This window comes from Streptomyces physcomitrii, from assembly GCF_012273655.1.
In the GTDB taxonomy this organism is placed as follows: Bacteria; Actinomycetota; Actinomycetes; order Streptomycetales; family Streptomycetaceae; genus Streptomyces; species Streptomyces physcomitrii.
In genome coordinates, this window is sequence record NZ_JAAWWP010000015.1 from 113621 (window position 1) to 170375 (window position 56755).

Annotated in this window: 48 protein-coding genes, 7 tRNA genes and 2 pseudogenes (1 of these 57 only partly in view); 13 read left to right on the top strand and 44 right to left on the bottom strand. The window is 72.5% G+C overall.

Annotated features, from left to right (window positions below; all coding sequences use genetic code 11):
• Positions 1 to 623: 623 nt before the first annotated feature.
• From aroB to HFV08_RS22655, 14 genes and pseudogenes are all read right to left on the bottom strand, one after another.
• The gene (gene aroB, locus HFV08_RS22590) at positions 624 to 1718 is read right to left on the bottom strand and encodes a 3-dehydroquinate synthase (protein WP_168541827.1); all 1095 of its coding nucleotides are present in this window, start codon (positions 1716 to 1718) and stop codon (positions 624 to 626) included.
• Positions 1715 to 2269: a shikimate kinase gene (locus HFV08_RS22595; RefSeq protein ID WP_312885788.1), complete on the bottom strand. Its 555-nt coding sequence runs from the start codon at positions 2267 to 2269 to the stop codon at positions 1715 to 1717. The genes aroB and HFV08_RS22595 overlap by 4 nt, the downstream gene beginning before the upstream one ends.
• Before the next feature lie 5 nt (positions 2270 to 2274).
• Positions 2275 to 3459, bottom strand: a complete 1185-nt coding sequence (gene aroC / locus HFV08_RS22600) for a chorismate synthase (protein WP_168541828.1) — start codon at positions 3457 to 3459, stop codon at positions 2275 to 2277.
• Positions 3460 to 3635: 176 nt separating this feature from the next.
• On the bottom strand, positions 3636 to 4460 hold the full coding sequence (locus tag HFV08_RS22605) for a shikimate dehydrogenase (protein WP_210430649.1): 825 nt from the start codon (positions 4458 to 4460) through the stop codon (positions 3636 to 3638).
• Positions 4457 to 6511, bottom strand: a complete 2055-nt coding sequence (mltG, locus tag HFV08_RS22610; protein ID WP_168541831.1) for an endolytic transglycosylase MltG — start codon at positions 6509 to 6511, stop codon at positions 4457 to 4459. The genes HFV08_RS22605 and mltG overlap by 4 nt, the downstream gene beginning before the upstream one ends.
• Before the next feature lie 116 nt (positions 6512 to 6627).
• The gene (gene ruvX, locus HFV08_RS22615; protein WP_168541947.1) at positions 6628 to 7092 is read right to left on the bottom strand and encodes a Holliday junction resolvase RuvX; all 465 of its coding nucleotides are present in this window, start codon (positions 7090 to 7092) and stop codon (positions 6628 to 6630) included.
• Positions 7093 to 7100: 8 nt separating this feature from the next.
• Positions 7101 to 9770 carry an alanine--tRNA ligase gene (gene alaS / locus HFV08_RS22620; RefSeq protein ID WP_168541833.1) on the bottom strand — a complete coding sequence of 890 codons (2670 nt, stop codon included), beginning with the start codon at positions 9768 to 9770 and terminating at the stop codon, positions 7101 to 7103.
• The gene (locus HFV08_RS22625; RefSeq protein WP_168541835.1) at positions 9770 to 10114 is read right to left on the bottom strand and encodes a DUF6167 family protein; all 345 of its coding nucleotides are present in this window, start codon (positions 10112 to 10114) and stop codon (positions 9770 to 9772) included. Before HFV08_RS22625 ends, alaS begins: the two co-directional genes overlap by 1 nt.
• Before the next feature lie 7 nt (positions 10115 to 10121).
• The gene (locus HFV08_RS22630) at positions 10122 to 10574 is read right to left on the bottom strand and encodes a DUF948 domain-containing protein (RefSeq protein ID WP_168541837.1); all 453 of its coding nucleotides are present in this window, start codon (positions 10572 to 10574) and stop codon (positions 10122 to 10124) included.
• A 265-nt stretch (positions 10575 to 10839) separates the two neighbouring features.
• The gene (gene rpsD, locus HFV08_RS22635) at positions 10840 to 11454 is read right to left on the bottom strand and encodes a 30S ribosomal protein S4 (protein WP_040255087.1); all 615 of its coding nucleotides are present in this window, start codon (positions 11452 to 11454) and stop codon (positions 10840 to 10842) included.
• Between the two features lie 431 nt (positions 11455 to 11885).
• Positions 11886 to 13247 (bottom strand): annotated as a pseudogene (locus tag HFV08_RS22640) (replication-associated recombination protein A); the annotation flags it as partial.
• Positions 13248 to 13335: 88 nt separating this feature from the next.
• Positions 13336 to 13983, bottom strand: a complete 648-nt coding sequence (locus tag HFV08_RS22645) for a vitamin K epoxide reductase family protein (protein WP_168541839.1) — start codon at positions 13981 to 13983, stop codon at positions 13336 to 13338.
• A 326-nt stretch (positions 13984 to 14309) separates the two neighbouring features.
• On the bottom strand, positions 14310 to 15572 hold the full coding sequence (gene hisS / locus HFV08_RS22650) for a histidine--tRNA ligase (protein ID WP_168541841.1): 1263 nt from the start codon (positions 15570 to 15572) through the stop codon (positions 14310 to 14312).
• Positions 15573 to 15585: 13 nt separating this feature from the next.
• Positions 15586 to 16299 carry an MBL fold metallo-hydrolase gene (locus tag HFV08_RS22655; protein ID WP_040255084.1) on the bottom strand — a complete coding sequence of 238 codons (714 nt, stop codon included), beginning with the start codon at positions 16297 to 16299 and terminating at the stop codon, positions 15586 to 15588.
• A gap of 201 nt (positions 16300 to 16500) precedes the next feature.
• On the opposite strand from HFV08_RS22655, the gene HFV08_RS22660 reads away from it, so the two are divergent.
• Together HFV08_RS22660 and HFV08_RS22665 are read left to right on the top strand one after the other, a co-directional pair.
• Complete coding sequence (locus HFV08_RS22660; protein WP_168541843.1) at positions 16501 to 17298, top strand: peptidylprolyl isomerase; 798 nt, start codon at positions 16501 to 16503, stop codon at positions 17296 to 17298.
• A 213-nt stretch (positions 17299 to 17511) separates the two neighbouring features.
• Positions 17512 to 18741: a DUF349 domain-containing protein gene (locus HFV08_RS22665; protein ID WP_168541845.1), complete on the top strand. Its 1230-nt coding sequence runs from the start codon at positions 17512 to 17514 to the stop codon at positions 18739 to 18741.
• 73 nt (positions 18742 to 18814) lie between these two features.
• On the opposite strand, the gene HFV08_RS22670 is transcribed toward HFV08_RS22665, so the two are convergent.
• The 17 genes from HFV08_RS22670 to pgsA form a co-directional block, all read right to left on the bottom strand.
• Positions 18815 to 19315 (bottom strand): tetratricopeptide repeat protein, encoded by a 501-nt coding sequence (locus tag HFV08_RS22670; protein ID WP_168541847.1) that lies wholly within the window; start codon positions 19313 to 19315, stop codon positions 18815 to 18817.
• A 298-nt stretch (positions 19316 to 19613) separates the two neighbouring features.
• Positions 19614 to 22115, bottom strand: a complete 2502-nt coding sequence (locus tag HFV08_RS22675) for a RelA/SpoT family protein (RefSeq protein WP_168541849.1) — start codon at positions 22113 to 22115, stop codon at positions 19614 to 19616.
• Positions 22116 to 22395: 280 nt separating this feature from the next.
• On the bottom strand, positions 22396 to 22782 hold the full coding sequence (locus tag HFV08_RS22680) for a hypothetical protein (protein ID WP_168541851.1): 387 nt from the start codon (positions 22780 to 22782) through the stop codon (positions 22396 to 22398).
• A gap of 359 nt (positions 22783 to 23141) precedes the next feature.
• The gene (locus HFV08_RS22685) at positions 23142 to 23690 is read right to left on the bottom strand and encodes an adenine phosphoribosyltransferase (RefSeq protein ID WP_168541853.1); all 549 of its coding nucleotides are present in this window, start codon (positions 23688 to 23690) and stop codon (positions 23142 to 23144) included.
• Positions 23687 to 24814, bottom strand: a complete 1128-nt coding sequence (gene secF, locus HFV08_RS22690; protein WP_168541855.1) for a protein translocase subunit SecF — start codon at positions 24812 to 24814, stop codon at positions 23687 to 23689. Before secF ends, HFV08_RS22685 begins: the two co-directional genes overlap by 4 nt.
• Position 24815: 1 nt before the next feature.
• Complete coding sequence (gene secD / locus HFV08_RS22695; protein ID WP_168541857.1) at positions 24816 to 26621, bottom strand: protein translocase subunit SecD; 1806 nt, start codon at positions 26619 to 26621, stop codon at positions 24816 to 24818.
• Between the two features lie 133 nt (positions 26622 to 26754).
• Positions 26755 to 27210, bottom strand: a complete 456-nt coding sequence (gene yajC, locus HFV08_RS22700; RefSeq protein ID WP_168541859.1) for a preprotein translocase subunit YajC — start codon at positions 27208 to 27210, stop codon at positions 26755 to 26757.
• A 166-nt stretch (positions 27211 to 27376) separates the two neighbouring features.
• Entirely contained in the window at positions 27377 to 28456 is a 1080-nt protein-coding gene (gene ruvB / locus HFV08_RS22705; RefSeq protein ID WP_168541861.1) for a Holliday junction branch migration DNA helicase RuvB, read from the bottom strand.
• Between the two features lie 150 nt (positions 28457 to 28606).
• Entirely contained in the window at positions 28607 to 29215 is a 609-nt protein-coding gene (gene ruvA, locus HFV08_RS22710) for a Holliday junction branch migration protein RuvA (protein WP_168541863.1), read from the bottom strand.
• Positions 29212 to 29763, bottom strand: coding sequence for a crossover junction endodeoxyribonuclease RuvC (ruvC, locus tag HFV08_RS22715; protein WP_168541865.1), 552 nt, complete (start codon positions 29761 to 29763; stop codon positions 29212 to 29214). Before ruvC ends, ruvA begins: the two co-directional genes overlap by 4 nt.
• A 176-nt stretch (positions 29764 to 29939) precedes the next feature.
• Positions 29940 to 30692 carry a YebC/PmpR family DNA-binding transcriptional regulator gene (locus tag HFV08_RS22720; protein ID WP_040255072.1) on the bottom strand — a complete coding sequence of 251 codons (753 nt, stop codon included), beginning with the start codon at positions 30690 to 30692 and terminating at the stop codon, positions 29940 to 29942.
• A 137-nt stretch (positions 30693 to 30829) separates the two neighbouring features.
• A complete protein-coding gene (pdxT, locus tag HFV08_RS22725; RefSeq protein ID WP_168541867.1) occupies positions 30830 to 31420 on the bottom strand; it encodes a pyridoxal 5'-phosphate synthase glutaminase subunit PdxT in 591 nt (196 codons plus the stop codon).
• Between the two features lie 10 nt (positions 31421 to 31430).
• Positions 31431 to 32348, bottom strand: a complete 918-nt coding sequence (gene pdxS, locus HFV08_RS22730; RefSeq protein ID WP_040255070.1) for a pyridoxal 5'-phosphate synthase lyase subunit PdxS — start codon at positions 32346 to 32348, stop codon at positions 31431 to 31433.
• 255 nt (positions 32349 to 32603) lie between these two features.
• Positions 32604 to 33149 carry a LemA family protein gene (locus HFV08_RS22735; protein WP_040255069.1) on the bottom strand — a complete coding sequence of 182 codons (546 nt, stop codon included), beginning with the start codon at positions 33147 to 33149 and terminating at the stop codon, positions 32604 to 32606.
• Positions 33150 to 33383: 234 nt separating this feature from the next.
• The gene (locus tag HFV08_RS22740) at positions 33384 to 34568 is read right to left on the bottom strand and encodes a glycosyltransferase family 4 protein (RefSeq protein WP_168541869.1); all 1185 of its coding nucleotides are present in this window, start codon (positions 34566 to 34568) and stop codon (positions 33384 to 33386) included.
• Positions 34565 to 35476, bottom strand: coding sequence for a phosphatidylinositol mannoside acyltransferase (locus HFV08_RS22745; protein ID WP_168541871.1), 912 nt, complete (start codon positions 35474 to 35476; stop codon positions 34565 to 34567). The genes HFV08_RS22740 and HFV08_RS22745 overlap by 4 nt, the downstream gene beginning before the upstream one ends.
• Positions 35473 to 36138 (bottom strand): phosphatidylinositol phosphate synthase, encoded by a 666-nt coding sequence (gene pgsA / locus HFV08_RS22750; RefSeq protein ID WP_168541873.1) that lies wholly within the window; start codon positions 36136 to 36138, stop codon positions 35473 to 35475. The genes HFV08_RS22745 and pgsA overlap by 4 nt, the downstream gene beginning before the upstream one ends.
• 241 nt (positions 36139 to 36379) lie before the next feature.
• Between pgsA and HFV08_RS22755 the strand changes: the two genes are divergently transcribed.
• Entirely contained in the window at positions 36380 to 38587 is a 2208-nt protein-coding gene (locus HFV08_RS22755) for an elongation factor G-like protein EF-G2 (RefSeq protein ID WP_168541875.1), read from the top strand.
• A 217-nt stretch (positions 38588 to 38804) separates the two neighbouring features.
• Positions 38805 to 40481: an AbeC-like domain-containing protein gene (locus tag HFV08_RS22760; RefSeq protein ID WP_168541949.1), complete on the top strand. Its 1677-nt coding sequence runs from the start codon at positions 38805 to 38807 to the stop codon at positions 40479 to 40481.
• Between the two features lie 313 nt (positions 40482 to 40794).
• On the opposite strand, the gene HFV08_RS22765 is transcribed toward HFV08_RS22760, so the two are convergent.
• The 4 genes from HFV08_RS22765 to HFV08_RS22780 all read right to left on the bottom strand — a co-directional run bounded on the left by HFV08_RS22765 (position 40795) and on the right by HFV08_RS22780 (position 44470).
• Positions 40795 to 41355: an HIT family protein gene (locus tag HFV08_RS22765; protein WP_168541877.1), complete on the bottom strand. Its 561-nt coding sequence runs from the start codon at positions 41353 to 41355 to the stop codon at positions 40795 to 40797.
• 92 nt (positions 41356 to 41447) lie between these two features.
• Positions 41448 to 43424 carry a threonine--tRNA ligase gene (thrS, locus tag HFV08_RS22770; protein WP_168541879.1) on the bottom strand — a complete coding sequence of 659 codons (1977 nt, stop codon included), beginning with the start codon at positions 43422 to 43424 and terminating at the stop codon, positions 41448 to 41450.
• Between the two features lie 199 nt (positions 43425 to 43623).
• A tRNA-Val gene (locus HFV08_RS22775) sits at positions 43624 to 43695 on the bottom strand.
• A 301-nt stretch (positions 43696 to 43996) separates the two neighbouring features.
• Positions 43997 to 44470: an SRPBCC family protein gene (locus tag HFV08_RS22780; RefSeq protein WP_168541881.1), complete on the bottom strand. Its 474-nt coding sequence runs from the start codon at positions 44468 to 44470 to the stop codon at positions 43997 to 43999.
• A 423-nt stretch (positions 44471 to 44893) separates the two neighbouring features.
• On the opposite strand from HFV08_RS22780, the gene HFV08_RS22785 reads away from it, so the two are divergent.
• Complete coding sequence (locus HFV08_RS22785; RefSeq protein ID WP_168541883.1) at positions 44894 to 47923, top strand: SCO7613 C-terminal domain-containing membrane protein; 3030 nt, start codon at positions 44894 to 44896, stop codon at positions 47921 to 47923.
• 344 nt (positions 47924 to 48267) lie between these two features.
• Here the strand turns inward: HFV08_RS22785 and HFV08_RS22790 are convergent.
• Positions 48268 to 48339: transfer RNA gene (locus HFV08_RS22790), tRNA-Val, on the bottom strand.
• Between the two features lie 93 nt (positions 48340 to 48432).
• On the bottom strand, positions 48433 to 48867 hold the full coding sequence (locus tag HFV08_RS22795) for a TIGR02611 family protein (protein ID WP_168541885.1): 435 nt from the start codon (positions 48865 to 48867) through the stop codon (positions 48433 to 48435).
• A gap of 190 nt (positions 48868 to 49057) precedes the next feature.
• Here HFV08_RS22795 and HFV08_RS22800 point away from each other — a divergent pair, with 190 nt between their 5' ends.
• Positions 49058 to 49471, top strand: a complete 414-nt coding sequence (locus HFV08_RS22800; protein ID WP_003959770.1) for an SsgA family sporulation/cell division regulator — start codon at positions 49058 to 49060, stop codon at positions 49469 to 49471.
• A gap of 243 nt (positions 49472 to 49714) precedes the next feature.
• The gene (locus tag HFV08_RS22805; protein WP_168541887.1) at positions 49715 to 50272 is read left to right on the top strand and encodes a CGNR zinc finger domain-containing protein; all 558 of its coding nucleotides are present in this window, start codon (positions 49715 to 49717) and stop codon (positions 50270 to 50272) included.
• A 69-nt stretch (positions 50273 to 50341) separates the two neighbouring features.
• Here HFV08_RS22805 and HFV08_RS22810 read toward each other — a convergent pair whose 3' ends face one another.
• Together HFV08_RS22810 and HFV08_RS22815 are read right to left on the bottom strand one after the other, a co-directional pair.
• Entirely contained in the window at positions 50342 to 50530 is a 189-nt protein-coding gene (locus HFV08_RS22810) for a hypothetical protein (protein WP_168541889.1), read from the bottom strand.
• A 277-nt stretch (positions 50531 to 50807) separates the two neighbouring features.
• Positions 50808 to 51242 (bottom strand): hypothetical protein, encoded by a 435-nt coding sequence (locus tag HFV08_RS22815; protein WP_168541891.1) that lies wholly within the window; start codon positions 51240 to 51242, stop codon positions 50808 to 50810.
• Positions 51243 to 51435: 193 nt separating this feature from the next.
• Here HFV08_RS22815 and HFV08_RS22820 point away from each other — a divergent pair, with 193 nt between their 5' ends.
• The gene (locus HFV08_RS22820) at positions 51436 to 51963 is read left to right on the top strand and encodes a DsbA family protein (RefSeq protein ID WP_168541893.1); all 528 of its coding nucleotides are present in this window, start codon (positions 51436 to 51438) and stop codon (positions 51961 to 51963) included.
• Between the two features lie 70 nt (positions 51964 to 52033).
• On the opposite strand, the pseudogene HFV08_RS22825 reads toward HFV08_RS22820, so the two are convergent.
• The 3 genes and pseudogenes from HFV08_RS22825 to HFV08_RS22835 form a co-directional block, all read right to left on the bottom strand.
• Positions 52034 to 52348, bottom strand: a pseudogene (locus HFV08_RS22825) (GNAT family N-acetyltransferase); the annotation flags it as partial.
• Between the two features lie 84 nt (positions 52349 to 52432).
• Entirely contained in the window at positions 52433 to 53254 is an 822-nt protein-coding gene (locus HFV08_RS22830) for an aminotransferase class IV (RefSeq protein ID WP_168541897.1), read from the bottom strand.
• Complete coding sequence (locus tag HFV08_RS22835) at positions 53251 to 54285, bottom strand: chorismate-binding protein (protein ID WP_168541951.1); 1035 nt, start codon at positions 54283 to 54285, stop codon at positions 53251 to 53253. Before HFV08_RS22835 ends, HFV08_RS22830 begins: the two co-directional genes overlap by 4 nt.
• Before the next feature lie 153 nt (positions 54286 to 54438).
• Here HFV08_RS22835 and HFV08_RS22840 point away from each other — a divergent pair.
• The 5 genes from HFV08_RS22840 (at position 54439) to HFV08_RS22860 (ending at position 54904) form a co-directional block, all read left to right on the top strand.
• A tRNA-Gly gene (locus HFV08_RS22840) sits at positions 54439 to 54511 on the top strand.
• 37 nt (positions 54512 to 54548) lie between these two features.
• Positions 54549 to 54622, top strand: a tRNA-Cys gene (locus HFV08_RS22845).
• Between the two features lies 1 nt (position 54623).
• A tRNA-Val gene (locus tag HFV08_RS22850) sits at positions 54624 to 54695 on the top strand.
• A gap of 31 nt (positions 54696 to 54726) precedes the next feature.
• Positions 54727 to 54798, top strand: a tRNA-Val gene (locus HFV08_RS22855).
• A gap of 31 nt (positions 54799 to 54829) precedes the next feature.
• Positions 54830 to 54904: transfer RNA gene (locus HFV08_RS22860), tRNA-Val, on the top strand.
• Positions 54905 to 55071: 167 nt separating this feature from the next.
• Here the strand turns inward: HFV08_RS22860 and HFV08_RS22865 are convergent.
• Both HFV08_RS22865 and HFV08_RS22870 read right to left on the bottom strand, forming a co-directional pair.
• On the bottom strand, positions 55072 to 55356 hold the full coding sequence (locus HFV08_RS22865; protein WP_070083150.1) for a TFIIB-type zinc ribbon-containing protein: 285 nt from the start codon (positions 55354 to 55356) through the stop codon (positions 55072 to 55074).
• 109 nt (positions 55357 to 55465) lie between these two features.
• On the bottom strand, positions 55466 to 56755 hold the 3' portion of the coding sequence (locus HFV08_RS22870; RefSeq protein WP_168541899.1) for an MFS transporter. The gene runs 195 nt beyond the window's last position; only the last 1290 of its 1485 coding nucleotides appear in the window; its start codon lies off the right edge, out of view; the stop codon is at positions 55466 to 55468.

Consider the following 56755-nt stretch of genomic DNA (forward strand, 5'->3'; position numbering starts at 1 on the left):
CGCGGAGGGCGGTACGGCTCCGGGCGCGGGCGGCACGGGGCCGGGTGCCGGAGGCGGTAGGGGCCCGGGTGCCGGAGGCGGTACGGCTCCGGGTGCGCGGGGCGGCACCGGGGCGGGCGGGGGTGCGGCTCCCGGGGCGGGGGGTCCCGGCTGAGGGGCGGCGCCGGGGACGGGGCCGCCGCGTACGGCGCGCATGCCGAGGGGGACCGTGGGCGGCTCGTTGGCCGCGAGGTGCGCGCCCCCGCGGTGGCCGGCCCGGGCGGTCGGCCCCGGCGCTCCCGGCGGCGGCAGCGGTGATCCACCTGCGTGCTGCATCCCGTGCCACTCCGTCTCGTACAGGCAACTGGCTTGGGGTGTACGGGTGTTGAGCAGCCCGCTTCCCCGCGGTGCGGCGCGGGAACCCCGACGAACGGTACCTTCCCCGCCCGGCGAAGAGTGAACGGCCCCGGGGCGCGCAAAGTGCCCGGCATCCGCGCCGGGGCGCACTCCGGCCTGTGGAAAAGGCCACGTCCGAGGGGCGGAACCGGGGCGGCCGTCTCCCCGTCCGCGCCCGGCCGCACGGCATGGCGGTGCCCCGGCGTCGGTGGACGCCGGGGCACCGTCGAAGGCAGGGAGGGGCCGCGCTACTCGGCCACCTCGCCGTAGGCCGCGAGGAGCACGGCCGGGTCGGGGCCTTCGAGGACCGCGGGCTTGGCGAGGCCGTCGAGGACGATGAAGCGCAGCAGGTCGCCGCGGGACTTCTTGTCGACCTTCATGGTCTCCAGGAGCTTCGGCCACTGGTCGCCGCGGTAGTGCAGCGGCAGGCCCACGGACTGCAGGACGGCGCGGTGCCGGTCGGCGGTGGCGTCGTCGAGGCGGCCGGCGAGCCTGCCCAGCTCCGCCGCGAAGTGCATGCCGACCGAGACCGCGGCACCGTGCCGCCACCGGTAGCGCTCGTTCTTCTCGATGGCGTGCGCCAGGGTGTGCCCGTAGTTGAGGATCTCCCGCAGCCCGGACTCCTTGAGGTCGCCGGAGACCACCTCTGCCTTGACCCGGATCGAGCGCTCGATCAGCTCCCCGGTGTGCGGACCGGCCGGGCTCCGCGCCGCCCCGGGGTCGGACTCGATCAGCTCCAGGATCACCGGGTCCGCGATGAACCCGGCCTTGATGATCTCGGCGAGCCCGGAGACGTAGTCGTCGGCCGGCAGCGAGTCCAGCGCGGCCAGGTCGCACAGGACCCCGGCCGGGGGGTGGAAGGAGCCGACGAGGTTCTTGCCCTCGGCGGTGTTGATGCCGGTCTTGCCGCCGACCGCGGCGTCGACCATGCCGAGCACGGTGGTCGGTACGGCGACCCAGCGCACCCCGCGCAGCCAGGTCGCGGCGACGAAACCGGCCAGATCGGTGGTGGCGCCACCGCCGACGCCCACGATCACATCGCTGCGGGTGAAGCCGGACTGGCCGAGCGCCTTCCAGCAGTAGGCGGCGACCTCGGCGGTCTTCGCCTCCTCGGCGTTCGGCACCTGAATGGCGATCGCCTCGTAGCCCTGCTCGGCGAGATCGGCGCGGATGCCCTCCCCGGTCCCGGCGAGGGCCTCGGGGTGGATGACCGCGAGGCGCTTGACGCCGTCACCGATCAAGGAGGGGAGTTCACCGAGGAGGCGGCGGCCGATGACCACCTCGTAGGCCTCGGTGCCCGCGGAGGCGCCGACCTCGATACGGATCGGGGGCTGGTTGCTCATGGCGTCTCCTGCCGGGGTTCCTGGGGCGCGGGCCCGGGGGCGGCGATCAGGTCCAGGGCGTCGAGGACGGCCTGGGCGACCTCCTCGGGGGTGCGGCCGCCGGTGGTGATCTCGGCGGTGGCGACCTCGGTGTAGAGGGGGCGCCGCTCCTCCATCAGCTCCCGCCACTGCTTGCGCGGGTTGACGGCGAGCAGCGGGCGGGCGACGCCGAGGCCGGTGCGCCGTACGGCCTCCTCGACGTCCATCGAGAGGTAGACGACGGGGCGTTCGGCGAGGAGTTCCCTGGTCGAGGCATCGAGGATCGCACCGCCGCCGAGGGCGAGGACCCCGGTGTGCTCGGAGACCGCGTTGCGCACCGCCTCGCGCTCCACGGCCCGGAAGTAGGGCTCGCCGGAGTCCACGAAGATGTCCGCGATCGGCCGCTTCTCCTCGGCGACGATGTCCGCGTCGGTGTCCCGGTAGCCGGTGCCGAGGCGCTGGGCGAGCAGCTCGCCCACGGTCGACTTGCCGACCCCCATCGGTCCGACGAGGACGAGCACGGGTCCGGTCACGGCGTTCACCGGATCCGCAGGTTGTCGAGGTAGGAGCGGACGTTGCGCCGGGTCTCGCCGACGCTGTCGCCCCCGAACTTCTCCGCCACGGCGTCGGCGAGCACCAGGGCCACCATCGCCTCGGCGACGATCCCGGCCGCGGGCACCGCGCAGACGTCGGAGCGCTGGTGGTGCGCGCTGGTGGCCTCACCGGTCTTCACGTCGACGGTGGCGAGCGCGCGCGGCACGGTCGCGATCGGCTTCATCGCGGCGCGCACCCGCAGGAGTTCACCGGTGGTGAGCCCGCCCTCGGTGCCGCCGGAGCGGCCGGAGGAGCGGCGGATGCCGTCGGCGGTGCGGACGATCTCGTCGTGCGCCCGGGAGCCGGGTACCCGGGCGAGGTCGAAGCCGTCGCCGACCTCGACGCCCTTGATCGCCTGGATGCCCATCAGCGCGGCGGCGAGCCGGGCGTCCAGGCGCCGGTCCCAGTGGACGTGCGAGCCGAGCCCGACCGGCACCTCGTAGGCGAGGACCTCGACGACGCCGCCGAGGGTGTCGCCGTCCTTGTGGGCCTGGTCGATCTCGGCCACCATCGCCTTGCTCGCGTCGGCGTCCAGGCAGCGCACCGGGTCGGCGTCCAGCTTCTCCACATCGGCCGGGACCGGGAGCACTCCGTACGGGGCCTTGGCGCTCGCCAGCTCGACCACGTGCGAGACGATCTCGATGCCCGCCGTCTCCTTCAGGTACGAGCGGGCCACCGCGCCGAGCGCCACCCGGGCCGCGGTCTCCCGGGCCGAGGCGCGCTCCAGGACCGGGCGGGCCTCCTCGAAGTCGTACTTCTGCATTCCGGCGAGGTCTGCGTGGCCGGGGCGGGGCCGGGTGAGGGGCTCGTTGCGGGCGAGGGAGGCCAGTTCGTCCGGGTCGACCGGGTCGGCGGCCATCACCTTCTCCCACTTGGGCCACTCGGTGTTGCCGACCATGACGGCGACCGGCGAGCCGAGGGTGAGCCCGTGGCGTACGCCGCCGAGGAAGGTCACCTCGTCGCGCTCGAACTTCATCCGGGCACCGCGGCCGTAGCCGAGCCGCCGCCGGGCGAGGTGGTCGGCCACCATGTCCGTGGTGATCGGCACGCCGGCGGGAAGTCCCTCCAGCGTCGCGACCAGTGCGGGGCCGTGCGACTCCCCCGCGGTCAGCCAGCGCAACCTGCTCAACGGTGCTCCTCATGCTCGCGACTGGAACTGCGGCAGGGCCCTACCCGGTGCGCGGCCCGGGCCCGCCGCCTCGATCCTCCCACGTCCCGGGGGTGGATCAGGCCGCCGGTCCATCTGGCGGACCGGGCGCCGCCCCGGGGTGCGGCGGCCTCGCGGCGGCCTTCCCGAGCGCGGGTTCAGCGCGCCGCGAGGGCCGCCTCGCCCGCCGCGCGCATGGCCGCGAGCGGTGCCCCGGCGCGGCCGGTCATCTGCTCGACCTGGAGCACCGCCTGGTGCACGAGCAGGTCGAGACCGCCGACCACGGCGCCGCCGCCCGTCGACCAGCGGGCGGCCAGGGTGGTCGGCCAGGGCTCGTAGAGCACGTCGAAGAGGATGCCCGGCGCGGCGGGCACGGCCGCCGCGAGCGCGTCGGTGGCCCCGGCCGGGGTGGTGGTGATCACCAGCGGCGCGCCGAGCGCCCGGTGGGCGTCGGCCCAGTCGGCGGTGCGGACCGCGACGCCGAGGCGGCGGCCCCATTCGCGCATCTCGGCCGCCCGCTCCTCGCTGCGGACGTAGGCCACCACCTCGCCCGCGCAGACCTGGGCGAGCGCGGCGAGGGCCGAGGAGGCGGTGGCGCCCGCGCCGAGCACCGCGGCGCTGTCCACCTTCTCCACTCCGCGTTCCCGCAGCGCGGCGACCATGCCGGGGATGTCGGTGTTGTCGCCGCGGCGCCTGCCGTCCGCGCCGAAAACCACCGTGTTGACCGCCTCGACCGAGGCCGCGGTCTCGCTGACCTCGTCGAGCAGCGGGATGACGGCGCGCTTGAGCGGCATGGTGAGCGAGAGCCCCGCCCACTCCGCGGTGCGCCCGGCCAGGAACTCCGCGAGCCCTGCCTCGTCCACCTCGAAGCGCTCGTACGTCCAGTCGTCCAGGCCGAGTTCCGCGTAGGCGGCGCGGTGCAGGACCGGCGAGAGGGAGTGGGCGATCGGGGAACCGAGCACCGCGGCCCGCCGACGGGTCATTCGCACTTGCCTTCCTTGCGGGCCTTGTTGAATTCCGCCACGTACTTCTCGTGCTCCTTGAGCGTCTTCGAGAAGGTGGTGGTCTTGCAGTCGATGGAGATGAAGAACATCCAGCCCCCGGAATCCGGCTCGATCGCCGCCTTCAGCGCGTCCTCCCCGGGATTGCCGATCGGCCCCGGCGTGAGTCCCCGGTAGAAGTACGTGTTGTACGGATCGTCGTAGGACCGGATCTCGCCGGTCGGGATGTCGATATTGCTCTTGTTCTTCAGGTAGTTGTACGTGGAGTCGAATTCGAGCTTCTGGTTGGTGACCGTATTGCTCGGCTTCAGGCGGTTGTAGACGACGGCGGCCATCCGGCGGAAGTCCTCGTGGGTGATGCCCTCGGCCTGGACCAGGCTGGCGACCGTGACCAGCTGCAAGGGGTCCTTGAGGTCCAGTTCCTCCGCCTCGGCCGCCAGGTCGTACTTCGCGTATTCGCTGTCGGCCCGCTTGACCATGCGCTCCAGGACGTCGGCGGGCTTCATGCTCTTGTCCACCGGATAGCTGGCCGGATAGAGGAAGCCTTCGAGCGGGTCCTTCCGCTTGCCGGCGTTCTCCGCCCATTTCGGCAGTCCGAGCGAGCGCCATTCCGTCTTGGCGACCTTCTGCGTGGTGCCGCCCGCTATGCCGAGCCGTTTGTCGATCTCCGCGTAGATCTGCGTATTGCGGCGGCCCTCGCCGATGATCAGCGCATTGCGGCTCTTCGGGTCCAGCATGAGCGTGACGGCGCTCTTGCCCGACATCTGCTCGCGCAGGGTGTAGAAACCGTGCTGGATGCGCTGGCCGTCCGGATTGTCGCCCTGGGCGTCGACAAAGGCCTGGACGCTCTTGACGATGCCCTTCTTCTTCAGGGCCTGTCCTATGTCGTAGCCGCTGGCGCCCGCCGGGATCTCCACCGAGACGGTGCCGCTGCCCTCGCCCGAGTAGTCCGGGGCCGGGCCGAAGCGGTCCTGGTAGAACTGGTAGCCGAAATAGCCACCGCCGCCGATCACCCCGGCGAGCAGCACGGTGGCCACCATGCAGGACAGGCCGCTGCGGCTCTTCTTGCCGCCGCCACCGCCGCCGCCCCGCCGCGCGGACCGGCCGCGCCGCCCCGCGCGCCCCTCTTCGAAGTCCTCGTCGTCCTCGTCGCCGCCCGCGAAGAAGGCGTGCTCGCCCTGGTCCGGACCGGGATCCCAGCCGGAGCCGGGACCGTCCGCCCCGGGGCGGGAGGCGGCCTCCGGCTGCGGGGGCCTGCGGCCGCCCTGCCCGGGCTGCGGCTCCTGGGGGGCGGCACCCTGCGGGCGGGTCTGCTGCCCCTGCCCCGCGGGGTCGCCGTAGTGGTCACCGGGGGCCCCGCCCTGCGGATGGCCGCCCTGACCGCCGGGACCTCCGTACGGGTCCTGCCCGCCGTACGAGTCCTGACCGCCGCGCGGATCGCGACCGGCGTACGGGTCCTGACCGCTGTACGGGTCCTGGCCGCCGTACGGATCCACCGGCACACCGGAGCCGTAACCGCCCTGGCCGCCCTGTGCCTGCGCGCCGCCGTCCCAGCCGGACTCGTACTGCCCGGTGCCGTAGGGCTGCTGCCCCCCGTAGGACGGGTCGCCTCCGCCGTAGGGCTGCTGACCGGTGTCGTAGTGCCCGGAGCCGTAGGGCTGCTGCGGGTGCTGACCGGTGTCGTACGGCTGCTGGTGGCCCGGGTCGTACGACTGCTGCGGGTGCCGGCCCGGGTCGTAGGGCTGCTGACCGGTGCCGTACTGCTGCCGGCCGTAGCCCTCGTGGGTGCCGTGGGTGCCCGTGTCGTAGGGCTGCTGGTACTGGCCGGTGCCGTACGGGTCGCCGGAGGCGTAGGGGTCCTGGCCGTAGGCGGGGTCGGGGGCGCCGTGCTGCCAGCTCTCGTACTGCTGCGGGGACTGGTCGCCGTAGGCGGGGCCCTGGCCCTCGGCCTGCTGGCCGCGGTATCCGTCCCCGTAGAGCGGGTCGTCCGGATGCCACGGATCGGGGCCCGGGCCCCGGCCATACTCAGTCATCGATCCCCTAGAGCCGCGAGGCGCGCCGCGTGGGACACGACAGCGACGCCGCCTCGGTTGCCTGCGGCCGGCTGTTCGAACACCGGCACATCGCGCGGAACGTTACCGTATCGCGATCAGACAACCACTTCGACGGGTTCACCGGGCGGAGCACCGGTGGTGCGCTCCGATTCCAGGGCGTTCTGGAGGATCACCACCGCGGCGGCCTGGTCGATCACGGACCGGCCCTTCTTCGACTTCACGCCGGAGGCCCGCAGCCCCTGGCTCGCCGTCACCGTGCTCATCCGCTCGTCGACCAGGCGTACCGGCACCGGAGTGATCCCCCGGGCCAGCTCCTGGGCGAAGAGGCGGATCTTGGCGGCGGCGGGGCCCTCGCGTCCGTTGAGGGAACGCGGGAGCCCGACCACCACCTCGATCGGCTCGTACTCCTCGACCAGGGCCCCGAGCCGCCGGTGGGCGGCCGGGACATCGCGTCCCGGCACGGTCTCCACCGGCGTCGCGAGGATCCCGTCGGGGTCGCAGGAGGCGACCCCGATCCGGGCGTCCCCGACGTCGATCGCGAGCCTGCGGCCCCGGCGCATCGCCGTGCTCACACCGTCTCGGCGACGAGGCGCTCGACGGTGGCGAGGGCCTCCCCGACGGCCGCCGGGTTCTGGCCGCCGCCCTGGGCGACGTCCGGCTTGCCGCCGCCACCGCCGCCGAGGGTCTTGGCCGCGGCGCGGACCAGGTCGCCGGCCTTGAGGCCCCGCTCGCGGGCGGCCTCGTTGGTGGCGATCACGGTCAGCGGGCGGCCGTTGGCCGTGGTGAACAGGGCGACCACGGCCGGGCGGTCGCCCGGGATGCGGCCGCGCACGTCCAGGACCAGCCTGCGCAGGTCGTCGGCGCCGGTGCCGTCCGGCACCTGACCGGTGACCAGGGCGACGCCCTTGATGTCGGCGGCGGCCCGGGCGAGACCGGCGGCGGCCTGGAGCACCTTCTCCGCGCGGAACTTCTCGATCTCCTTCTCGGCGTCCTTGAGCTTCGCCAGCATCCCGGAGATCTTCTCGGGCAGTTCCTCGGGCCGCCCCTTGACCAGCTCCTGGAGCTGGGCGACCACGGTGTGCTCCCGGGCCAGGAAGTTGTACGCGTCCACGCCGACCAGGGCCTCGATGCGCCGGACCCCGGAGCCGATCGAGGACTCGCCGAGCAGCTTCACCAGGCCGAGCTGGGCGGTGTTGTGCACATGGGTGCCGCCGCACAGCTCCTTGGAGAAGTCGCCGATGGTGACGACCCGGACCTGCTCGCCGTACTTCTCGCCGAACTCGGCGATGGCGCCCTGCTTCTTGGCCTCGTCGATGCCCATCACCTCGGCCTGGACGTCGAGTTCGCGGGCGAGGACCTCGTTGATCCGCTGCTCGACGTCGGTCATCACGGCCGTGGGCACGGCCGCGGGGGAGCCGAAGTCGAAGCGGAAGCGGCCGGGCTGGTTCTCCGAACCGGCCTGGGCGGCCGTCGGGCCGAGGGCGTCCCGCAGCGCCTGGTGGGTGAGGTGGGTGGCCGAGTGGGCGCGGGCGATGGCCTTGCGGCGCCGCACGTCGATGGTGGCCTGGGCGGCGGCGCCGACGGTCACCTCGCCGACCTGGACCACGCCCTTGTGCACGTACACACCGGGCACCGGCTTCTGGCAGTCGCGGATCTCGATCACGGCGCCGCTGTCCAGCCGGATCCGGCCGGTGTCGCCGATCTGGCCGCCGCCCTCGGCGTAGAAGGGGGTGCGGTCCAGGACGACCTCGACCTCGTCGCCCTCGGAGGCGGCGGGCGAGGAGACCCCGTCGACGAGCAGGCCGACGATACGGGACTCGCCCTGCTCGAAGGCGTAGCCGATGAAGTCGGTGGCCCCGGCGGCGTCGGCGATCTCGCGGTAGGCGTGCAGGTCGGCGTGGCCGGTCTTCTTGGCGCGGGCGTCGGCCTTGGCGCGCTCCCGCTGCTCCTTCATCAGGCGCCGGAAGCCGTCCTCGTCCACGGACAGGCCCTGTTCGGCGGCCATCTCCAGGGTGAGGTCGATCGGGAAGCCCCAGGTGTCGTGGAGCAGGAAGGCCTTGTCGCCGGGGAGGACACTGCCGCCCGCCGACTTGGTCTCGGTGACGGCGGTGTCGAGGATGTTGGTGCCGCCCTTGAGGGCCTTCAGGAAGGCGGCCTCCTCGGCGAGCGCGGTGCCCTCGACGCGCTTGCGGTCGGTCAGCAGCTCCGGGTACTGCTGGCCCATGGTGGTGATCACCACGTCGAGGAGCTGCTCGACGACCGGCCCGGTGGCGCCGAGGATGCGCATATTGCGGATGGCCCGGCGCATGATGCGGCGCAGGACGTAGCCGCGGCCCTCGTTGCCGGGGGTGACGCCGTCGCCGATGAGCATGGCGGAGGTGCGCATGTGGTCGGCGATGACGCGCAGCGAGACATCGGAGCCGGGGGCCGCGCCGTAGGCGACGCCGGTCAGCTCGGTGGCCTTGTCGATGACCACGCGCAGGGTGTCGGTCTCGTACATGTTCTGCACGCCCTGCAGGATCATCGCGAGGCGTTCCAGGCCGAGGCCGGTGTCGATGTTCTTGCTCGGCAGGTCGCCGAGGATCTCGAAGTCCTCCTTGCCGGTGCCCTCGCCGCGCTCGTACTGCATGAAGACCAGGTTCCAGATCTCCACGTACCGCTCGTCGTTGACGGCCGGGCCGCCCTCGGGGCCGAACTCGGGGCCGCGGTCGTAGTTGATCTCGGAACAGGGGCCGCAGGGTCCGGGGACGCCCATGGACCAGAAGTTCTCCGACTTGCCCAGGCGCTGGATGCGCTCCTTGGGGACGCCGACGACCTCGTGCCAGATCCGCTCGGCCTCGTCGTCGTCGAGGTAGACGGTGATCCAGAGCTTCTCCGGGTCGAGGCCGTAACCGCCCTTGTCCTGCGGGCTGGTGAGCAGCTCCCAGGCCAGCTCGCAGGCGCCTTCCTTGAAGTAGTCGCCGAAGGAGAAGTTCCCGCACATCTGGAAGAAGGTGCCGTGCCGGGTGGTCTTGCCGACCTCTTCGATGTCCGGGGTGCGCACGCACTTCTGCACGCTGGTCACGCGCGGGGCGGGCGGCTTGACCTGCCCGAGGAAGTACGGCTTGAAGGGGACCATGCCCGCGGGCACGAGGAGCAGCGTCGGGTCGTCCGCGATCAGCGACGCCGAGGGCACGACCTTGTGCCCGCGCTCTTCGAAGAAGCGCAACCAGCGGCGGCGGATTTCAGCCGACTCCATCAGTGGTCCTCATTCCGGTTGTACGAGTACGAGGTGTACCCGAAGGTCGGGTTCTTGCTGTGCTTGACGTGGTCGGGGGCGATCACCCGCTGCGCTGCGGGCAGTTGACCCGGCGCGGCCTCGCCGATGCCCAGGGCCTCGCCGAGCTCCGACTCGCGCTGGGCCATGTTGTGCCGGACGTCGAGGGCGAAGTCCTTGAGCCGGTGGCCCGCCTCGACCGCCTTGTTGGCGGCCTGCGCGGCGAGGCTCTCCGGGGTGAGCTGCTGGATCTTGCGGTTGACCTTGGTGGTGGCCCACACGCCGGCTGCTGCGCCCGCGGTGAACCAGAACGTACGGCGGAACATCGCTGGGTCAGTCCTTCTTCCGGTTGGCCCGTGCCTCGCGGCGGGCGCGGCGCGCGGCGGGCACGGTGCGGCCGACGATCACCGAGGCGGCGGGGGCGGGCGGTTCGGCGCCGGGGCCCTTGCGGCCGAGGGCGCGGCGCACTCCGTAGCCGAAGGCGGCCACCTTGACCAGCGGGCCGCCGAAGGTGGAGGCCACCGTGGTCGACAGCGCGTTGGCGTTGGAGGTGACCTCCTGGACATCGGAGGCGATGGCGTCGACGCGGTCGATCTGGGTCTGGGCCGAGCGGACCGCGGCCCCGGCGTCCGCGAGGAGCGGCACCGCCTGTTCCGTCACCTCTGTCACGAGTCTGGTCGTCGCCTTGAGCGTCTGGGCCAGCCTCACCAGGGCCACGGCGAGGAAGGAGACCAGAATCGCCCAGAAGACGGCCACCAGGATCCCGGCCACCTCACCACCGGACACTGTTGCACCCCTGCCTGAGACATCGCGTGTGTGCCGCGGGGCCGCACGTGCCCCGCACCCCGTTTCGCACCGAACGCTCGCTGCGGTCGGGAGAATCGAGAAAAACGTCCTCCGAGCCTATCGCGCCCCGGCCCGGGCCCCGTAACGCGTTTCGGCGTGCACCGGGGGCGAACAGGGGCCCCAACGCGAGCCCGCCGCCCCTTCGGCGCGTGAGCGGCGAAGAAGCGGCGGGACGGAGCGCGGAAGGCGCGGTGCTACGACCGGATCAGCGGGCGTAGTACTCGACGACGAGCTGCTCGTCGCAGATCACCGGGATCTCCTTGCGGTTCGGGTCGCGGTCCAGACGGAAGGCCAGGGCCTTCAGGTTGACCTGGAGGTAGCGCGGGGTCTCGCCCTCGGGGGCGAAGCCGCCCTCACGGGAAACCTGGAACAGCGGCTTCTCGCGGGAGCGCTCGCGCACCATCACGACGTCGTCCGGGCGGACACGGAAGGAGGGCTTGTCGACCTTCTTGCCGTTGACCTCGATGTGACCGTGCACGACCATCTGGCGGGCCTGGTAGATGGTGCGCGCGATGCCGGAACGCAGAACCAGGGCGTCGAGGCGACGCTCCAGCTCGATGATCAGGGCCTCGCCGGTCTTGCCCTGGACCTTGCTGGCACGGTCGTAGGCGCGGACGAGCTGGCGCTCGGAAACGTCGTACTGCGCGCGCAGACGCTGCTTCTCGAGCAGACGGACCTTGTAGTCCGAGTTCTGCTTGCGGCCACGGCCGTGCTCACCCGGCGGGTAGGGGCGGGCCTCGAAGTACTTGACAGCCTTCGGGGTCAGCGCGATACCGAGCGCACGCGACTTCTTGACCTTGGGACGGGACTGGTTCGGCACGAACCAACCTCTTTCTCTTGAATCGGCTCACCAGGGTTAGGGGAGGTCGCATCCGCAGACCGGGAATCCCGCCGTCTCCCGCCGCGAGGCGGAGGGCGGGCAGCCGCTCCCTGTTCTGGGCACATACGTGCAGCACGCGAGTGGCCCACCGCTTCTTGCCCCGGGGGGCGGAGGTGGTGGGCTGCCCGCGACACCTTCGACGGTGCGCGACGCTCCTGGAGATCCCGGCCGGGGCCGGGCTCCGGCTGCCTGTCCCGTTCTGGTGGTGCCGACCGGGGCCGGACACGGGACGCAGCGCTGGGGGAAGTCTACCGGCTCCCGGCAGGTGCCCCGAACCGGTCCCCCCGCTCCCGCCGGGGTCAGTCCTCCGTGCCCCTGCCGCCCTTGCCCGGGCGGTCCTCGCGGTTCCCGCCGGGGCGGTCCTCCCCCGCCCCGGGCGCCGGGCGGCCCTCGGCGAGGCGCTCGCGCACCCGCTCGACGACGTCCGCGTACCGGGCCTCGGCGCCGTACCGGGTGGGCCGGTAGTACTCCTTGCCCGCGAGGGCGTCCGGGGCGTACTGCTGCGGGGCGATGCCGCCGGGGACGTCGTGCGGGTAGAGGTAGCCCTGGGCGTGGCCGAGCTTGGCGGCGCCCTTGTAGTGGCCGTCGCGCAGATGCGCGGGGACCGGTCCGGCCAGGCCCCGGCGGACGTCCTCCAGGGCGGAGCCGATGGCGAGGGTGGCCGCGTTGGACTTGGGGGCGAGCGCGAGGGCGATGGTGGTGTGGCTGAGGGTGAGCGCCGCCTCGGGGAAGCCGATCATCGCCACGGCCTGGGCGGCGGCCACCGCGAGCGGCAGTGCCTGGGGGTCGGCGAGGCCGATGTCCTCGCTGGCGGAGATCATCAGCCGGCGGGCGATGAACCGGGGGTCCTCGCCCGCCTCCACCATGCGGGCCAGATAGTGCAGGGCGGCGTCCACATCGGAGCCGCGGATGGACTTGATGAGGGCGCTGGCCACGTCGTAGTGCTGGTCGCCGTCCCGGTCGTACTTCACCGCCGCGCGGTCGACGGACTCCTCCAGGGTGGTCAGGCTTATCTCCTCCTCCCCCTTGGCGAGGGCGGACCCGGCCCCGGCCTCCAGGGCGGTGAGCGCGCGCCGGGCGTCGCCGCCCGCGATCCGCAGCAGATGCTCCTCGGCGTCCTCGGGGAGGGTGACCGCGCCGCCGAGTCCGCGCTCGTCGGCGACGGCCCGGCGCAGCAGACCGCGCAGATCCTGTGACGTGAGCGGTTCCAGGGTGAGCAGCAGCGAGCGGGAGAGCAGCGGGGAGATCACCGAGAAGTACGGGTTCTCGGTGGTCGCGGCGATGAGGGTGACCCAGCGGTTCTCGACGGCGGGCAGCAGGGAGTCCTGCTGGGCCTTGCTGAAGCGGTGGATCTCGTCGAGGAAGAGGACGGTCTCCTTGCCGAAACCGCCGGTGGCGCGGCGGGCCCCGTCGATGACCGCGCGGACCTCCTTGACGCCCGCGGTGATCGCGGAGAGCTCCACGAAGCGCTTGTTGGTCGCCTTGGAGACGACATACGCCAGGGTGGTCTTGCCGGTGCCGGGCGGCCCCCACAGCAGGACCGAGGAGGGGCCCGCCGGTCCCCCGCCGCCCTCGCCGACCAGGCGCCGCAGGGGCGAGCCCGGCTTCAGCAGATGCTGCTGGCCGACCACCTCGTCCAGGGTGCGCGGACGCATCCGTACGGCGAGAGGACTGCTGCTCGGGTCCTTCTCCTGGCGCTCTTCGGCGGCGGCGGTGAACAGATCGGGTTCCACGTACGAAACCCTAGGCCACCCCACTGACAGCGCGGGCCCGGCCGGTGGCGCCGGGCGCCTTCGCGGACCGGTTCGGCCGGGACCCGGTTCAGCCGGTCCAGAAGTCCCACCAGCGGGTCAGGATGAGCATGCCGATGATGCCGAGGTGCAGCACCGGCAGCACCCAGGTGAACTCGCCGAAGAAGCCGCGCAGCCAGTGCGGGGCGGGCAGCAGGCCGCCGCGGATGTTGGCGGAGGTGACGTACCAGAACATCAGGATGGTGGCGGCCCAGGCCAGGCAGCACCACAGGCACAGGGCGTTGATCCGGTACAGGGACTGGAACTGCAGCCAGGTGCAGAAGCCGACGCCGAAGAGGGTGCCCGCGTTGAGGGTGAGCCAGTACCAGCGGGGGAAGCGGGCGCGGGCGAGCAGGCTCATGCCCACGCAGACGACTATCGCGTAGGTGACGAGGCCCAGCAGGGGGTTGGGGAAGCCGAAGGCCTCGGCCTGGTCGCTCTTCATGATGCTGCCGCAGGAGACGACCGGGTTGATGCTGCACCCGGGGGTGAAGTCCGGGTCCTCCAGGAGCTTGAACTTGTCGAGCGTGATCACCCAGGAGGCGAGCACCCCGGCCGCGCCGGTGAGCACCAGGAGCAGGGCGAGCGCGGTGCTGCCGCCCACCCGCCGCCCGGTGTCCGCGGCCGGGCGCGAGGAACCGGAGGAGGCCCCTTCGGTGGCTGTCTTCGTCTCGCTCATCACGCCGATCCGTCACTGTGGGGGTGGGCTCAGGGCAGAGACATTGTGCCGTACGGGACCCGATCGGCGCCGTTCGCTGTGGATAAGCGGAGCCTGTGGAAAACGCGGTATCGCGTACGGGAAGGCGCCTGTCGAAAGGCGCGCCCGCACGTACGGGAGCCCGCGCGTACACGCGAGGCCCCGGGGGCGATCCGCAGCGGACCAGTCCCCGGGGCCTCGCGCCCGACTCGGACCGGGCGGACCACCGGGCAGGGGCACACCCTCAGAGCCAGCGGCTCTCAGCTCAGCCGGCCCTCGGACAAGGCGACCCTCAGGCCGGACGGCCCTCAGGCAAGCCGCGCGAGCAGCTCGCCGGTCAGCGCGTCCAGCGGGACCGCGCTCTGCTCGCCGGACTCCAGGTCCTTGAGCTGGACGAGGTTTTCCGCGAGGTCCCGCTCCCCCGCGATGACCGCGAACCGGGCGCCGCTGCGGTTGGCGTTCTTCATGGCGCCCTTGAGCCCGCGCCCGCCGAAGGCGAAGTCGGCGGCGACGCCCTGCTTGCGCAGCCCGGTGACCACGCCGAACAGCACCCGCCGCGCCTCCTCGCCGAGCGGCACCGCGAACACGCTGGTGGCGGGCGGCAGTTCGAGGACGACGCCCTCGGCCTGGAGGGCGAGCACCGTGCGGTCCACGCCGAGCGCCCAGCCCACCGAGGGCAGCGAGGGGCCGCCGATCATCTCGGAGAGGCCGTCGTAGCGTCCGCCGCCGCCGACCGCGGACTGCGAGCCGAGGCCGTCGTGCACGAACTCGAAGGTGGTGCGGGTGTAGTAGTCGAGGCCGCGGACCAGCTTGGGGTCGTCCTCGTAGGCCACCCCGGCGGCGGTGAGCAGCTCGCGCACCTGCTCGTGGTAGGCCTTGCAGGCGTCGCAGAGGTAGTCGCGCAGCAGGGGCGCCCCGGTCAGCTGCTTCTGGACGGACTCGCGCTTGTCGTCGAGGACCCGCAGCGGGTTGATCTCGATCCGGCGGCGGGTGTCCTCGTCGAGGTCGAGACCGCGCAGGAACTCCTGGAGCGCGGTCCGGTAGACCGGCCGGCACTCCTTGTCGCCCAGCGAGTTGAGCAGGATCCGGAAGGTGCGCAGCCCCAGCGAGCGGTAGGCCTGGTCCGCGAGGACGATCAGCTCCGCGTCGAGGAAGGGGTCCTCGGTGCCGATGGCCTCGGCCCCGACCTGGGAGAAGTGGCGGTAACGCCCCTTCTGCGGGCGCTCGTAGCGGTAGTACGAACCCGAGTACCAGAGCTTGACGGGGAGCTTGCCCTCGTTGTGCAGATTGGCCTGGAGCGCGGCCCGCAGCACCGAGGCGGTGCCCTCGGGGCGCAGCGCGAGCCGGTCGCCGCCCTTGGTCTCGAAGGCGTACATCTCCTTGCTGACGATGTCGGTGGACTCGCCGACACCGCGCGCGAAGAGCTCGACGTTCTCGAAGCCGGGGGTCTCGACGTACCCGTAGCCGGAGTTCCTCAGCGGCGCCGCGATGGCCTCGCGTACGGCGAGGTAGGTCGCGGAGTCCGGGGGGATGATGTCGTAGGTGCCCTTGGGGGCCTGGAAGGTGTTCACGGGAGCTTTATCGTCACATTCCTCGTCGCGGGGCCGTGGAAGGATCCGGCCCCAGGCCGGCGGCCACCTGCCGCAGATACGGGTTGGTGGCGCGCTCCTGGCCGATGGTCGTCTGGGGACCGTGCCCGGACAGCACCACGGTCGAGTCGTCGAGCGGCAGGCACACGCGGCCCAGCGACTCGAGGATCTCCGGGTGGCTGCCACCGGGGAGGTCGGTGCGGCCGATGGAGCCGGCGAACAGCAGGTCGCCCGAGAAGAGGACCGGAGGGATCTCCGGGCTCTCGGGCATCCGGAAGGTCACCGACCCCTTGGTATGCCCGGGCGCGTGCGCCACACCGAACTCCATTCCGGCGAGCCGCAGCAGGGCACCGTCGGTCAGCTCCTGTACGTCGTCCGGTTCGCCCACGGTCAGCTCGCCCATCAGCGGCATCCCGATGGAGCGGCCGAGCGCCTTCTCCGGATCGCTCATCATGTAGCGGTCCTCGGGGTGGATCCAGGCGGGCACGTCGTGCGCGCCGCAGACCGGGACGACGGAGGCCACATGGTCGATGTGGCCATGGGTGAGGACGACCGCGACGGGCTTGAGCCGATGCTTCCTCAGCGCTTCCTCGACGCCCTCGGCGGCCTGGTGGCCCGGGTCGATGATCACGCACTCCTCGCCTGCGGCGGGGGCGACCAGATAGCAGTTGGTCCCCCAGGCCCCGGCGGGGAACCCGGCAATGAGCACGATCGTCCTTCGTTCGTCGGCGACGGTTCGGCCGGCCCGCGGCGGCGGGGAACGCGGCTGCTCAGAGCCTACCGGCGGAGCCGATCCCACAGCCAACCCGTATACGGTACGGGCACCCTCGCGCCGGAGTCGGTACGGCGCGGGCCCGCAGCCGTCACGTACACACGCACGCGTACGCACACACGCACGAGGAGAGAGCCCGTGGTCAGCCAGGAACAGCGGCGCAAGCAGCTCGCCAGAGAGAAGCGGATACGGCAGCAGCAGCGCCGTGCGGCGGCGCAGCGCAGGGCGCGGCAGCGCACCATCCTGATCGGCGCGGCCCTGGGGCTGCTCCTCGTGGTCGCGGGCGGGCTCTGGGTGGGCGGCGTCTTCGACGGCGACTCCGGCGACAGCAGCGCCCAGGACCCCTGCGGCAAGCCCGCGGCGGGCAAGGTGAAGCCGCTCTCGTTCAAGAAGGAGCCGGCCCTCGCGATCGACAAGTCGGCCGACTACACGATGGAGTTGGACACCACCTGCGGCAGCATCGGCATCGCCATGGACGCCGGGGCCGCCCCGCACACGGTGAACTCCTTCCGCTTCCTCGCGGGCAAGGGCTACTTCGACCACACCCGGTGCCACCGGCTGACCACCGGCACCGTCAACGTCCTGCAGTGCGGCGACCCGCGGGGCGACGGCGAGGGCGACCCCGGCTACACGCTCGACGACGAGAACCTCAAGGACAAGCGGCTGCGGGGCGATGTCTACCCGGCGGGCACGGTGGCGATGGCCAACAAGTACAACGCCCAGACCGGCAAGGGCCGCGACTCGGGCGGCAGCCAGTTCTTCCTGGTCTACCGGGACACCCAACTGCCGCCGGACTACACGCCGTTCGGGACCGTCTCGAAGAGCGGTATGAAGGTGCTGAAGAAGATCGCGGACGCGGGCGAGGACTCGGGCGGCGGCGACGGGGCGCCGAACGCCACGGTGGTCATCGACAAGGCCACCGTGCGCACCTCCTGACCGGGGGCGGGGCGGGGCGGGCGGTGCGCGGACACTGTTCGCACCGGGGGGCGCACGCGGCGTCATCAAGCGCTGCCGGGGGCTCCCGCCTCGTAAGTTCGGTCGCGCGGGATGCGGACAGCCGCCCCGCCGGTCGCCTATGTTTGCGGTGACGAACTGTGGACGATGCCCGGGGGCGGCAGTACCCGAGGGGCATCATGTGGAGGAGGCGCTGTGAGCAGCGACCCGTGGGGCCGCGTCGACGAGACGGGCACCGTGTACGTGCGTACGGCCGACGGTGAGAAGGTCGTCGGTTCCTGGCAGGCCGGATCCCCGGACGAGGCCCTGGCCTATTTCGAGCGCAAGTACGAGGGCCTGGTTGTGGAGATCGGCCTCCTCGAACGCCGGGTGAAGACCACCGACCTGTCGGCCAAGGACGCCCAGACCGCCGTCGACCACCTGCGCGAGCAGGTGGACGCCCACCATGCGGTCGGCGATCTCCAGGCCCTGCGCGACCGTCTCGACAAGCTCGTCGGGACGGTCGAGGCGCGGCGTGAGGAGCGCAAGGTCCAGAAGGCCAAGCAGTCCGACGAGGCGCGGCAGGCCAAGGAGAATCTGGTCGCCGAGGCGGAGGAGCTGGCGCGGAGCGAGCAGTGGCGTTCGGCGGGCGAGCGGCTGCGGGCCCTGGTGGACACCTGGAAGGGGCTGCCGCGTCTGGACCGCAAGTCCGACGACGAGCTCTGGCACCGCTTCTCGCACGCCCGCTCGGCCTTCTCCAAGCGGCGCAAGGCGCACTTCGCCTCGCTGGACGCGCAGCGCGAGGAGGCCCGCAAGACCAAGGAGCGGCTGGTCTCGGAGGCCGAGTCGCTCTCCGGCTCGACCGACTGGGGCGGCACCGCGGCGCGCTACCGCGAGCTGATGGGCGAGTGGAAGGCGGCGGGCCGCGCCCAGCGCGAGCACGAGGACGATCTGTGGAACCGCTTCCGCGGCGCCCAGGACGTCTTCTTCGCCGCCCGCGGCGCGGTCTTCGCGGAGCGGGACGCGGAGCAGACGGAGAACCTCAAGCTGAAGGAGGAGCTGGCCGCCGAGGCGGAGCGGCTGCTGCCGGTGACCGACCTCAAGTCGGCCCGGGCGGCCTTCCGTTCGCTCAACGAGCGCTGGGAGGCCATCGGCCACGTACCGCGTGACGCCCGCCCGAAGGTGGAGGGCCGGATGCACGCGGTGGAGCGTGCGCTGCAGGACTCCGAGGAGGCCGAGTGGCGCCGCACCAACCCGGAGGCGCGGGCCCGCGCGGAGGGCCTGACCGGTCAGCTGCAGGCCGCCGTCGACAAGCTCGGCAAGCAGATCGAGACCGCCCGTGCCGCGGGCAACAACGCCAGGGCCGACAAGCTCCAGAAGGAGCTGGACGGCCGCCAGGCGCTGCTCGACCAGGCGCTGAAGGGTCTCCAGGAGTTCGGCGGCTGAGGCTGCCGCCCGCTGCGAGAGCGAGGCCCGGTCCGCGCGTCGGCGCGGACCGGGCCTTCGCGTGCGCGCCGTACTACGCCGGGCCGCCCACGCTCCCGTACTCGGCGATGTCGAGGGCGTGCTTGCGGACCTCGCAGGCCTGGATGTGGTTGCCGGACTCCTGGAGCAGGTCGGCGAGCCTGCGGCAGACCAGGACGGCCTCGGGCCCGTACACCTTGTGCACGTGCTGGAAGGCCGGTTCGAGGACCTCGATGGCCTCGCGGAGCTGGCCCGTCTCGGCGAGCAGCTCCGACAACTCCAGCTGTACGGTGAGCAGTTCGCCGCGCCCCTCGCTGACCTGCTCCCGCAGGGCGAGGCGCAGGACCGGCAGCGCGTCCCGGGTGTTGCCCTCGGCCCGCAGCAGCCGGGCCAGGGTGAGGCCGGTGGCGACCAGGGCGGCGCGTACGTCGCCGGCGAGCACGGGGCCCGCGGGCACCCCGGCCCGCAGGACGCGCGGCAGCTCCCCGGTGACGGCGGTGTAGCGCTCCCCGTCCGGGGCGAGCGCGAGCCGGTCGCGGGGCGAGGCCGGCCACATCGGCCTCCACCGCCGGGAGTTGGGGCGGATGGCGGTAGGAGGCGGTGCCGATGAGCACGGCGCGTTAGCGGGCCGGGGCAGGAAGCGCCGTCATCGGTCGTGTCCTCCCGCTCCAGTTCGGGCCCGTCCGGTTCGAGCCCATCCGGTTCGGGCCTGTCCGGTCCGGGCCCGTCCGGTTCGAGGACCGCGAGCACGCGCCGCAGCGTCCGTTCGTCGCCCGCCGCCTCCCCGCTGATCTCCACGCGCGGCTCGCCCCGGCTCAGGACGAGGTGCGGGCCCGGCGGCGGGAGAGCTGCCCTCAGGGCCTCCGCGCCGATGTCACCCGGTAGACGTCGTACACGCCCTCGACTCCGCGGACCGCCTTCAGGACGTGGCCCAGGTGCTTGGGGTCACCCATCTCGAAGGTGAAGCGGGAGGTGGCCACCCGGTCCCGTGAGGTCTGCACGGCCGCGGAGAGGATGTTGACGTGCTGGTCGGACAGGACGCGGGTGACGTCCGAGAGCAGCCGGGAGCGGTCGAGGGCCTCCACCTGGATGGCGACCAGGAAGACCGAGGACTGGGTGGGCGCCCACTCGACGTCGAGCATCCGCTCCGGCTCCCGGGCCAGCGAGTCGACGTTCACGCAGTCCGCGCGGTGCACCGAGACGCCGCTGCCGCGGGTGACGAAGCCGATGATGGGGTCGCCCGGCACCGGCGTACAACATCGGGCGAGCTTGACCCAGACGTCCTCGACGCCCTTGACGACCACACCCGGGTCCGCGCTGGAGCGGCGGCTGCGGCTGCGCCCGGAGCGGACCGGCGGGGCGCTCTCGGCGATGTCCTCGTTGGCGGCCTCCTCGCCGCCGAGGGCCTGCACCAGCTTCTGTACGACGTTCTGCGCGGCGACATGGCCCTCGCCGATCGCCGCGTACAGCGAGGAGATGTCGGGGTAGCGCATCTCGTGGGCGAGGGTGACCAGGGAGTCGCCGGTGAGGATGCGCTGGATCGGCAGGTTCTGCTTGCGCATCGCGCGGGCGATGGCGTCCTTGCCCTGCTCGATCGCCTCGTCGCGCCGCTCCTTGGAGAACCAGCCGCGGATCTTGTTCCGCGCCCGCGGCGACTTGACGAAGCCGAGCCAGTCCCGGGAGGGTCCCGCGCCGGCCGCCTTGGAGGTGAAGACCTCGACCAGATCGCCGTTGTCCAGGGTGGATTCGAGCGGTACGAGGCGTCCGTTGACGCGTGCGCCTATGGTGCGGTGGCCGACCTCGGTGTGCACCGCGTAGGCGAAGTCGACCGGGGTGGCGCCCGCGGGCAGCGCTATCACATCGCCCTTGGGCGTGAAGACGAAGACCTCGTTGCGGGAGAGGTCGAAGCGCAGCGACTCCAGGAACTCCGAGGGGTCCTCGGTCTCCTTCTGCCAGTCGAGCAGCTGCCGCAGCCAGGCCATGTCGTTGACGGCGTCGGCGTCCTTGCCGGACTTGCCCGCCGCCCGGGTCGTGTCGCTGCGCACCTTGGAGGCGCCCGCCACGGCCTCCTGCTTGTACTTCCAGTGCGCGGCGATGCCGTACTCGGCGCGGCGGTGCATGTCGAAGGTGCGGATCTGCAGCTCCACGGGCTTGCCCGAGGGGCCGATCACCGTGGTGTGCAGCGACTGGTACATGTTGAACTTCGGCATCGCGATGTAGTCCTTGAACCGGCCGGGGACCGGATTCCATCGCGCGTGCACCGTGCCGAGCGCCGCATAGCAGTCGCGGACCGTGTCGACGAGGACGCGGATGCCCACCAGGTCGTAGATCTCCGCGAAGTCCCGGCCGCGGACGATCATCTTCTGGTAGACGCTGTAGTAGTGCTTCGGGCGGCCGGTGACGGTGGCCTTGATGCGGGCGGCCCGCAGGTCGGCCTGGACCTCGTCGGTCACTATGGCCAGGTACTCGTCCCGCTTGGGCGCCCGCTCGGCGACCAGGCGCACGATCTCGTCGTACATCTTGGGGTAGAGGATCGCGAAGGCGAGGTCCTCCAGCTCCCATTTGATGGTGTTCATGCCCAGGCGGTGGGCGAGCGGGGCGTAGATCTCCAGGGTCTCGCGGGCCTTCTTCTCCTGCTTCTCCCGCTTGAGGTAGCGCATGGTGCGCATGTTGTGCAGGCGGTCGGCGAGCTTGATCACCAGGACCCGCGGGTCCTTGGCCATGGCGACGACCATCTTGCGGACGGTCTCGGCCTGCGCGGCCTCGCCGAACTTGACCTTGTCCAGCTTGGTGACGCCGTCCACGAGCAGCGCGACCTGGTCGCCGAAGTCGCGGCGCAGGGTGTCGAGGCCGTACTCGGTGTCCTCGACGGTGTCGTGCAGCAGGCCCGCCATCAGGGTCGCCGGGTCCATGCCCAGCTCGGCGAGGATGGTGGTGACCGCGAGCGGATGCGTGATGTACGGGTCGCCGCTCTTGCGCTTCTGCCCCCGGTGCCAGCGCTCGGCGACCTGGTAGGCCCGCTCGATCTGGCGCAGCGTAAGGGTCTCGATCTTGGGATCGTTGCCGCGCACTATCCGCAGCAGCGGTTCGAGGACCGGGTTGTACGGGTTGGAGCGCTGCACGCCGAGGCGTGCGAGCCGGGCCCGGACGCGGTTGGACGAGGCATTGCGCGAGGTGGCGCCGGAGGCGGGCCGCACCGCGGGGGCCGCGGAGGGCTTCGAGCGCGACGGCGCGGCCGTCCCGCCCGCTGCGGGCTCGGGTGCGGGAGCCTCACCGGCACGGGGGGCGGCGGAGGCCGCGGGCCGTCCGGACTCTGCGTCGGACTTCGCGGCGGTGGGCTGGGCCTCGTCTGGCAAAGGGCGCTCCTCGGTGCGCGAGCCGGGTCCCCGATCAGGTCCCGGACAACCATGGTAGCGATCGCCCCGGTACGTCTCGCCCCGAGCCCTGCGCGGGGGCCTGCGGCCGGCCTTGTGAGGGCCCTGGACCGCCTCCGCGAAGGGGCCCTGGACGGTGTCGCGGACAGGCTCCTCGGCCGGTGCGCGAACGGGGCAGGCACCGGTGGTCGGCCGGTGCCTGCCCGCCGGGTCACGGCTGTCCGGGAGCGGTTCGCCCCGGCAGCTCAATGCCCCTCGGTGCTCAGCGCCACTTGAAGAGGGCGGCGCCCTTGACCTTCATTTCCTTGTGCGCGGCGACATTGCCCCAGGGCACGTTCTTGATGGCCCCGGTCTTTCCGCAGCCCGCGTTGTACCACTTGGCCTTGCCCTTCGAGAAACCCTTCACCTTGACGCAGACGCTGCCGCGCTCGGCGGCCCACTGGTAGGCGGCCTTGTACTTCGGGTTGCCGAAGATGGAACAGGTGCTGTCCTTCACCTTGCTCCACTTTCCGGGAAGGCTTCCGGCGTTCTTCCAGGAATTCGAGCACTTGAAGCCCACCGAGGCGGGCGCCTCCTGCGACTTGGCCGGTGCGGCCCCGGCCGGTGCCGCGGCGACGGTCAGCGCCGCGGCCGAGACGAGCGTCACCATTCCCGCGGAAATCCTGTGCGAGAGAGTCACTTTTTCCCCTCCGTTTTTCTTGCTGTGCTTTGTTGCCGTGCTTTCTTGCTCCGTCGGCCGCTTTCGCGACAGCGGCCGGCGTGGTCAAGATCAACTCTGCCAGCAGGATGTACTGAAATCCAGGTATTTGAGCAGAAGTTGAGACTCTCCGGACAATGAGCGGGAGGCATGCGGGAGAAGCGAGGGGAACAGCGGCGCCGGAATTCCCGCGTACGTCCGGCGGCTCATCACGTGAGCGTGCCGGGGCGGTCCCGCATGCAGAAGGCGGCCGTTCCCGGAAAGAAATCCGGGAACGGCCGCCTTCTCGCCCGGTGCGGGCGGGCTGTGCGTCAGACCGTGAGCAGGGCCTCCAGCGGGGCCTCGCCGAGCGCCTTCTCCAGCCGTCCGCGACCGCCGAGGACGCTCAGCTCCATCATGACCACGGCACCGGCGACCTCGGCACCCGCGCTGCGCACGAGCCGTACCGCGGCCTCGGCGGTGCCTCCGGTGGCCAGGACGTCGTCGATGATCAGGACACGGTCACCGGAGGACAGGTCCTCGGCGTGCACCTCGATCTCCGCGGAGCCGTACTCCAGGTCGTAGGACTGGCTGAGGGTGGCTCCGGGGAGCTTGCCCGCCTTGCGGACCGGGATGAAGCCGATCCGGGACCGGACCGCGGCCGGGGCGCCCAGGATGAAGCCCCGGGCCTCCAGACCGACAATCTTGGTGGCGCCGCTGCGGGCCACCGCCTGCGCGAGTGCCTCGGTGAGCGCCTCGAAGGCCTCCGGGTCCGCGAGCAGCGGGGTGATGTCCTTGAACATCACCCCCGGCTGCGGATAGTCGGGGACGTCCCGGATGCGGCTGAGCAGCAGTTCCTTCAGCGCGGCCGTCTCGGTCATCGGCGCTTCCCCGAGGGGCGGCCGCGCCCGCGGCTGCGGGCGACGGGCTGGTTGCGGGGGCCGACGACCGCGGGTGAGGCGTCCTCGGAGTCGTCCGCGGTCGCCCCGGTGTCCTCGTCGGCCTCCACGGTGGCCCCGCCGGAGTCGCCCTTGGCCGCCGCTGCCGCGCGCTTGCCGAGCACCCGCTTGCGCAGCGCCTTCATCTTCGGCTCGCGCTCCTTGAGGTCGGCGACCAGCGGGGTGGCGATGAAGATCGAGGAGTACGCACCGGCCGCGAGGCCGACGAAGAGCGAGAGCGAGATGTCGTTGAGCATGCCCGCGCCGAGCACGCCGCCGCCGATGAAGAGCAGTCCGGCGACCGGCAGCAGCGCGACCACCGTGGTGTTGACCGACCGCACCAGGGTGCCGTTGATCGAACGGTTGGCGACGTCGCTGTAGGTGAGCTGGTTCTGCTTGGTGATGTCCTTCGAGCTCTCCTTCAGGGAGTCGAAGACCACGACGGTGTCGTAGAGCGAGTAACCGAGGATCGTCAGCAGACCGATCACGGTGCCCGGGGTGACCTCGAAGCCGACCAGGGCGTAGATGCCCACCGTGATCGTGATGTCGTGGATCAGCGCGATCAGCGCGGCGACCGCCATGCGCCACTCGAAGGCGATCGCCAGATAGATCACCACGAGGATCATGAAGACGATCAGGCCCGTCCAGGCCTTCTGGGCGATCTGCTCACCCCAGCTGGGGCCGACCAGTTCCGCGTTGATGCGGTCCGGGTCGATCTTCAGCTCTTCGGCGAGCGCGTCCTTGATCGGGGTCGCCTCGGCGGTGTCGATGCTGCTGATCTGGATCCGCAGACCGCCCTGGCCGAGTTCCTGGACGATCGCGTCGTGCGAGGAGGCCTTCTCCGCGGCCTCCTCCGCCTGGGAGACGGAGACGTCCGTCTTCGGGGTGTTGAAGACGGCACCGCCCTTGAACTCGATGCCCATGTTGAGTCCCTGGACGGCGAGACCCACGATGGCGGTGATGGTGATCAGGACCGAGAGGCCGTACCAGATCATCCGCTTGCCGATGAAGTCGTAGCTGACCTCACCGCGGTGGAGCCTGGCCCCGAGATCGCCGAGCTTCGACACCTCAGGCCTCCTTCGTGTCGGAAGAGTGGGTGCGGCGGGTGCGGCGCAGCGGCGGCTTGGCGCCCAGCCGCTTCGGGTCGAGTCCCGACCACGGATGACCGTTGGCGAAGAACTTCTTCCGCGCGAGGATCGTCATCAGCGGCTTGGTGAAGAGGAAGACGACCACGACGTCGAGCAGGGTCGTCAGCCCGAGGGTGAAGGCGAAGCCCTGGACCTTGCCGACGGTGACGATGAAGAGCACCGCGGCGGCCAGGAAGGACACGAAGTCCGAGACCAGGATGGTGCGCCGGGCCCGGGGCCAGCCGCGCTCGACGGCGGGCCGCAGGGAGCGGCCCTCGCGGATCTCGTCCCTTATGCGTTCGAAGAAGACGATGAAGGAGTCGGCGGTGATACCGATCGCGACGATCGCTCCGCAGACGGCCGGGAGGTTCAGCGCGAAGCCGATCGTCGGACCGAGCAGCGCCATGATCGTGTAGGTCAGGGCGGCCGACACGAGCAGCGAGGCGATGGCGATGAGCGACAGGCCCCGGTAGTAGGCCACCAGGTAGATGACGACCAGGGCGAGGCCGATCGCACCGGCGATGAGGCCCGCGCGCAGCTGCTCCCCGCCGAGCGCCGCGGTCACCGTGGTGACGGTGTCCTCGCGGAAGGAGAGCGGCAGGGCGCCGTAGGAGAGGATGTTGGCCAGGTCCTTGGCGGACTGCTGGTCGAAGCTGCCGGAGATCTCGGCGGTGCCCTGGGTCAGGGCCCGGCTCACGTACGGGTCGGAGACGACCTCGCCGTCCAGGACGATCGCGAACTGGTTCTGCGGGGACTGCTTCTTCGCCAGCTCGCCCGTGATGTCACCGAAGGCCTTGGCACCCTTGTCGTTGAAGTCCATGGTGACCTTCCACCCGGCACCACTGGTGGTGTCGAGCACGGCCTTGGCGTCGTCCACGTCCCGGCCCTCGACCCCGACCGGACCGAGGATGTACTTCTGCCACTGCTTCTGGTTGTTCTGGCCGCAGCCGAGGACGACGTCCTTGCCCTTCGCGGCGGCGGACTGCTCGGCGGTCTTGGCGCGGGTGGCCCTCTGGGTGCAGTCGAGCGCCGTGAAGCGCTTCTGCAGGTCGGCGGCCTTCGCCTCCTCGCCGCTCGGCTTCGGCGGCGTGGACTCCTTGTCGGAGGGCTTGCCCGAGGGGCTCGCGGTGGGGGTCGGGTCGTCGGCCGTCAGGCCCTCGCTGAGCGGGCGGCCCTGCGTGGTGGCCGTGGGGCTGGGGCTCTCTTTGTCCCCGGAGCCGCCGGTGGCCTTGTCGTCCGGCTCGGCGGCGTCCTTGTCGCCGCCCTTGCCCTTGTCCTTGTCGCCGCCCTTGTCGGGGCTCTTGGACGGGTCGGCCGGGGGCTGCTCCTTCTGGGGTGCGCCCGGGGCGAGGGTCAGCACGGGACGGAAGAAGAGCTGGGCGGTCGTGCCGACCTGCTCACGCGCCTGCTTCTCGTTGCTGCCCTTGGGGATGTTGACGACGATGTTGTCGTCACCCTGGGTCTGCACCTCGGCCTCGGAGACACCGAGGCCGTTGACACGGCGCTCGATGATCTCGACGGCCGTGTTCATATTGGTCTTGTTGACCGCGTTCTTCTCGCCCGGCTGACTCTTCGCCTGCAGCGTGATGCTCGTGCCCCCGGCGAGGTCGATACCCAGGCGCGGCTTGGTGTGCCCGGAAGCGAACATCCCCCCGGTGAGCGCCACCAAGGCGATCAGGATGAAAGCCAGCGTACGGCCAGGGCGGCCCTGGCTGCTGGGCCTCCGGCCCTTCTTCGGTGCTGCCACCTTCTCGTACTCCCTCTCGGGCCGACCGCCCCCGGATCCGGAGGCGGAGGGCCATGGCCTGGTGTCGGGACTCCGCGCGGCGTGCGCAGGGGCCGCGGGTGCGCCTCAGGGCGCGCCGCGGTCCCGGCCGCGACTACTTCGCGTCGGACTCGCCGTCGGTCTTCTTCGGCGAGGCGTCCTCGGTGCCGGCCTCGGCGGGCTCGTCGTCCTTGGCGAGGTCGATACGGCCGTCGTCCTCGGAGTCCGCGGTCTTCTCGGGCGCGGTCGCGTCGGCGTCGGTGAGGGAGGAGGCGTCGTCCGGCACCTCGGTGCCGTGCACGATGCGGTTGTACTCCTCGTCGTCGAGGACGGCACCCACGGAGTTCTTCGCGTACACGGCGTGCACGCCGGGGGCGACCTCGAGGAGGAGGGTGTCCTCGTTGACCTCCTTGACGGTGGCGTACATGCCGCCGATCGTGCGGATGCCGGTACCCGGTTGCACCTGCTCCCGCATCTGCACGGCCTGCTGCTGCTTCTTCTTGGCAGACCGGGTCATCAAGAACATGGCCCCGATAAGCACGACGAACGGGAGGAGGGTCAGAGGACTCACGGGTGGGTACTTCCTTCATGCGACCGCGCTGGGGAGCGGGGCCTGGTCGACGGGGGGTGGTCGCACCGCCACAAGGGCGGCATCGGCGGAGTCTAAAGGAGTCCGCACGCATGGAACAACGCCCGGCATGGCACCGGGGTTCCTGGCCACCTGAGCCTTTGCGCCCTCAGCCCCCGAACAGGTCCTGCTGGGCCCCGCCGCCCGCGGCCGCCGGAGGCGGGGTGAGACCGAGGTGCGCCCATGCCGCCGGGGTGGCGACGCGGCCGCGGGGAGTGCGGGCGAGCAGCCCCTCGCGTACGAGGAAGGGCTCGGCGACCTCCTCGACCGTCTCCCGCTCCTCGCCCACCGCGACGGCGAGGGTGGACAGGCCGACCGGGCCGCCGCCGAAGAGTTTGAGCAGCGCGCCGAGCACCGCCCGGTCGAGCCGGTCGAGGCCGCGCTCGTCGACCTCGTAGACGGCGAGGGCCGCCGCGGCGATCTCCTGGGTGATCGCCCCGTCCGCCTTGACCTGCGCGTAGTCCCGGACCCTGCGCAGCAGCCGGTTGGCGATCCGGGGGGTGCCGCGGGAGCGTCCGGCGATCTCCGCGGCGCCCGCGCCGTCGACCCGCACGTCGAGCAGTCCGGCCGAGCGGTGGACGACCCGGTGCAGCTCGGCGGGCTCGTAGAACTCCATGTGCGCGGTGAAGCCGAAGCGGTCGCGCAGCGGCGGGGGCAGCAGTCCGGCCCGGGTGGTGGCGCCGACCAGGGTGAACGGCGGCAGTTCGAGGGGGATGGCGGTGGCGCCCGGGCCCTTGCCGACGATCACGTCGACACGGAAGTCCTCCATGGCCATGTAGAGCATCTCCTCGGCCGGGCGGGACATCCGGTGGATCTCGTCGAGGAAGAGGACCTCGCCCTCCTGGAGGGAGGAGAGGATCGCGGCGAGGTCGCCCGCGTGCTGGATGGCCGGGCCGCTGGTGATGCGGATCGGGGCGCCCATCTCGGCGGCGATGATCATGGAGAGGGTGGTCTTGCCGAGCCCGGGGGCGCCGGAGAGCAGGACGTGGTCGGCGGTGGCGCCGCGCTGCCGGGCGGCCCGCAGGACGAGGTCGAGCTGCTCACGCACCCGCTCCTGGCCGACGAACTCGCCGAGGGACTTGGGGCGCAGGGCCGCCTCGACGGCCTGGTCCTCGCCGTCGGCGTCGGCGCCGACGAGCCGGGCCTCGGCGCTGTCCTCGGCGGCGTCAGAGGTGTCGTCCCAGTTCACGGGTGGTGGCCTCGCGGGGTCGGGGCGGTCGGGGCCGCCGGTGTGCGTGGGGGTGCGGGGGTACGCGGGAGGGGTGCCCCCGGGGCGCGGGGCGTCAACTGTGCCCCGGGAATTTCCCCACTTCGGGGGAGCGCGGTGCCCGCCGCCCGCTCATCGGGTCCGGTTCAGGGTCTGCAGGGCCGCCTTGAGCAGCGGGCCGATCTGCGGTGCGCCGCCGCCGCTCTCGGCCTGCGGGGCGACCGCGGCCACCGCCTCGTCGGCCTCGCGGGTGGCGTAGCCGAGGCCGATCAGGGCGGCGTGCAGCTGGTCCTGCCAGCCCGCGGTGACCGGGGCGCCCACCGCGGGGCCGGTGCCGAGCGGGGCGCCGAGCCGGTCCTTCAGCTCCAGGAGCAGCTTCTGCGCCCCCTTCTTGCCGATGCCGGGGACCGCGGTCAGCGCCTTCTCGTCGGCAGTGGCGACGGCGCGGCGCAGGGCGTCGGGGCTGTGCACGGCGAGCATGGCCTGGGCGAGCCGGGGCCCGACCCCGCTCGCGGTCTGGAGCAGTTCGAAGGTGGACCGCTCGTCGTCGTCGGCGAAGCCGTAGAGGGTGAGCGAGTCCTCGCGGACGACGAGGGAGGTGGCGAGCCTGGCCTGCTGGCCGAGGCGGAGCGCGGACAGGGTGCCGGGGGTGCACTGCACCGCCATGCCGATGCCGCCGACCTCGACCACGGCGCTGTCGGGGGCGAGCGCGGCCACCGGGCCGCTGACGAAGGCGATCATCGCCTGACCTTTCGTACGGACGCGGGGGCGGGCGCGCGGCGGGCGGCGGCCTGGGCCTCGGCGAGCCGGTTCTGCGCGGGCGCGCGCCAGATGTGGCAGATGGCGAGGGCGAGGGCGTCGGCGGCATCCGCGGGCTTCGGCGGGGCGGCGAGGCGCAGGAGCCGGGTGACCATGGCGCCGACCTGGGCCTTGTCGGCGCGGCCGTTCCCGGTGACGGCGGCCTTCACCTCGCTCGGGGTGTGCAGGGCCACCGGCAGTCCGCGGCGGGCCGCGCAGAGCATGGCGACCGCGCTGGCCTGGGCGGTGCCCATCACGGTGCGGACGTTGTGCTGGCTGAACACCCGCTCCACGGCGACGAGTTCGGGCCGGTGCTCGTCCAGCCACTCCTCGATGCCGCGCTCGATCGCGACCAGCCGCAGCGGGGTGTCCACCTCGGCGGGGGTGCGCACCACGCCGACGCCGAGCATGGTCAGGGGCCGGCCCGCGGCGCCCTCCACGACGCCGACGCCGCACCGGGTGAGCCCCGGGTCCACGCCGAGTACCCGCATGCCGCCCCCTTCCCTCGCTCAACTGTTTGTGCAGGCTATCGGCTTGGTCCGACAATGGCCGCGCCGACGCCCCCGGCGGGCGCCCGAGGTGCCGACACCCGGGGCCCCGGCACGCGCGAACGGGCCGCCGGGGTGTTCCCCGCCGGCCCGCTGCGCTGCGCCGAGTTGAGCCGCCGTCAGGCGTCGACCTTGGCCATGACCTCGTCGGAGACGTCGAAGTTGGCGAAGACGTTCTGCACGTCGTCGCTGTCCTCCAGGGCGTCGATCAGCTTGAAGATCTTGCGCGCGCCCTCCTCCTCCAGCTCGACCTGCATGGTCGGGACGAAGTTGGCGTCGGCGGAGTCGTAGTCGATCCCGGCCTCCTGGAGCGCGGTGCGGACCGCGACCAGGTCGGTGGCCTCGCTGATCACCTCGAAGGACTCGCCGAGGTCGTTGACCTCCTCGGCCCCCGCGTCCAGGACGGCGCCGAGCACGTCGTCCTCGCCGAGCTCGCCCTTGGGGACGATCACGACGCCCTTGCGGTGGAAGAGGTACGCGACGGAGCCGGGGTCGGCCATGCTGCCGCCGTTGCGGGTCATGGCGACGCGGACGTCGGAGGCGGCGCGGTTGCGGTTGTCGGTCAGGCACTCGATGAGCACCGCGACACCGTTGGGGCCGTACCCCTCGTACATGATCGTCTCGTAGTCGGCGCCGCCCGCTTCGAGGCCGGCGCCGCGCTTGACCGCGGAGTCGATGTTCTTGTTGGGGACCGACTGCTTCTTGGCCTTCTGGATGGCGTCGAAGAGGGTCGGGTTGCCGTCGATATCGGCGCCGCCGGTGCGCGCGGCGACCTCGATGTTCTTGATCAGCTTCGCGAAGAGCTTGCCGCGCTTGGCGTCGATCACGGCCTTCTTGTGCTTCGTCGTGGCCCATTTAGAGTGGCCGGACATCTGCCTGTCTCCTTCGCGTAACCCGTCTCCGTACGAACTCCCCCGGAACTGCGGGAGTCCGGAGGGTACCGCCAAAGATCCTACAAGGATCCGGGGCGGCCCCGCCCCGCGCGGTGCGGGCGGGGTGCGGCCGCCTTTCAGCCCGCCGCGCGCACCAGGTCCGCGAAGAGCCCGTGCAGGCGGTGGTCGCCGGTCAGCTCCGGGTGGAAGGAGGTGGCCAGCGCGTTGCCCTGGCGTACCGCGACGATGTGGCCGCCGTGTTCGGCGAGCACCTCGGCGCCCGCGCCCACCGACTCCACCCAGGGGGCGCGGATGAAGACGCCGTGCACCGGATCGGCCAAGCCCTTGACCTCGACGGCCGCCTCGAAGGACTCGTTCTGCCTGCCGAAGGCGTTGCGGCGGACGATCATGTCGATGCCGCCGAGGGTCTCCTGGCCGGACCTCGGGTCGAGGATCTTGTCGGCGAGCAGGATCATCCCGGCGCAGGTGCCGTAGACGGGCAGCCCGGAGCGGATCCGCTCGCGCAGCGGATCGAGCAGGCCGAAGAGCACGGCCAGCTTGGAGATGGTGGTGGACTCGCCGCCGGGCAGGACGAGCCCGTCCACCGCCGCGAGTTCCTCGGGGCGCCGCACCGGCCTCGCCGCCGCGCCCGCGGCGGCGAGGGCCGTGCAGTGCTCCCGTACGTCGCCCTGGAGTGCCAGGACGCCGATGACGGGTGTGCTGCTCATCGGGGGTGCCTCACCAGCCGCGGTTGGCGTAGCGCTCGGCCTCGGGGAGGGTGTCGCAGTTGATGCCGACCATGGCCTCGCCGAGGTCGCGGGAGGCCTCCGCGATGATCTTCGGGTCGTCGTAGAAGGTGGTGGCCTTCACGATGGCCGCGGCGCGCTTGGCCGGGTCGCCCGACTTGAAGATGCCGGAGCCGACGAAGACGCCCTCGGCGCCGAGCTGGCGCATCAGCGCGGCGTCCGCCGGGGTGGCCACACCGCCCGCGGAGAAGAGGACGACGGGCAGCTTGCCCAGCTCGGCGACCTCCTTGACCAGCTCGTAGGGGGCGCGCAGCTCCTTGGCGGCGGCGAAGAGCTCGTTGTTGTCGAGGGCGCGCAACCGGCCGATCTCGTTCTTGATCTGGCGCAGGTGGCGGACCGCCTCGACGACGTTGCCGGTGCCGGCCTCGCCCTTGGAGCGGATCATCGCGGCGCCCTCGGCGATCCGGCGCAGCGCCTCGCCCAGGTTGGTGGCACCGCAGACGAAGGGGGTGGTGAAGGCCCACTTGTCGGAGTGGTTGACCTCGTCGGCCGGGGTGAGCACCTCGGACTCGTCGATGTAGTCGACCCCGAGGGACTGCAGGACCTGCGCCTCGACGAAGTGGCCGATCCGGGACTTGGCCATCACCGGGATGGAGACGGCGCCGATGATGCCCTCGATCATGTCCGGGTCGGACATCCGGGCCACTCCCCCGTCCTTGCGGATGTCGGCGGGCACCCGCTCCAGGGCCATGACGGCGACGGCACCCGCGTCCTCGGCGATCTTCGCCTGCTCCGGGGTGACGACGTCCATGATCACGCCGCCCTTCAGCTGCTCGGCCATGCCTCGCTTGACGCGGGCGGTGCCGGTCTGCGGCGTCTCGGCGGTGGTGTGCGGGAGCGTGCTGGACACAGGGGACCTCGCTGGGGGAAGGAAGGCTGTTGCAGGCTTGAGGAAACCCCGGTGAAGCAGGCCACAGCAAGGGCCAATGAACAGCCGGTGGATCGTTTTGGCCCCTGGCGTGAAGACGTTCGCGTACGTGCGGGGGCGGGTCCCCGCACTCGTACGAGGGATTGGTGAACTCCCGCGGGTGGCCGCGCGGACCTGGGCTGACGGCGGCCGGGGGCCGCTCGGCCGCGGGTGGCGGGTCCGCCGGGGCCGGTCCGGTCAGCCGGTGGCCCGGTCGGCGAGGGCCTCCGGCGGCTCGTCGTCCATCTCGAAGGCGAGCGGGAAGGGGGCGTGCCCGGCGAGGCGGAACCAGCGGACCTTGCGGTGCCGGCGCAGCGCCCGGGCCGCGCGGACCGCGTCGTTGTGGAAGCGGCGGGCCATCGGCACCCGGCGGACCGCCTGCGCCAGCTCCTCCGCGGCCGCCACCCCGCCCGGCGCCTCGCGGACCGCCTCCACCTGGGGCGCGTCGCCGAAGACCGCCCGCAGCGCCTGGCTCAGCTCGCTCTCGGCGACCTCGCGGTGCTCCTCCTCGGCCTGCCGGGCGGCGTGCGCGGCCTCGTAGAGCACGATCGACGCGGCCGGGTCGAGCACCCCGGAGGTGGCGAGCTCCTGGGCGACCGAGGCGCGGCGCAGGAGCTGGGCGTCGAGGGCGGCGCGGGTGGCGTCGATACGGGCGTGCAGCCGGTCGAGGCGGCCCGCGGTCCAGCTCAGGTAGAGGCCGATCGCGAACAGGGCGACCGCGATCCAGATCAGGGTGGGTGTCACGGGCGAAGGCTACCGGGCGGCGGCCGGACCGCCGCCGCACCCGAGCGCGCACGGGTCTCGGCCGGACGCGAGCAAGCACGGGCCGCGACCGGACCCGGCTCCCGCAGGCGAGGACGCCCGGGGCACGGCGGGACTCAACTCCCCGTGCGCGCCGACGAGTTGCTCAAAGCCACGACCGGGCAGGCGAGTCGGCGAGGTCAGGCCGGGGCGCGGCGACGAGTGGGACCCGGCTCCTCAGCTGCGCGCGAGGCCGAAGCGCTGGCGCAGGCCCGGGCGGTCGTCGGTGGCGACCGAGGCGGCGCCGTCGGTCACGGTCTCGTAGACGGCGAGGATGTCCGCGCCCACCGTCGACCAGTCGAAGCGGCGCACATGGGCGCTGCCGCGCTCGCGCAGCTCCGCCCGGCGGGCCGGGTCGCCGAGCAGCCGTACCGCGGCCCCGGCGAGCGCCTCGGCGTCCTCGTTCGCGAAGATCTCGCCCGCGGCGCCCCGGTCGAGGACCTGGACGAAGGCGTCGAGGTCGCTGCCGAGCACCGGCGCCCCGGCCGACATCGCCTCGACGAGGATGATCCCGAAGCTCTCGCCGCCGGTGTTGGGCGCCACGTACAGATCGACGCTGCGCAGCAGCCGGGCCTTGTCCTCGTCGCTGACCATGCCGAGGAACTCCACCCGCTCCCGCATCCCGGCGGGCAGCGCGGCGACCGCCTCCTCCTCATCGCCGCGGCCCGCGACCAGCAGCCGGGCGTCGGGGCGCGCGCGCAGGATCGAGGGCAGCGCCCGCATCAGGACCGGCAGTCCCTTGCGGGGCTCGTCGATGCGGCCGATGAAGCCGATGGTGCCGCCGGTGTCCCGCTCGGCGGCCGGGGTCCCCCACTCGGGGCGCGGCTCGGCTCCGGCGAAGAAGTCGACGTCCACGCCGTTGGGGATGACCACGGCGTCCCCGCCGAGGTGCTCCACCAGGGTGCGCCGGGCGTACTCGCTCACCGCGATCCGGGCGCTGATCTTCTCCAGGGCCGCCTGCAGGATCGGGTAAGCCGCGATCATGGCGCGCGAGCGCGGGTTGGAGGTGTGGAAGGTGGCCACGATCGGGCCCTGCGCCGCCCAGCAGGTCAGCAGGCCGAGCGAGGGCGAGGCGGGCTCGTGGATGTGGATGACGTCGAAGGTGCCGTCGTGCAGCCAGCGGCGCACCCGGGCCGCGGACAGGAAGCCGAAGTTGAGCCGGGCCACCGAGCCGTTGTAGGGCACCGGCACGGCGCGGCCCGCGGAGACCACGTAGCGCGGCAGCGGTGTCTCGTCGTCGGCGGGGGCGAGCACCGAGACCTCGTGGCCGAGGGCGATGAGGTGCTCGGCGAGGTCGCGGATGTGGAACTGGACGCCGCCCGGCACGTCCCAGGAGTACGGGCAGACGATCCCGATCCTCACGGGCTCTCCCGGCGGGGTTCGAGGTCGGCGAGCCAGAGCCGCTGGAGCATGTGCCAGTCCTCGGGGTGGTCGGCGATACCCGCGGCGAAGACGTCCGCGAGCGCCTGGGTCATCGCGGCCGTCTTCTCCGCGCGGCTGCCGTCGGCGGGCACCTCGACCGCCGGGTGCACCCGGCCCCGCATCACGGGTGAGTCGTCGTACCAGAGGGTGACCGGCAGCAGCAGCGCCCCGGTCTGCTGGGCGAGGGCCGCGGGCCCGGCGGGCATCCGCGCGGTCTCGCCGAAGAAGTCGACGTCCACCCCGGAGGCCGAGAGGTCCCGGTCGGCGACCAGGCAGACCAGGCCGCCCGCGCGCAGCCGCCGGGCGAGGGTGCCGAAGGCGGCGCCGCCGGTGTGCGGGAGGACCTCCATGCCGAGGCTCTCCCGGTAGGCGACGAAGCGGTCGTAGAGCGTCTCGGGGCGCAGCCGCTCGGCGACGGTGGCGAAGGGCACCCCGAGCGCGGTGGTGACCCAGGCGCCCGCGAGGTCCCAGTTGGCCAGGTGCGGCAGGGCGAGGACGACGCCCCTGCCCGCGTCGAGGCCGTCGGTGAGGTGGTGCAGGTCCTTCGGGTCGAAGCCGGTGCGCCGGCGCTCCTCGCTCCAGGCGGGCAGCCGGAAGGACTCCATCCAGTAGCGCAGATACGAGCGCATCCCGGCCCGGGAGAGCGCGGCGAGCTGCTCGGGCCCGGCGTCCGGCACCACCCGGGCGAGGTTGGCCTCCAGGCGCAGGATGCTCTTGCCGCGCCGCTTCCACGCGGTGTCCGCGAGGGTCTGCCCGAGGCGGACCGCGAGGGGTTCGGGGAGCTGCTTCACGGCGCCCCAGCCGAGCCCGTAGAGGGTGTCGGTGAGCCGCTCCTGCGCGGTGCTCACGACCTGGCCTCGCTCTCCTCGGCGGCAGCGGTGGCGTCGGCCTCGGCGGCTTCCCTGCGGACGGTGACCACCCGCTGGACGAGGGTGACCAGGCTGCCCAGGGCCACGATCCACAGCGCGATCGGCAGCAGCCACTGGATGCCGGGCACCCCGAACTTGTGCAGCCCCGCGAATCCGGCGGCCACCAGCGAGATCACCAGCCGCTCGGCACGCTCCACCAGTCCGTTGACCGCCACCGGCAGCCCGATCGCCTCGCCGCGTGCCTTGGTGTACGAGACCACCTGGCCGCTCGCCAGGCAGAAGATGCTCACCGCGCAGAGCACGATGTCGTCGCCCCCGGCCGCGTACCAGAGCGCCAGGCCGCCGAAGATCGCGCCGTCCGCGACCCGGTCGAGCGTGGAGTCGAGGAAGGCGCCCCAGCGGCTGGAGCGGCCGAGCTGGCGGGCCATGTTGCCGTCGACGAGGTCCGAGAAGACGAACAGCGTGATGACGACGGTGCCCCAGAAGAACTCGCCCATCGGGTAGAAGACCAGCGCGCCCGCCATCACCCCGGCGGTGCCGAGCAGGGTCACCGTGTCGGGGCTGACCCCGCGGCGGATGAGGAACGAGGCGAACGGCGTGAGGACACGCGTGAAGAATGCACGCGCGTACTTGTTCAGCATGGCCTTCCCGGGGGTTCGATGCGCCGCCGGCCCCTGCTGGCCACCGGCGCGCCCATCGTAGTCATGTCAAGGGGGGTGCCGCCGACGGGCCGGGGCGGCCCCCGCCGCCGTGCGTATGGACGCGGGGCGGCGGCGGTGCAAAGCTCGAAGGACCGCGGGCGTCGCCGGAGCCGCTCCCGCACCGGTCCGCGCGCCGACGTCCCCCGCGACCTCACCGCGCACGGAAACCGGGAGGCACGCCATGGGCGCCCGCTCGCACACCCCCTCCGGAGCCGCCGGCAGAGCACCGTCGGCCGGCCCGCCCTCGTCCCTGCGGAACGTCGTGCTGGTCGGCCACAGCGGAGCCGGGAAGACCACCCTGGTGGAGGCCCTGGCGCTGAGCACCGGGGCGGTCAACCGGGCGGGACGGGTCGAGGACGGCACCTGCGTCTCCGACCACGACGAGATCGAGCACCGCCAGCACCGCTCCGTACAGCTCTCGCTGGTGCCGCTCGGCTGGGACGGACTGAAGATCAATCTCCTGGACACCCCCGGATACGCCGATTTCGTGGGCGAGTTGAGGGCCGGTCTGCGGGCGGCGGACGCGGCCCTCTTCGTCGTCTCGGCGGCCGAGGGCGCGGAGGGCGTCGCCGGGGCGACCCGGCTGGTCTGGGAGGAGTGCGCGGCCGTCGGGATGCCGCGCGCCATCGTCCTCACCCACCTGGAGAGCGCCCGGGCCGGCTTCGAGGAGATGACCCGGATCTGCGCCGAGGTCCTCGGCGGCGAGGACCCCGACGCCGTCCTCCCGCTCTACCTGCCGCGGTACGGCACCGAGGCCCCGGACGGCCACGCGCCCGTCACCGGCCTCGTCGGACTGCTCTCGGGGCGCCTGTTCGACTACTCCTCCGGCGAGCGGGTGGAGTCCGAACCGGAGCCCGGGCAGCTGCCGCTGATCGAGGAGGCCCGCAACCGCCTGATCGAGGGGATCATCGCCGAGAGCGAGGACGAGACCCTCATGGACCGCTATCTCGCGGGCGAGCCGATCGACGCCAAGACCCTGGTCCAGGACCTGGAGCGGGCCGTCGCCCGGGGCACCTTCCACCCGGTGCTCGCCGCCGCCCCCGCGGCCCCCGGCGCCCGCCAGGGCCTCGGCACCGTCGAACTCCTGGAACTGGTCTCCGGCGGCTTCCCCACCCCACCGGAGCGCACCGTGCCCCCCGTCACCACGATCTCCGGCAGCCCGCGCGAGGAGCTGCGCTGCGACCCCGGGGGCCCGCTGGTGGCCGAGGTGGTGCGCACCGCCTCGGACCCGTACGTCGGGCGGATGTCCCTGGTCCGCGTCTTCTCCGGCACCCTGCGCCCCGACGAGACGGTGCATGTCTGCGGCCACGGCCTCGCCGACCGCGGGCACGAGGACCACGACGTGGACGAGCGGGTCGGCGCGCTCTCGGTGCCCTTCGGCAAACAGCAGCGGGTGGTGTCCGAGTGCGGCGCCGGGGACCTGGCCTGCGTCGCCCGCCTCAGCCGGGCGGAGACCGGGGACACCCTCTCGGACCGGGCGGACCCGCTGCTCATGGCGCCCTGGCGGATGCCCGATCCGATGCTGCCGGTCGCGGTCGAGGCGCACGGCAAGTCCGACGAGGACAAGCTCTCCCAGGGGCTGGCCCGGCTCGTCGCCGAGGACCCGACGATGCGGCTCGAACACAATCCGGACACCGGCCAGGTGGTCCTGTGGTGTCTGGGCGAGGCGCACGCGGGCGTGGCCCTGGAACGCCTGCGCAGCCGCTACGGGGTGCAGGTCGACGTGGTCGGGCACCGGGTCGCGCTGCGGGAGACCTTCGCCGGGCGGGCCGCGGGCCGGGGCCGCCATGTGAAGCAGTCCGGCGGGCACGGGCAGTACGCGATCTGCGAGATCGAGGTGGAGCCGCTGCCCGGCGGCACCGGCGTCGAGTTCGTGGACCGGGTGGTGGGCGGCGCGGTGCCCCGGCAGTTCATCCCCTCGGTGGAGAAGGGCGTCCGCGCCCAGGCCGAACGCGGCTTCGGCGGCGGGCACCCGCTGGTGGACGTACGGGTGACCCTGGTCGACGGCAAGGCGCACTCGGTGGACTCCTCCGACGCCGCCTTCCAGACCGCGGGCGCCCTCGCGCTGCGCGAGGCCGCCCAGGAGACCCGGCGGCACCTCCTGGAGCCGGTGGCCGAGGTGGCGGTGCGAGTGGCCGACGAGTTCGTGGGCACCGTGCTCAGCGACCTCTCCTCCCGCCGCGGCCGGGTCCTCGGCACCGAACAGGCCCCGGGCGCCCGCACCCTGGTCCGCGCCGAGGTGCCCGAGCTGGAGATCGAGCGGTACGCCGTGGACCTGCGCGCGCTCACCCACGGCACCGCCCGCTTCTCGCGGGCGTATGTCCGGCACGAGCCGATGCCGGAGCAGGTGGCGGCCCGGCTGCGGGAGGAGCGGCGGGAACCGGCGTAGTCCGCGCCGCGGCCCGCTCCCGACCGGGACGGGCCGCGGCCGCGCCCCAACTCCCTTCGCGGGCACGGCACTTCACCGCGGCGGAAAACCGGTGCCCGGCCTTCCGCCGCCACCTGACGAATCGCGACGGGCCCGATACGCTGAGCACCTGATCAAGACCGTGACCTGAGCAACAGGTGTGCCGGGCAGCGAAGTCGGGAAAATGCCGCAGCAGCGAATGCGGTGGCGATGGGGGCGGGCAGTGTCGGACGGATTCGATTTCTCGCCGGGAGCGCAGGTCCCGCTCTCCGGTGCGGCCGGACAGACCGCGGCGACCCAGGCCCTGGCCTCGGCCGCGTACCGCGACCGGCCCGTGGAGGAGATCCTCAAAGCGGACAACGAATGGCACCAGTCCAAGGTGAGCGCGGGCCGGCTGTCGCTGCTCAAGCCGAACCTCGGGGAGGCCTTCGCGCGGGCCGTGCAGGACCGCATGCTCGGCGGGGCCAGGAAGCCGCTCATCCAGTCCTTCGGGATAGACCCGCAGGCCGTGGTCGAGCACTGCCTGGCCGCCATCCGCATCCGCAAGGAGCGCGACACCTGGCTGACCGCGGTGATGGCCCTGTGCGGGCTGATCTTCCTGCCCGGACTCGTGTTCTGGCTGCTCGTCTTCCAGATCCGCCGCATGGTGGACCGCACCGACAACAAGCGCGCCTCCGGCCTCGCCACCACCGTCCTCGTGGTCGGCGGCATCCTCGCCGTGCTCTTCGTGCTGAAGACGCCCTTCGACGGCTTCTGGGCCTGGTACACCCGGGCCGCCGTGATCGCGCCCGTACTCGGCTGGTTCTGGGCCAAGCGGATCTGCGAGCGCACCGCCCAGGACCTCTTCACCCGCTGGGAGAGCCTGCTCTCCGGCGGCGGCCTCGGCGCCAAGATCCCGGAGGCGGTGCCCACCGACCCCAATGAGACCGCCGCCGAGCGCCTGCGCCAGGGCCTCGCCCGGCTCACCGCCGAGCAGCACTCCAACTCCGTCTTCTACGCGGGCCCCAAGGGCATCCTGGGCATGGGCACCCGCTGGGGCAGCTGGCACCTCGCCGAGGACCTGGTGCCCAAGGACCCCGACAAGGAGATCCACCCCTTCCGCAGCTGGGACGTGATCCGCGCCATCCACGACCAGCTGCGGATGCTGGAGCGCGGACCGCTGCACACCGGCGGCTTCCCCAAGCCCTCCATCCGGCACTGGATCGTCACCCCCGTCGGGGAGAACGCGGGGGCGGTGGCCCGGCCCACCGGCACCGACGTCGACGCCTTCCAGATCAAGCAGCACGAGATCCAGCGGATCTGCAACGAGCAGCAGTTCGGCAGCGGCGACCGGCACTACCTGGGTGTGCAGTTCACCCTCTGGGACGGCCAGTTGGTGATCACCATGCTGATCACCGTCACCGTGCTGCACGAGACCCTGCGCATCGAGGTCACCGGTCACGCCCTCGGCCCGGTGAACTCCCTCTTCACCACCAAGCCCTCGCCGAAGACCAAGCAGGTCTCCAAGGCGATCCGCTTCTGGGAGACCACCACCAAGAAGCTGCCGCTCATCGAGACCGACGAGGTGGTACGCCTCGCCGCCCGCGCCCCCTTCACCTGGTACCCCCCGCTGCTGGACTTCCTCGGCGGCAAGCTGACGCTGCCCGAGCCCTTCGGCCTGCGGCACGCCTGGGCCGACCAGCCCTGGCGGCACCGCTTCATGGCCGACGACGCGCTGCGCGCGGCCACCCCGGTCCTGCGGGTGGTCCACGCGGCGGCGATCAAGGTCCTGGACGAGAACGGCGTGGACACGACGCGCTTCGGCTCCCGCTCGATGGCGCTCAGCGGCTCGGTGCAGGATGCCACGCCGAAGAAGGCGGATCTGTACGACGCGTGAGGGGTGGGGGTGTTGGGGGCATCGGGGGCGTCTGCGGTGTCGGGGGGCTGAAGTTGTTGGGGCCGCTGGGCATCAACTGACTGGTGACAGCTGACGGATGACGGATGACAGTATCTGTTATCCGTCATCTGTTATCCGTCACCTGTCAGCTGACATACGCGACCCCGCCCCAACCCCGCAGCCCCGCACCGGCTCAGCCCCACCACCCGAAGAACTCAAGCACCCCGAAAACTCAAGGATCTCGAAAACTCAAGCACCCCGAAAACGCGAGCCCCCAAAACGCGGAGCCCCCAGAGAACTCAAGCAGCAGAACTCAGACCCCAGGCCAAGCCGAAGCCAGCAACTTCCGTGTGTCCGCCAGGAGTTGAGGAAGCACCTTGGTATGCCCGACCACCGGCATGAAGTTGGTGTCGCCGCCCCAGCGCGGCACGATGTGCTGGTGCAGATGGGCCGCGATGCCCGCCCCGGCGACGGCCCCCTGGTTCATGCCGATGTTGAAGCCCTGGGCATTCGAGGCGGTCCGCAGCGCCGTCATGGCCTGCTTGGTGAGCACCGCCAGCTCGGCGGTCTCCTCGGCGGTCAGCTCCGGGTAGTCGGCCACGTGCCGGTAGGGCACCACCATCAGATGGCCGCCGTTGTACGGGTAGAGGTTCAGCACCGCGTACACGTGCTCGCCGCGGGTGACGACGAGCCCGTCCTCGTCGGACTTCGCAGGGATGGAGCAGAACGGGCAGCCGTCGCCCGCCTCGGGCCCGGTGGGTTTGTTCTCCCCCTGGATGTACGCCATCCGGTGCGGGGTCCACAGGCGCTGGAACGCGTCCGGCGTCCCCACTCCGATCTGCTGCTCCGGCTCACTGGTCATGGGGTGCAGCATATGGCGTCCGGCGGGGCCGGCGGAGGGCCGGGGGCACATCCGCGAACGGGGCCCGGCACGGCATCGCGCCGTACCGGGCCCCGCCCTGAGCCTCAGACCTGGACGCGGTCCTCGACGACCTTGACCAGCTTCTCGATGGCCTCCTCGATCGGGATGCCGTTCTCCTGCGAGCCGTCGCGGTAGCGGAAGGAGACCGAACCGGCGGCCATGTCCTCGTCGCCCGCGATGACCATGAAGGGCAGCTTCTGCTTCTGGGCGTTGCGGATCTTCTTCTGCATCCGGTCCGAGGAGGAGTCCACCTCGACCCGCAGCCCCCGCTTCCGCGCCTTCGCCGCGAACTCCTGGAGGTAGGGCACGTGCGCGTCCCCGATCGGGATGCCGAGCGCCTGCACCGGCGCCAGCCAGGCCGGGAAGGCGCCCGCGTAGTGCTCCAGGAGCACCGCGAAGAAGCGCTCGATCGAGCCGAAGAGGGCGCGGTGGATCATCACCGGACGCTGCTTGGACCCGTCCGGCCCGGTGAACTCCAGGTCGAAGCGCTCCGGCAGGTTGAAGTCCAGCTGGATGGTCGACATCTGCCAGGTACGGCCGATGGCGTCCTTCGCCTGCACCGAGATCTTCGGCCCGTAGAAGGCGGCGCCGCCCGGGTCGGGGACCAGCGGCAGACCCTGCTTCTCGGCCACCTTGCGCAGGGTCTCGGTGGCCTCCTCCCAGACCTCGTCCGAGCCGACGAACTTCTCCGGGTCCTTGGTGGACAGCTCCAGGTAGAAGTCGGTCAGTCCGTAGTCGCGCAGCAGGTTCAGGACGAAGGTGAGCGTCGAGTCCAGCTCGTCCGCCATCTGCTCCTTGGTGCAGTAGATGTGCGCGTCGTCCTGGGTGAAGCCGCGGGCCCGGGTGAGGCCGTGCACCACGCCGGACTTCTCGTAGCGGTAGACCGTCCCGAACTCGAAGAGCCGCAGGGGCAGTTCACGGTAGGAACGGCCGCGGGCGTCGAAGATCAGGTTGTGCATCGGGCAGTTCATGGGCTTCAGGTAGTAGTCCACGCCCTCGTCGAGCTGCATGGGCGGGTACATGCCGTCCGCGTACCAGTCGAGGTGGCCCGAGGTCTCGAAGAGCTTCCCCTTGGTGGCGTGCGGGGTGTAGACGAACTCGTACCCCTCCTCCTCGTGGCGGCGCCGCGAGTAGTCCTCCATCACCCGGCGGATGATGCCGCCCTTGGGGTGGAAGACGGCGAGGCCCGAGCCGATCTGGTCCGGGATGGAGAACAGGTCCAGCTCGGAGCCGAGCTTGCGGTGGTCGCGCTTCTCGGCCTCGGCGAGGAACTCCAGGTGCGCCTTCAGCTCCTCCTTCGAGGGCCAGGCGGTGCCGTAGATGCGCTGGAGCATCGGGTTCTTCTCGCTGCCGCGCCAGTAGGCGCCGGCGTTGCGCATCAGCTTGAAGGCCGGGATGGTGCGGGTGGTGGGCAGGTGCGGGCCGCGGCAGAGGTCCTTCCAGCACAGCTCGCCGGTCTTCGGGTCGAGGTTGTCGTAGATGGTCAGCTCGCCCGAGCCGACCTCCACATCGGCGCCGTCGTCCGAACCGGCGGAGCCCTTGATCCCGATCAGCTCCAGCTTGTACGGCTCCCCGGACAGCTCGGCCCGCGCCTCCTCGTCGCTGACCACGCGCCGCGAGAAGCGCTGGCCGCGCTTCTGGATCTCCTGCATCTTCTTCTCGACGGCCTTGAGGTCCTCCGGGGTGAACGGCCTCTCGACGTCGAAGTCGTAGTAGAAGCCGTCCTTGACCGGCGGGCCGATGCCAAGCTTTGCCTCGGGGAAGAGTTCCTGCACGGCCTGGGCCATGACGTGCGCGGTGGAGTGCCGCAGGATGTTCAGCCCGTCCTCGGAGGAGATCTCCACGGGCTCGACCTGCTCGCCCTCGCCGACCACGTACGCGAGGTCCTTCAGCTCGCCCGCGACCCGGGCGGCGATCACGGTGCGCTCACCGGCGAAGAGCTCGGCGGCGGTAGTGCCCGTCGTCACCACGCGCTCTTCCCGCTCGGAATCGCGTTGGATGATCACACGGACGTCTGACACCGGTCTCTCCTGACTGAAGGTGGTCGCGCGGCCGACGAAGAAGCGCGCGCAGGGGAATCGTACCGAGCCGGGGGCCGCCGGAGCGAAGCGGCAAAAACACGCCTGGCACGGCGGCGGCAACGGACCGGACGGCCGCGGCGGACCGGGCCCCGGGAAGCAGAAAACCGGCCCGTCGGCTGACGGACCGGTCTCTTCCGGGTGGGCGATACTGGGTTCGAACCAGTGACCTCTTCGGTGTGAACGAAGCGCTCTCCCACTGAGCTAATCGCCCGGGAACGCACTGAACCATACAGGGGGCGCGCCCCTGCTCCAAACCGCATTCCCGGTACGGGTCTTGATGGGCCGGTGCGGATCTCGATCGACCGGTACGCGTCCTGATCGGTCAGTACGAGTCTTGATCGGTCAGTACGAGTCCTGATGGGTCGGTACGAGTCCTGATGGGTCGATGCGCATCTTGATCGGCCGGTACGCGTCCGGATCGGCCGTGCCGGGCACCGTCCTCGCGGCACGGGCCCTGGTGCCTCCGGCTCACGGGTTCCGCCGACGGCCGGCACCGCACCTCTCCCGCCGCCTCAGCCGACCTCCGCCCGGCTCGCGAGACGCTCCAGGTGCGCGCGCAGCCCGCGTCGCCCGGCGCGCATCATCAGGGCGTGGTTGGCGAGGAACACGGCCCGCCCCGGCACCGCGAGCCTGCGCATCAGCGGCTTGCGCACCTCGACCTCCTGCTCGTAGACCGCCCTGGTGCCAGCGCCGCCGGGTCCGGTACGCACCGTCCAGCGCGCCCAGCCCTGGAGGTCCCCGCTCATCTCGATCTCCAGGACGCCCGAGCCGGGGTCCCGCCTGCGCTCCCGGGCCGTGACGACGAGGTCCACCGGCAGCACCGACCTGAAGCGCGCCCGCCCGCTGTGCTCGTCCAGCGGGAGCACCTCGCGCACCTGCGGCCACCACAGCGGGTAGTTCTCCGCGTCCTCCAGCACGGCACCGACCAGCGCCGGGCGGGCGGGCAGGTACCAGACACTGCGAAAGCGGTAGTGACACCAGTTCATGCTCCGAGTGTGCCTGGCGGGTGCCGTGGGCGATGGGTTGCGGCGTCCGGGGCGGGCACGGCGTTGCGGCGTGCGGGGCGTCGGCTGTGAGGTGCGGGCCGGTCGGGGGCGGTTCCTGTGGCTCCGAGGTCGGTCGCCCGTGCCTCCGGGGGGGCGGGGCCGCGTCGCCCGGTGCCGCCGCCCGGACCGCCCGGACCGCCCGGACCCACGCTCCTCCGCCCCCGGTGGCGCACCGGCCCGGGCGGCGGCACCGGGCCGCGTCGAGGGCCCGGCTGAGTGCCGGCGCGTACGGACGCCGCCCCCACACCACCCCCAGACCACCCGCTGCCAGGCCGGATACCAGCCGCCGCCTCTCCCCGGCTGAGTACGAGCTGAGTATCCGCACCCATGCCCCGGCGGGGCGCGGGCCAGCAGACTCGGGCCATGACGAACACGCCGACACCCGCCGAGGAACTCCGGCTCCTCGACCAAGAGCTGCGTCAACTCGACGTGCGCCGGGCTCAGTTGCTGGCCCGCAGAGCCTGGCTGCTCGGCATGCTCGGCGGGGTGCCGCAGGGACCCTGGGGGCAGCCGCAGATCCCGGGCCGCCGCTGGGGCTCCGCACCGGGGGCTCCCGGGGCCGGGTGGAGCAGCGCGGCGCCACAGGCTCCCGGGGCCGGATGGGGCAGCGCGGCACCCCAGGGTTCCGGAGCCGGATGGGGCAGCGCCGCGTCGGGGGCTCCCGGCTCCGCGGCCCCGCAGGGCCCGGGGACCGGTTGGGGCACCGCGCCGGGCGGAGGCTTCGCCCCGGGGCGCGCCCGTGCCCGCACCCCGATGCACCCCGCCCACCCGGCGGGCGCGCGGCAGGCGGCTCCGGAGGCCTCCGGCCCGCGGGTGCAGAATCTGCTGCTGCTCTTCGGCGGGCTGCTGCTGACCATCGCCGCGCTCGCCTTCACCCTGGTCAGCTGGGGTCACCTCGGCATCGGCGCGCGGGCCGCGGTCCTCGCGGCCGTCACCGTCACCGCCCTCGGCGCCCCGGTGCCGCTGCTCCGCCGCGGCCTGCGCTCCACCGCCGAGGCGCTGTCCGCGCTCGGCCTGGCGCTCACCCTCCTCGACGTCTACGCCCTGCACGCGGTCGCCCTGCCGGACACGGACGGCACCGCCTACGCCGCCGTCTCCCTGACCCTGCTGACCGCCCTGTGGACGGCCTACGGCACGCGCCTCCCGAAGCTGCGCCTCCCGGTCCCGGCGGCGGTCGCCCTGGGCCAGACACCTCTGCTCCTCCTCGCCGCCCACCTCGACGCGGGCCCCTACCTGTGGTCCTCGGCCCTCCTCCTCACCGCGGCCACCGACCTCCTTCTGGTACGTCGGCCGGGACCGCTGCCGGTGCGCCTGGTGGCCGCGGCCTCCGCGCTCACCGCCTTCGCCGTCGCCGTGGCCCTCGCCGCGGAGCGCTCCGCCGAGGCGCAGGGCGCCGGCCCGTCCCTGGGCTCGGCCGCGCTGCTCGGCTGCGCCGGGGCGCTCGCCCTCGCCGCCGCCTGGCGACCGGGGCCGCTGGGGATCCCGGTGCCCTCGGCCGCCGCGGGCGGACTGCTCCTGATCGCTGCGGCGGGCGGCGCCCTGCGCACCCTGCTGCCCGCCGACTGGACGGTGCCCGGCTACCTCCTCTGCGCCCTCGTCCTGCTGGCCGCCACCGGCCACCACCACCTCCGGCCGAGCGGACCCACCGCCACGAAGACGGCCGGTTCAGCTCACACGAAGAAGGCCGGTGCGGATCAGCACGGCACCGCGGCTCCGCAGAACGCCGCGGCCCCCGCCCAGACACCCGCCACCCCCGCCGAGGCGACCGGCGCTCCGGCCCTTCCGCTCGACGTCCTGCGCGGAGTTCTGGGCGCCGCCGCCGCGGTGGCCGCCCTCATCGGCGCCTGGGCGCTGCCCGCCGCCCTGCACACCCTGGCCGCACCGCTCGACGTACTCGACCAGGTGTGGCGCGGCGCCCGCGGCGAACTGCTCGGCCAGGGCCTGGACGAGCCCCGCCCGCTGCCCGCCCTGCTGGTCCTCGCGCTCCTCGCCGCCTGCGTGCGGTACGCGGGCCGTACGGTCCGCAGCGCGCCAAGGGCCCTGCGCGCGGCCGCCGACCCGGCCGCCACCGTGCTCGCCTGGTCCGCCCTGTACTGCCTGCCCCCGGCGGCGGAACTCCCCCATCCGGCCGTGGTCATCGGGCAGTCGGCACTCTGCGCGGCCCTCCTGCTGCTCGCCGTACGGACCAGCGACGCGGCCCTCTCCCCCACCGCGCTGGGCCTGGCGCTGACCTCCGCGGGCGGCGCGCTCTGCCTCTCCCTGGGCACCGAGGCCTGGACACTCGGCACCCTGGCCACGCTCACCGCCCTGTTCACCGCGACCGCCGGGCTCGCCGTCCGGTCCACCGCGAGTTCCGGGACCGGTGCTGCCGCGGCGGCGGGTAGCGGTGCCGGTGCCGATCCCACCGCAACCGGCGCCGGCCCCACGGCAACCGCCCCTGGCGCCACCGAAGTTGATCCCGGTGTCACCGGTGCCACCCACGCATCCGGCACCGCACCCGGCGCCAGTGCCGCACCCACCGCCGGCCCCGCCGCCCAGGTCACCGTCCGCGCCGCCCTGGTCGACGTCCGGGCGGCCCTGCGAGCGGCCGCGGTGGCCGCCGCCCTCGCCTTCGGCACCGGATTCCTCGCGGCCGCGGGTGCCGCCGCCGACTGGCCCGCCGCGCGCACCGCCCTGCTGGTCCTGGTGCCTGCCGCGCTCGCGGTGCTCCTCGCCGGGCGGGTGCTGCGGGAGCCCGCGGGGCGCCTCGCCGCCGAGGTGACCGGGGCCGCCGCCGCGGTGCTCGCCCTCGGGCTCGCCGCCGCGGAACCGCCCGTACTGGCGCTCGTCCTCGCCCTCTGCGGGGTCCTCGCCGCCGCCGAGGCGCTGCACGAGGACCGCAGGCGCGCGGCGGGCCTTGTCTCCGCGGTGCTCTTCGTCCTGGCGTCCTGGGTGCGGCTCGGTTCCTGGGAGGTCACGGCGCCGGAGGCCTACACCCTGCCCGCGACCGTGCCCGCGCTGCTCCTCGGGCTGCTGCGCCGCCGCCGCGACCCGGCGGCCTCCTCCTGGACGGCCTACGGTCCCGGGCTCGCCGCCACCCTGCTGCCCTCGCTGGTGGCGACCTGGCTGGACGGCGACTGGCAGCGCCCGCTGCTGCTCGGCCTCGGGGCCCTCGTCCTCACCCTGGCCGGGGCGCACCGGCGGCTCGCGGCTCCGCTGCTGCTCGGCGGGTCCACCCTGGTCCTGGTCGCCCTGCACGAACTCGCGCCGTTTCTGGTGCAGTTGGCCGACGCGCTGCCGCGCTGGGTGCCGCCCGCGCTGGCCGGACTGCTGCTGCTCGCGGTCGGCGCGACGTACGAACGGCGGCTGCGGGACGCGCGCAGGCTCCGCGGCGCCCTGTCCCGGATGCGCTGAGGCCGCCCGGGCGTCCGGTTCCCCCGGGTGGCCGACGGCCCCGGGGGAACCGGGAGTTGTCCCGGTTCCCTTCGCACGGGTTCGCACGGGGCGCGAAAAGGAAGGACCGTGGGTGAGTTCAGGCCAACCGGCGGCGAATTCCGCTCGCCCCGGGCGAATTTCGGTCCACGGCCGCGCACAAAATCGCGGCGCACGACCGGAACGGAATACGGGGATTCGCATTCCTCCGCCATGGTCACGGATGAGTCACCGTCAGATACCGGAAAGGGAACCGGAATCCGCCACTACGGAATGCGGACACGACCGCGGCCCGGAGGCGAAGGCCTCCGGGCCGCGGAACCGGGTGGGCGATACTGGGTTCGAACCAGTGACCTCTTCGGTGTGAACGAAGCGCTCTCCCACTGAGCTAATCGCCCGGGCGCACGGAGAACATTACCGCATGTCAGGTGTGCCCCCGACCACCCGACGAGCACCCGCGGGACCACCCCGGCCCCCCGCGCCCCGGCAGGTCACTCCTTTATGTTCCAGGGCATCTCCAGGCCGAAGCGCCACAGGTAGACACCCGCGAGCACGGCGATGATCAGCAGCCCGATCGTCGTGAGGATCACGTTGCGGCGCCGCACCCGGGGATCGAGCGCGCGCTGCGCCGCCGCGGTGACCTTGCGCTTGGTCCAGCGCAGCACGAGCTGGGCCCAGACGAACTCGGTCGCCCAGATGGCCATGCCGCCGAAGATCACCAGCCAGCCGGGCCCCGGCAGCGGAAGCATGATGATGCCCCCGACGACCACCACGAGACCCACCACGAAGACGCCGACCTGCCAGCTCAGATGCAGGTACCTGCGCGCCTTGACGAAGTCCGGAGCCCGCGAACCGAGCGGTTTCTCCCCCCGCTCCTCCTTGACCACCACCACGCCCTCCGACGTCTCGTCACTCCCCGTATTCATGCCGCCAAACCTACCCGACAGAAACATGTCACCGGAATGGGCCCACGGACTGAAGAAACACTCCGCCATCCGAGGTACCTAAAGCGACTCAAAACACTCAGAGGGGTTTACAACGGCACCGTAGGTGGCATGTCGATTTCGCCGACGTGCGAATCCCCGAGCGCACACTGAGCGAAAGGCCTTGGCGCTTATGAACACCACGGTCAGCTGCGAGCTGCACCTGCGCCTCGTTGTGTCGAGCGAGTCCTCACTGCCTGTTCCCGCAGGACTGCGGTATGACACGGCCGATCCCTACGCCGTGCACGCCACCTTCCACACCGGAGCCGAGGAGACGGTCGAGTGGGTCTTCGCCCGCGACCTCCTCGCCGAGGGCCTGCACCGGCCCACGGGCACCGGAGACGTCCGCGTATGGCCGTCCCGGAGCCACGGACAGGGCGTTGTCTGCATCGCCCTGAGCTCCCCGGAGGGCGAGGCTCTGCTCGAGGCCCCGGCGCGGGCCCTGGAGTCGTTCCTGAAGCGAACGGACGCCGCGGTGCCACCCGGCACCGAACACCGCCACTTCGATCTCGACACGGAGCTCTCACACATCCTGGCCGAAAGCTGAGGCCGGGCCCCCTGGGAGCCCCCCGGCGCCGTCCACTCGGGGAGACGGCGCGGGCACGGACAAGCGCAGACTGACCGGCGTCGCCGCCGCGGTTCGCCGCGGCGCGCGGCGCCGGTGCGCTGTACGGACGGCAGGCCCCGGCCGGTCACGGCCACCCCTGGTAACGGACGACTCCGGCCCCCGGTCGGGTACGAGCCGCTAGCATCGGCGGGCATCCGACCGACCCAGGCCAGGGAGCGACCCGTGCAGATCACCCATGACACCCGGTGCGCGCTGCTGACCGTGGTGGACCTGGTGAACTCCGCTCCCGAGGAGGACGGCCACGACGCCCTGGGCTCGGTGGCCGACCTCGCCGCGTTCGTCCGCGACCACGACGTGAGCGGTGTCGGCGCGCTCTCCGCCGAGGATCTCGCCGCGGTCCACGCGGTCCGCGGCCGCTTCACCGAGGTGTTCGCCGCCGCCGAGCCCCGGGCGGCCGCCGCCGTCATCAACGAGCTGGTCGCCGCCGCGGGCACCACCCCGCAGCTCACCGACCACGACGGCTACGACTGGCACGTCCACTACTTCGCCCCCGGCGCCTCGGTCGCCGACCACCTCGCCGCCGACTGCGGCATGGCCCTCGCCTTCTTCGTCGTCGCGGGCGAGCAGGAGCGGCTGCGCCGCTGCGAGGCGCCGGACTGCCAGAACGCCTTCGTCGACCTGTCCCGGAACCGCTCCCGCCGGTACTGCGACAGCCGCACCTGCGGCAACCGACTGCATGTGGCCGCCTACCGGGCGCGCCGCAAGGAGGCCGCCGGCTGAGCCGCCGGTCACCGTGCGTCACCGGATGCCGGGCGCCGGAGGGCCTCTTTCCGGCACCGGAACAGCACCTCACAGGAACAGCAGATCGTGCAGCGAGGCCGAGAGCAGCAGGCAGCCGATCACCGCCAGGAAGATCATCAGGGGTGGCTGCGAGAGGGCGAAGAGACAGCCTCGGCGCTCCTGGGTCTCGGCGGGGTACTCGGCCGTGGCCTGGGCCGCGGGCGACGGGGCGGCGGGGGTGCGGGAACTGTCGGGCATCTCGCGATGATCATGACGCAGGGCCGGCGGGCCCCCGCCCAGGGACGCGCAGAAACCAGGGGTCTTCGCCGGATCTTGTGACACGCTTGCCACACTCGGCCGCCCGCCGGGCCCTCGCGCCCCCGCAGCGCCCTCCTCGGCCGCCGCGCTTCACCCGCCGAGCAGGCTGCACACCGTTGCACTTCCCGGGCCCGGGACGCCGGACATAAGGGCCCGTACGCCGCGTCCCGTACGCCCGATCCTGTGGACCGGACCCGGGACCTCGCAGCCCGGTGCCTCAGATGCCGTGCTTCTTCAGGATGGCCTCGATGTCGCTGAAGTCCTCCGAGCCGCCCGTCGCGGGCGAGGAGCCCCGGCGAGCGGCGGGCTGCTGTCCCAGGGGCGGGGCCGCGGCGGCCGGCGCCACGGCCCGGTCCTGGGCCGCGCGCGCCGCCTTGCGCTCCTTGCGGGTGCCGCCGCCGCGGCGCTCCACGGCGCGCGTACCGATGAACAGGAGCCAGGCGCCGCCGAGTACGCCGAAGCCCGCCCAGGCCATCGGGCTGAAGGCGGTGTCCACGGCCCACTCCACGGCGCCGGTCATCACCAGGCCGAGGGGCACCAGGGAGTAGGCGGCGAGCCGGGCGGCCGCGAGGAAGCGCTTGCGGTAGGCGGTGACCCCGGCGATGCCAAGGCCCGCCACGGCTACGGCGGAACACACGGTCTCGGCAAGCATCCGGTCCTCCAGCGGCCTCGGCCGTGCGGGTCACGGCTCTCCCTCCATCCTGCACCCGCTCTCCGTCCGGGGGCCACGGTCCCCCCGCGGGCTCAGGGACATCTCGGGGTCGCCTCTCCTCCCCTGGGCCGGTCGGCCCCTCGTCCGCAGGTCCGAGTTGGGCGTGCGGGCGGCGGGCTGGAACACTGACGGCATGAGCGACTCCACTCCGGCCGGTTCCTCGGCGCCTCCCCTGCTCGACGTCTGGTGCGAGCTGCAGTGTCCGGACTGCCGGACCGCCCTCGCCGACCTGCGCGCGCTGCGGGAGCGCTACGGCGACAAGCTGGAGCTTCGGCTGCGCCACTTCCCCCTGGAGCGGCACAAGTACGCCTTCGCCGCGGCCCAGGCGGCGGAGGAGGCGGCGATGCAGGGCCAGGCCTGGACCTATGTCGAGGCGGTCCTGGAGCGGGTGGCGGAGCTGGAGGCGCAGGGCGAGCCCTTCCTCGTCCAGGTGGCCCGCGAACTCGGCCTGAACGCCGAGGAGTTCGACACCGCGCTGATCGACGGGCGGCACATCCTGATGGTCGACTCCGACCACGCCGAGGGCAAGGCGATCGGTATCACGGGCACCCCGACCTACGTCATCGGGGGCGAACGCCTCGACGGCGGCACGAGCCAGGAGGGGCTGCGCGAGCGGATCGAGGAGATCGCCGACCGGCTGCTCGCCGACGGCAAGGACTGAGCCGCCGCTACCGCAAGGATTTCTCCAGCGGCACCGAGCCGTCCACCCCCGCCTCCGGACCGCCGCCCGGCAGATAGCCCAGGGCGCGCGCGAGCCGCAGGCCGGGGGTGGCACCGCCCGGCAGGGTCACCGTGATGGTGGCGCAGCCCCAGTCGCGGGCGATCTCCTCGGCGGCGAGCGCGGCCACCGTGCCCCGGCCCCGGTGCCGGTCGGCCTCCTGGATCCGCAGTTCCCGCAACCAGGCCACGCCGGGGCCGCGTTCCGGGTCGGTGGCGAGGTGGACCGCGCCGACGGGCCGCCCGTTGACACACACCTGGTAGCGGCGGGACAGCGCGCCGCCCTCGCCTCGCTGGAGCGGCTCCACCGGCCGCAGCGTGGTCGTCATGCCGGGGTTTCTACCCTGCTCCGCGAGTCCGGTACGCCTCCGGACGGCTCGGCAGCCGGAGTCAGGACCGCGGTCGTGCCCGGCTCAGGGGTCGAGGTCCTGCCCGGCGCGCTCCTCGAAGACGCGCATCGCCTTGGCGGTGGCGGGGCCGGGAGCGGCCTCGATCCGGCGGCCGTCCACCCGGTGCACCGCCTGCACATCGCGCAGGGACGAGGTGAGGAAGACCTCCTCGGCGCGCTCCAGGGCGTCGAACGGGAGGTCGGTCTCCTTGGCGCCGGTCCACTCCAGGGTGAGGGCCCGGGTGATCCCGGCGAGGCAGCCGGAGGCGAGCGGCGGGGTGTGGATCTCCCCGTCGAGCACCACGAAGACATTGGATCCGGTGCCCTCGCACAGCCGTCCCGCCGTATTGGCGAACAGCGCCTCGGAGGCCTCCTGCTCGTGGGCCCGGGACAGGGCGAGGACGTTCTCCGCGTACGAGGTGGTCTTCAGGCCGGTGACCGCGCCGTGCTCGTTGCGCCGCCAGGGGACGGTCACGACGGCGGTGGAGTCCGGGCGCCGGGTGGTCCCGGAGAGGGCGACGAGCAGGGTCGGGCCGGTGTCGCCGCGCTCGGAGCCGAGCGGCGAGACGCCTCCGGTGTAGGTGACGCGGATCCGGCCGAGCGGCACCGGCTGGTCCGCGAGGACCGCCTCGACGGCGCGGCGGACCTCGGCCCGGTCCGGTTCCGGCAGGCCGAGGCCGAGGGCCGAGCGGACCAGCCGCTCCACATGCCGGGTCAGGGCGAAGGGGCGGCCCCCGAGGGCCTTGACGGTCTCGAACACACCGTCCCCCACGGTCAGTCCGTGGTCGAACACGGATACCCGCGCGGACTCGGCGTCCCGCAGGGCACCGTTCAGCCAGATCTTCACGCCGCTGATCCTCCACTTGGCTCGTAGGTCCCCGACGCTACCGCGAGCAGCCGGGAGGCTTTCAGTTCGGTCTCGCGCCACTCGCGTTCCGGATCGGAGCCCCAGGTGATCCCGGCGCCGGTGCCGAAGCACAGCCGGGCGGTGCTCCGGTCGGCCCGGAAGGTACGGATCCCGACGGCCAGCTCGCCGCGGCGGCGGTCCGCGTCGACCCAGCCGATCCCGCCGCAGTAGGGCCCGCGCGGCACCGGTTCCAGCGCGCGGATCAGGCGCAGCGCACGGGACTTGGGGGCGCCGCTGACCGAGCCGGGCGGGAAGGCCGCGGCGAGCAGTTCCGGCCAGCCCGCCCCGGCGCACAGCTGCCCGCGGACGGTGGAGACCAGGTGGACGAGGCCGGGATGGCGCTGCACCGCGCAGAGTTCGGGCACGGTGACCGAACCGGGCTCGCAGACCCGGCCGAGGTCGTTGCGCACCAGGTCGACGATCATCACGTTCTCGGCGCGGTCCTTGGCGGTGAGGGCGGACACGCTGCGCCCGGTGCCCTTGATCGGCCCCGAGACCACCTCCCGGCCGCTCCGGTGCAGGAACAGCTCCGGCGAGGCGCAGGCGACCTCCACGCCGTGCGCGGGCAGCCGGATCAGGCAGGCGTACGGGGCCGGGTTGCCGCGGTCGAGCAGGGCGGCGAGGTCGCCGAGGTCGGCCTGCGGCGGGAGCGGTGCGGTGAGCAGCCGGCAGAGGTTGACCTGGTAGACCTCGCCGGCGGCGATCCGGTCCTGGATGGCGCGCACACCCTCCGTATAGGACCGGTGGCCGAGGGAGGTGTCCCAGGCCTCGGGGGCCGGCCCCGGCCAGGCTCCGGGGCGGGCCGGCGGTGCCGCCTGCTCGCGGACCGCGGCGAAGCGGGCGCAGACCAGGCCGCCCTCGAAGTTCTGGCAGACGGCCCAGAAGCCGGTCGAGTCCAGGGCCGCGGGGTCGTCCGTGACGTCGAGGAGACCCTCGGCCAGACGACTCCCGAAGCGGGCACTCGCGGACATATGGCGCACACTCGTGAGTCTAGGCCGGGTGGCCCCCGGGTGCCCTGGAGCGGTCACAGCGCAGCACGCTGCGTAAACGCGTTTTTGTGCTGGCCGGGGAATCCGCTAGAGTTCACCTCGTCGCCGGGCCGCGCGAGCGGGCCGAAACGACAGGCGGACGTGGCTCAGTTGGTAGAGCATCACCTTGCCAAGGTGAGGGTCGCGAGTTCGAATCTCGTCGTCCGCTCGACGTGGGGGATCTTCCCGAACCCCCGCTCACTCCTGGTGGAGTGGCCGAGAGGCGAGGCAACGGCCTGCAAAGCCGTCTACACGGGTTCAAATCCCGTCTCCACCTCCAAGGACGATTAGCTCAGCGGGAGAGCGCTTCCCTGACACGGAAGAGGTCACTGGTTCAATCCCAGTATCGTCCACTCGAACCACTGGCAGCAGAGGTTCGGTCCCGCGCGATTAGCTCAGCGGGAGAGCGCTTCCCTGACACGGAAGAGGTCACTGGTTCAATCCCAGTATCGCGCACGCAGTCACCCGGCCCCGGCCGTGGTCCCGAGGACGATTAGCTCAGCGGGAGAGCGCTTCCCTGACACGGAAGAGGTCACTGGTTCAATCCCAGTATCGTCCACCAGTTGCAGAGGCGGTCCGGTCGCACGGTGTGCGGGCGGGCCGCCTTCTCGTTTCTCCTCCGCCGCATACGGATCTCCCCCACCGCACCCGACACGGCGAAGTCCCGGACCGCTCAAGGCAGTCCGGGACTTCGCGGGTGCGGGCGCACGGACGCGCCCGGGGCCCGGCTCAGGAGGAGAAGAGCATGTGCCCGAAGCCCTTGTGCCGGTGGTGTCCGTACTGCCCGTGGTGGCCCTGCGGGGCGCCCCAGGCGGGGGCCGGGGCGGCCGGGTAGGCCTGCGGGGCGGCGGGCGGGGGCGGCGGTGCGGGCTGCGACCACTGCGACTCCAGGCGGGTCAGGGACTCCAGCTCGCCGTAGTCGAGGAAGATCCCGCGGCAACCGCTGCACTGCTCGATCTGCACGCCGTTGCGGTTGTAGGTGTGCATCGGGGCATGGCACTTGGGACACTGCATGCTCGGCTCAACTCCTCGCCGGTGGGTACGGCTTGGCCGGGGACCGCCCGGCTCCGGTGCAGGGAACCCTACTTCGTCGGGTTCCCCGGCCGGGCGCCCGGTGCGGCGGTCAGGCGCCGGCGGTGGAGCGCTCGGGCCCGGCCCCGGCCGGTGCCGCTCGAAGGCCGGGGGTCGGCTGGCGTACCGCGGGGATGGCGGCGGCGATCGCGGCGGAGAGCAGCGCCACCGCGCAGCCGATCACCAGGCCGGTGCGGAACCCGGTCTCCGAGGTGAAGGTCCGGGCACCCGTACCGGTGGTCAGCTGCGCGAGGACCACGCCCATCACGGCGGCGCCGACCGAGGTGCCGAGCGAACGCATCAGGGTGTTGAAACCGTTGGCCACCGCCGTCTCGGAGAGCGCGACCGAGCCCATGATCAGGGCGGGCATCGCGCCGTAGGCGAGACCGACGCCGCTGTTGATCACCATCAGGGCCAGCATGATGCCCCAGGCGGAGCCCATCAGGGCCAGGGAGAGGGCGTAGCCCGCGGCGATGACCAGGGCCCCGCTGAGCAGGGTGAGCTTCGGGCCGCGGGCGTTGGTCAGCTTTCCGCCGAGCGGGGAGACCACCATCATCATGAGGCCGCCGGGTGCCATCCACAGGCCGGCCGCCAGCATCGACTGCCCGAGGCCGTAGCCGGTCGCCTCCGGGAACTGCAGCAGCTGGGGCATGACCAGCATCCCCGCGTACATCGCGAAGCCGACGAAGACCGAGGCGATATTGGTCAGCAGGACCCTGGGCCGGGCCGTGGTGCGCAGGTCGATCAGCGGGTCGGTGGTCCGGATCTCCCAGCTCCCCCAGGCGAGCAGGAGCACCGCGGAGGCGGCGAACAGGCCGAGGGTGGTCCCCGAACTCCAGCCCCAGTCGGCGCCCTTGGAGACCGCGAGCAGGAGGCAGACCAGACCCGCGCCGAGGCCGAGGGCGCCGGGGACGTCGAAGCGCTGGCCCCGGGCGCCGGGCGGCACGTCCGGGATCAGGAACCAGATCAGCGCGGCGATCACCGCGGCCAGGGCGGCGGAACCCCAGAAGAGCACTCGCCAGTTCGCGTACTGGGCGATGGCGGCGGACAGCGGCAGCCCGAGCCCGCCGCCGATCCCCATGGAGGCGCTGACCAGCGCGATCGAGGGGCTGAGCTGCTCCTTGGGGACCACATCGCGCAGCAGGGCGATGCCCAGCGGGACCACGCCCATGCCCATGCCCTGGAGCCCGCGTCCGACGATCATCGGGACGATCGAGGAGGAGAGCGCGCAGATCACCGAACCGGCGAACAGCGGTACGGAGCAGGCGAGCAGCATCCGGCGCTTGCCGAGCAGATCGCCGAGGCGGCCGACGACGGGTACGCACACGGCGGCCACGAGCAG

What these genes read in the sequence shown, in the direction of transcription:
- aroB (WP_168541827.1), bottom strand. Translation starts at nt 1,718, where the DNA reads ATGAGCAACCAGCCCCCGATCCGTATCGAGGTCGGCGCCTCCGCGGGC.
- HFV08_RS22605 (WP_210430649.1), bottom strand. Translation starts at nt 4,460, where the DNA reads ATGACCCGTCGGCGGGCCGCGGTGCTCGGTTCCCCGATCGCCCACTCC.
- mltG (WP_168541831.1), bottom strand. Translation starts at nt 6,511, where the DNA reads ATGACTGAGTATGGCCGGGGCCCGGGCCCCGATCCGTGGCATCCGGAC.
- ruvX (WP_168541947.1), bottom strand. Translation starts at nt 7,092, where the DNA reads ATGCGCCGGGGCCGCAGGCTCGCGATCGACGTCGGGGACGCCCGGATC.
- alaS (WP_168541833.1), bottom strand. Translation starts at nt 9,770, where the DNA reads ATGGAGTCGGCTGAAATCCGCCGCCGCTGGTTGCGCTTCTTCGAAGAG.
- HFV08_RS22625 (WP_168541835.1), bottom strand. Translation starts at nt 10,114, where the DNA reads ATGTTCCGCCGTACGTTCTGGTTCACCGCGGGCGCAGCAGCCGGCGTG.
- HFV08_RS22645 (WP_168541839.1), bottom strand. Translation starts at nt 13,983, where the DNA reads ATGAGCGAGACGAAGACAGCCACCGAAGGGGCCTCCTCCGGTTCCTCG.
- HFV08_RS22670 (WP_168541847.1), bottom strand. Translation starts at nt 19,315, where the DNA reads ATGTGGCCGGCCTCGCCCCGCGACCGGCTCGCGCTCGCCCCGGACGGG.
- HFV08_RS22680 (WP_168541851.1), bottom strand. Translation starts at nt 22,782, where the DNA reads ATGGTGACGCTCGTCTCGGCCGCGGCGCTGACCGTCGCCGCGGCACCG.
- HFV08_RS22685 (WP_168541853.1), bottom strand. Translation starts at nt 23,690, where the DNA reads ATGACCGAGACGGCCGCGCTGAAGGAACTGCTGCTCAGCCGCATCCGG.
- ruvA (WP_168541863.1), bottom strand. Translation starts at nt 29,215, where the DNA reads ATGATCGCCTTCGTCAGCGGCCCGGTGGCCGCGCTCGCCCCCGACAGC.
- ruvC (WP_168541865.1), bottom strand. Translation starts at nt 29,763, where the DNA reads ATGCGGGTACTCGGCGTGGACCCGGGGCTCACCCGGTGCGGCGTCGGC.
- HFV08_RS22720 (WP_040255072.1), bottom strand. Translation starts at nt 30,692, where the DNA reads ATGTCCGGCCACTCTAAATGGGCCACGACGAAGCACAAGAAGGCCGTG.
- pdxT (WP_168541867.1), bottom strand. Translation starts at nt 31,420, where the DNA reads ATGAGCAGCACACCCGTCATCGGCGTCCTGGCACTCCAGGGCGACGTA.
- pgsA (WP_168541873.1), bottom strand. Translation starts at nt 36,138, where the DNA reads ATGCTGAACAAGTACGCGCGTGCATTCTTCACGCGTGTCCTCACGCCG.
- HFV08_RS22755 (WP_168541875.1), top strand. Translation starts at nt 36,380, where the DNA reads ATGGGCGCCCGCTCGCACACCCCCTCCGGAGCCGCCGGCAGAGCACCG.
- HFV08_RS22760 (WP_168541949.1), top strand. Translation starts at nt 38,805, where the DNA reads ATGCGGTGGCGATGGGGGCGGGCAGTGTCGGACGGATTCGATTTCTCG.
- HFV08_RS22765 (WP_168541877.1), bottom strand. Translation starts at nt 41,355, where the DNA reads ATGCTGCACCCCATGACCAGTGAGCCGGAGCAGCAGATCGGAGTGGGG.
- HFV08_RS22780 (WP_168541881.1), bottom strand. Translation starts at nt 44,470, where the DNA reads ATGAACTGGTGTCACTACCGCTTTCGCAGTGTCTGGTACCTGCCCGCC.
- HFV08_RS22785 (WP_168541883.1), top strand. Translation starts at nt 44,894, where the DNA reads ATGACGAACACGCCGACACCCGCCGAGGAACTCCGGCTCCTCGACCAA.
- HFV08_RS22795 (WP_168541885.1), bottom strand. Translation starts at nt 48,867, where the DNA reads ATGAATACGGGGAGTGACGAGACGTCGGAGGGCGTGGTGGTGGTCAAG.
- HFV08_RS22800 (WP_003959770.1), top strand. Translation starts at nt 49,058, where the DNA reads ATGAACACCACGGTCAGCTGCGAGCTGCACCTGCGCCTCGTTGTGTCG.
- HFV08_RS22810 (WP_168541889.1), bottom strand. Translation starts at nt 50,530, where the DNA reads ATGCCCGACAGTTCCCGCACCCCCGCCGCCCCGTCGCCCGCGGCCCAG.
- HFV08_RS22815 (WP_168541891.1), bottom strand. Translation starts at nt 51,242, where the DNA reads ATGCTTGCCGAGACCGTGTGTTCCGCCGTAGCCGTGGCGGGCCTTGGC.
- HFV08_RS22820 (WP_168541893.1), top strand. Translation starts at nt 51,436, where the DNA reads ATGAGCGACTCCACTCCGGCCGGTTCCTCGGCGCCTCCCCTGCTCGAC.
- HFV08_RS22835 (WP_168541951.1), bottom strand. Translation starts at nt 54,285, where the DNA reads ATGTCCGCGAGTGCCCGCTTCGGGAGTCGTCTGGCCGAGGGTCTCCTC.
- HFV08_RS22865 (WP_070083150.1), bottom strand. Translation starts at nt 55,356, where the DNA reads ATGCAGTGTCCCAAGTGCCATGCCCCGATGCACACCTACAACCGCAAC.